Genomic DNA, 55,152 nt, shown 5'->3' with positions numbered 1-55,152 from the left:
TACCCGGAGGCAGGCGGCAGGGACTTCGACGAACTGATGCGCACCCTGGGCCTGGATGAAGAAGCGCTGCTGGCAAGGCTGCGCCCGGCTGCCGCGATCTATTTCATCATGGATGAAGCGGATGTGGAGCGCATCGCCAGTTTCCCGCTGACCATCTTCGGGTCGGATGGCCTGCCGTTCGACCCCAGGCCGCATCCCCGCCAATGGGGAACCTTTCCCCGCATCCTCGGGCGCCTGGTCCGGGAGGCTGGGCTGATGACGCTTGAGCAAGCCATCCACAAGATGTCCGGACTGGCTGCCGCGCAGTATGGCCTGGAAGCCCGGGGACTTGTCGCCACGGGGTATTTTGCGGACCTGGTCCTGTTCGATGCGCAGCGCGTGCGGGACACCGCGACGTTCGAGGATCCCATCCGCCTGAGCGAAGGCATCGACGGCGTCTGGGTCAACGGCAGGCGCGTGTGGGACGAGACACGCGTCCTTCCCGCCTTTCCGGGGCAGGTGCTGGAGCGCCAGGCCAAACCACCGACACATCGTTTTCAACACAGCACATCATGACCAACGTATTCCACCGCAACCCTCGCCAGACCCTCGCCGTAGCCGTCGCGGGCAAGGGCATCGAGCTGATCGACAGCAACGGCAAGCATTACATCGATGCTTCCGGCGGCGCCGCCGTGTCTTGCCTCGGCCATGGCCACCCCCGCGTGATCGAGGCGATCAAGGCGCAGCTGGATACGATCGCCTACGCGCATACGTCGTTCTTCACCACCGAGGTGTCCGAGACGCTGGCCGATACCCTGGTGCAGGCCGCGCCGGGCGACCTTGACCACGTCTACTTCGTGTCGGGCGGTTCCGAAGCGGTCGAGGCCGCGCTGAAGCTGGCGCGCCAATACTTCGTGGAGCTCGGGCAGACCGGGCGCCGGCATTTCATCGCCCGCCGCCAGAGCTACCACGGCAATACGCTCGGGGCGCTGGCCATCGGCGGCAACGCCTGGCGGCGCGAGCCGTTCCTGCCGCTGCTGGTGCCGGCGCATCACGTGTCGCCTTGCTATGCCTATCGCGACCAGGCTGCCGGCGAGACCGACGTCCAGTATGCGCAGCGCCTTGCCGACGAACTGGAGGCAAAGATACTGGAACTGGGCCCGGAAAGCGTCGCGGCCTTCGTGGCCGAGACCGTGGTTGGCGCCACCGCCGGCGCGGTGCCGCCCGTTGCGGACTATCTCAAGCGCATCCGCGCGGTCTGCGACAAGTACGGCGTATTGCTGATCCTCGACGAGGTCATGTCCGGCATGGGCCGCACCGGCTATCTCTTCGCTTGCGAGGAAGATGGCGTCGTGCCGGATATCGTGACCATCGCCAAGGGCCTGGGCGCGGGCTACCAGCCGATCGGCGCGATGCTCTCCACCCGCCGCATCTACGACACCATCGTGGGCGGCAGCGGCTTTTTCAAGCATGGCCATACCTATATCGGGCATGCCACGGCCTGTGCCGCGGCGCTGGCCGTGCAGCGCACGATTGCCGAAGAGGGGCTGCTGGCCAATGTGCAGGCGCGCGGCGAACAACTACGCGCCAGGCTGCGCGAAGTGCTGGGCGAGCATCCCAACGTTGGCGACATCCGCGGGCGCGGGCTGTTTGTCGGCGTCGAGTTCGTGGCCGACCGCGCCACCAAGGCGACCCTGGACCCTGCGCTGAAGGTCCACGCCAAACTGAAATCGACCGCGATGCAAAACGGTCTTCTGGTCTACCCGATGGGTGGCACCGTCGATGGCGTGCACGGCGACCACGTGCTGTTTGCACCGCCCTTCATCTGCACGGAGCAGGATATCGACCGCATCGCCGGGCTGTTCGCCCAAACGGTCGGCACGGTGTTGCCGTCTTCCCGCAGCGCATTTGCCTGAGACAAGGCGCAAGCGCCCGCGCTGGGGATGGAAGCCAGCACGCCGGCAGTCCGGTTTCCCGCGCTGCCGGCGTGCTTCCAGCCGGGCAGCCTCAGGCCGCCATCCCCAGGAACTGCTGCAACTCAGGCGTGGCCGGGTTGGCGAAGATTTCCTCCGGCCGCCCGATCTCATGCACCCGCCCCTGGTGCATGAACACCACGCGGTTGCAGACCTCGCGCGCGAAGCGCATTTCATGCGTCACCATCAGCAGCGTCATGCCCTCGCTCGCCAACTGGCGCACCACGCTCAGCACTTCCATCACCAGCTCCGGGTCCAGCGCCGAGGTGATCTCGTCGCACAGCAGCGCCCGCGGCTGCATGGCGAGCGCCCGCGCAATCGCCACGCGCTGCTGCTGGCCGCCGGATAGCTGGTCCGGGTAGCTGTCGAACTTCTCCGCCAGCGCCACCTTGGCCAGGCATGCCCGCGCACGCGTCAGGGCTTCGGACTCGCTGACGCCGCCGGCGACGGTCGGCGCCAGCATCACGTTGCGCCCGGCGCTCAGGTGCGGGAAGAGGTTGAACTGCTGGAAGATCATGCCGACCTTGCGCCGCAGCGCGCGCAGCTCCAGCTCGCTGGCGCCGAGCTTGGCGCCGGCCACCGTGATATTGCCTTCATCGATGCTTTCCAGCCCGTTGATACAGCGCAGCAGCGTGCTCTTGCCCGAGCCGCTCTTGCCGATGATGGCGATCACCTCGCCGGCCTCCACCTTCAGGTCGATGCCCTTGAGCACCTGGTTGGCGCCGAAGCGCTTCTTCACGTTTTCAATGGCGATGAGCGACATTGAGTTTCCTTTCCAGATGACGGCTGTAACGGGAGAGCGGCCAGCACAGCGCGAAGTAGAGCAGCGCGACCAGCGCATAGACGGTAAAGGGGCTGAAGGTGGCGTTGGTGATCACCGTACCGGCCTTGGACAGCTCGACAAAACCGATGATCGACGCCAGCGCCGTGCCCTTGATGATCTGCACCACGAAGCCCACCGTGGGCGCAATCGCGATGCGCAGCGCTTGCGGCAGGATCACGTAGCGCATTTGCTGCAGGTGGCCCAGCGACAGGCAGCCGGCGGCTTCCCACTGCCCCTTGGGAATGGCTTGCACGCAGCCGCGCCAGATTTCCGCCAGGTAGGCGCCGGACCAGAGCGACAGCGCCAGGCCCGCGGCCAGCCAGGCCGGGATCTCCACGCCGAACAGCGCCAGCCCGAAGAAAGCAAGGAAGAGCTGCATCAGCAGCGGCGTGCCCTGGAAGACTTCGATAAAGGCCCACGCGGCACGGCGCAGCGGCGCGCGCCGGCTGATGCGCATCAGCAGCACCAGCAGCCCGGTCGCGGCGCCCCCGGCGAAGGCCACCAGCGACAGCACCACGGTCCAGCGTGCCGCCAGCAGCAGGTTGCGCAGGATGTCCCACGTTGAAAAATCGGTCATGACGCCCTCCGGAAGAGCATGCCGCCGAGACCGCGCAGCACCTGGCGCAGGCCGATGGCGAGCAGCAGGTAGATGACCGTGGTCAGCAGGTAGACCTCGAAGGCCCGGAAATTCCGGCCCTGGACGAAGTTGGCGGCAAAGGTCAGGTCTTCGGCGGCGATCTGCGAGCAGACCGCCGACCCCAGCATGACGATCACCACCTGGCTGGACAGCGCCGGCCAGATCTTCTGCAAGGCCGGGCGCAGCACGACGTGGCGGAACACCTGGAAGGGGGCCATCGCCAGGCTTGCGCCGGCCTCCAGCTGTCCACGCGGCACGGCTGCGATGCCGGCGCGGACGATCTCGGCGCTGTAGGCGCCCAGGTTGATGACCATGGCGAGGATGGCCGCCTGCATCTCGCCAAGGTGCACCCCGGCGCTGGGCAGGCCGAAGAAGATAAAGAACAGCTGGATCAGGAAGGGGGTATTGCGGATCAGCTCCACATAGCCGCCGGCGCTGGCGGCCAGCCAGGCAGGACCCTGGGTGCGGGCCCAGGCGCAGGCAATGCCGAGGGACACCCCCAGCACGCCGCCGATGGCGGTGAGTTCGGCCGTGACGGCGATGCCGTGGGCGAACACCCCGGCATAGTCGAAGGCCGAAAGGAAATCGAATTGATAGGACATGCGAACTCGTTGGGTGGCGGCGCCCGGGTGGGCGCGCTGGGGCGCGGGGCCGGCGCCACGGGGCGTCAATGGCTTGCCGGCTTCATGGCTTCAGTGCATGAGCGGCGCGATCCCGGGCGGCATCAAAGCGTGGCCGGTAGCGGCATGCCCAGCCATTTCACCGTGAGGGCATTGAGTTCGCCGTCCTTCTTCACTTGCGCCAGGATCGCGTTGACCTTGGCCTGCAGCTTGGGCTCGCCCTTGTTCATGCCGATAAAGCAGGGCGAGTTCTTGATCAGGAACTTGGGCTCCGGCTTCTTGGGCGGGTTCTTGGCGAGGATGGCTGCGGCTACCACATTGCCGGTCGCCACCAGTTGCACCTGGCCGGACAGGAAGGCGCTGATGGTGCCGTTGTTGTCTTCGTAGCGCTTGATGGTGGCGGTGGGCGGGGCGACCTTGCTCAGTTCCAGGTCTTCGACCGCGCCGCGCGTTACGCCCACGGTCTTGCCGGCCAGGTCGGCGGCGCTGGCCACTTTCTGGTCGGCCGGGCCGAACACGCCATTGTAGAAGGGCGCGTAGGCTTCGCTGAAGTCGATGGCTTTCTCGCGCTCGGGGTTCTTGCCCATGCTGGAGATCACCAGGTCGACCTTCTTCGTTTGCAGGTAAGGCACGCGGTTGGTGCTGGTCACCGGCACCAGTTCCAGCTTTACGCCCATTTTCCTGGCGATCAGCGCGGCGACATCGATGTCCAGCCCCTGCGGCTTCATCTCGGCGTTGACCGAGCCGAAGGGCGGGAAATCCTGCGGCACCGCGACCTTGAGCACGCCGGCCTTGACCACGTCGTCCAGCGCTTCGGCGCCGGCGGTCTGCATCGAGAGGGCGAGGGCGGCGGCGCCCAGGCCGAGGAGGAGCTTCGAGAGTGTCATGAGGAATCCTTGCAGTCTTGCCGTTGAGGTTGAGGAAGATCGGTGGGTATGCGGCCGGCTCCGGTGCCCGGTGCCCGGTATGGTTCAGGCGCCGCCCCCGAAGGGGCGCAGCGCCTGGCGCAGCGGATCCGGCGGCGGCTCCGGCGCGGCGGCGCTCAGGCCGGCCTCGACGTGGCGCAGATGCGCGTCCATCAGCGCGATCGCGCGCTCGGTATCGCCCTCGGCCAGCGCTGCCACGATCTGCACGTGCTCGGCGCACGATTCGTTGGCCTGGTGGCTGGACTGGTAGCGCATGGCGATCAGCGTGGTGCGCGCGGTCAGATCGCGCAGCGTGTCGGCCAGCAGCACATTGCCCACGCATTCGCCCAGGCACACATGGAAATCGCCCAGCAGGTAGCTGCGCAGTGCCTTGTCGTCGGCGCGCAGCGCCTGCTGTTCCCGCGCCACATGTTCCTGCAGCCGGCCGATGGCCGCCGCCGAGGCCGGCGCCGCATAGCGCAGCAGGCCAAGCTCGATCGCGCGCCGCGCGGCGAACGCCTGTTGCGCCTCTTGCCGCGACGGCTCGATCACGAACCAGCCGCGCCGGGCCGAAACCGTGACGATGCCGCGCGCGGCCAGCCGGGTCAGCGCCTCGCGCACCAGCGTCCGGCTCACGCCGAACAGGCCAGCCAGCGCTTGCTCGCCCAGTCGCGTGCCGGGGGCAAGCCGCTGGGCCAGGATGGATTGCGTGACGCGCTCGGCGATCTCGGCCGAGGAGCAACCGGGTGCGGGATCGGCTGCGGCGATGGCGGCGGGGTTGCCGCGGGCGGGAAAGGTTGGCATGGCGAGTCTCATGCCAGGCCAAGATGCAAGAGGTATGCCAGCCTGATGTACAAGGCTGATGCACATGGTTTGTACGCAAATTTGGCATGCGCGGCGCCGATGCCGTGCCCCGGCGCACCAGTTTGCGCTCCGGGCCGGCCTGTGCACGGGAACGGTGCGTCGATTGGGGGCGGCGCAGCCTGGCGTGGCAGCGATGAGCAGCCTGCGGGGAACCGGTCCCCGTGTCTCGGCCAGCCCGGGCCCGGGCGGGGCTGATTACCAGCCGCCTCCCAGCGCGCGGAACGTTGCCACCGCCGCCCGTGCATTGTCCGCATGCACACGCGCCTGCTGGTCGCGGGCGGCCAGCAGCTGGCGTTCCTCGTCGAGCACTTCGAACAGGCTGACGGCGCCGCCTTTGTAGGCATCCTCGGAGGCGCTGCGCGCCCGCACGTGCGCGTCGATCTCGGTGGCCAGTTCCCGCCCTTGGGATTCCAGTTCGGTGAGCGTGACGATGGCGTTTTCCACGTCTTCCGTGGCGCGCAGCATGGCCTTGCGGTAATGGGCCAGCGCTTCGGCGTTGGCGCCCTTCGCCTGCGCCACCTCGGCGTCCACCCGGCCAAAATCGAACAGGCGCCAGCGCAGCCCGGCCACGGCCATTGGCTGGAAGGCCGCGGCGGAGAACAGCTTGCCGCTGCTCAGGCTCTCGAAACCCAGCAGGGTCGACAAGGATAGCTTGGGGTAGTACTCCGCGGTGGCCACGCCAATGCGGGCATTGCTGGCCGCCAGCCTGCGCTCCGCGGCGATCACGTCCGGGCGGCGGCGCAGCAGGTCCGCCGGCCCTTGCGCCACCGAGATGGCGGGCACGGCCAGGTGGCCCGGGGCCGGGCCAAGTTCCGCGGCATAGGTGCCCGGCTGCGCGCCCATCAAGACATCCAGACGGTTCAACTGGGTTTGCAGCTCGATCCGCAAGGGCGGAATGGTTACGCGTGCCTGGGCCACCAGGGCTTCCGCCTGCGCCACCTCGCGGCTGGACGACAGGCCGTCGTGCAGCCGCAGCCGCACCAATTCCAGCAGCCTGCCGTTGTTCGCTACCTCGTCCTGCGCGATGGCGATGCGCTGCTGCGCCCCGCGCACCCGGAAATAGGCGTCCGCCGCCTCCGCCGCCACCGAAATGCGCGTCCCCAGGTGATCGGCCCGGGCCGCCTGCGCCTCGGCGTCCGCTGCCTCGGCCCCACGCCGCAAGCCGCCGGACAAATCGATCTCCCAGCTCGCGCCGGCGCCCACGTCATAGAGCTCGGGATTGCGGTTGTAGCCCGGGAACCGGCTGGCGATCCTGCCCAGCGGGCTTTCCAGGGACTGCCGCTCCTTGACCGCCTGTGCCGAGAGGCTTGCCTGGGGCAGCAGCTGCGCGCCGGCTTCCGCTGCGGCGGCGCGGGCTTGCTGCACCCGGGCGAAGGCGGCGGCGAGGTCCAGGTTCTGGTCCAGTGCGCGCTGGACGATGCGCGTCAGCACGGGATCGTCGAACCCTGTCCACCAGGTATCCAGCGGCGGCGCAGGCGTTTGCGCCTGGCGCGCCGCCAGAGCGCCGGCATGCGGGTAGCCGGCGGGCGCGTCGGCTGCCGGGGCATGGTAGTCGGGGCCGACTGCCGCGCAGGCCGCCAAGGCCAGCGCCGTCAGCGCCGCCGCGGCGATGCCCGCGGCGCGCGCCGCGCCGGTGCTGGCCTGCGGGGGGGAGCGCCGGTGCGGTTGCCGCTGCCGTTGCCGGGTTCGGGCGGAAGACCGGGTCATTTCCATCTTTGCATCTCCTTCGCGAAGCGGCGCCGCCGCCTCTGTTCAAAATCCTGGCAAACAAGTTACTTGCATGATGATATCTACAACTCTATACTAACTTTCATCTTGATAGCAACATGATTCCGGAGGTGGCGAATATGCAAAGAAAGCCGCTCGGCGACGCGCCATGCCCAATTGCCCGCAGCCTGGCGCGGGTAGGGGAGCCGTGGAACATCCTGATCCTGCGGGAGGCCTTCTATGGGCTCAGCCGTTTCGACGAATTCCAGAAGCAGCTCGGCATCGCGCCAAACATGCTGGCCCGGCGTCTGGACTCGCTGGTGCGCGACGGCTTGCTGGCGCGGCGCCAGTACTGCGACAGGCCGCCACGCTGGGAATACCTGCTGACAACGCGCGGGCGTGAATTCCGGCCGGTGATGCTGGCGCTGCTGGCCTGGGGCAACCGGCATTTCGCGCCGGAGGGCGAAAGCATCCAGCTGGTGGACCGCCACACCGGCGCCACCGTCACACCGCTGCTGGTGGATGCGGCGAACGGCAATCCCATCACCGAAGCGGACCACAGGATCGCGGCCGGCCCGGCCGCCAGCGAGCGCCTGCGTGCCCGTCTCGAAAAATCGGCGGCGGCACGCGCCGCCGCCATCTCGCATGTCCCGCGGCCAGCGGGCGTGATCTGAAAGGAAGAGGAAGCATCATGACAAGCGATATCGCCGCCGACCGCATGGGTTCGGAGCCTCTGCCGGCCGCCAGGCCCCGGCTTGACCGCAAGCGCATCCTGCTGGCAGGCGTGGGCCTGGCCGCGGCCCTGGGGGCTGCCGCTTATGGCCAGCACTGGTGGACGCACGGCCGCTTCCTGCAAAGCACCGACGATGCCTATGTCGGCGGGGAAGTCACCGTGATCGCGCCCAAGGTGGCGGGCTACCTGGCGCAAGTCGCCGTGACCGACAACCAGCAGGTCCACGCCGGCGACCTGCTGGCCCGCATCGACGATCGCGACTACCGCGCCGCGCTGGCCAAGGCGGAAGGCGCGGTGGCCGCGCAACAGGCGCTGCTGGCCAACCTGGATGCCACCCGGTCCTTGCAGGAGGCCGTGATCGGCCAGGCCAGGGCAGCGGTGAGCGCGGTCGATGCCGACACCGTGCGCGCGCGCGACGACCAGGCCCGCTACCAGAGCCTGGCGGCCAAGTCGGCGGTGTCGCTCCAGAGTTCGCAGAAGGCCGATGCCGACTACAAGCAATCGCTTGCCAATACCCAGAAGGCGCAGGCCAGCCTGCTGGCCGCGCAGCGCCAGGTCGAGGTGATCGCCACGCAGAAGCTGCAGGCCCAGGCCGCGCTGGCGCAAGCCATCGCCGAGCGCGATATCGCCAGGCTGAACCTCGGCTACACGGAGTTGCGCGCACCAATCGATGGCACCATCGGCAACCGCCGCGCCCGCGTCGGCGCCTATGCCGCGGGCGGCACGCAACTGCTGTCCATCGTGCCGGCGCGCGGCTTGTGGGTCGATGCCAATTTCAAGGAAGGGCAGCTTGCCCGCTTGCGGCCGGGCATGCGGGCCACCGTCGAGGCCGATGTGCTGCCCGGGCGCGTTTTCCACGGCCGCGTGCTCAGCCTGGCGCCGGCCACCGGCGCCCAGTTCAGCGTGCTGCCGCCGGAGAACGCCACCGGCAACTTCACCAAGATCGTCCAGCGCGTGCCCGTGCGCATCCAGCTTGACGAGAACGAGGCCACGCTGGCCATGCTGCGGCCTGGCCTGTCGGTGGTGGCCGAGGTCGATGCCCGCGCCGATGCGCAGGTGCGGCCATGAGCAGCGACGTCCTGACGGGACCGGCGCAGGCTGCGCCGGCCTCCAGGCCCGCGAGTCCGCCTGCCGCGGCGTTTTCCGCTGCGGCCATGAGCACGGGGGCCAAGGTACTGGCCTTCGCCACCATGTGCGTGGGCATGTTCATCGCCTTGCTGGATATCCAGATCGTGTCGGCCTCGCTGCGCGACATCGGCGGCGGGCTGTCGGCCGGCGCCGACGAGACCGTCTGGGTGCAGACCAGCTACCTGATTGCCGAGATCATCGTGATCCCGCTGTCGGGCTGGCTGTCCCGGGTGATGTCCACGCGCTGGCTGTTTGCCGCCTCGGCGGCCGGCTTCACGCTGACCAGCCTGCTGTGCGGCATCGCCTGGAATATCCAGAGCATGATCGCGTTCCGCGCCATGCAGGGCTTCCTGGGCGGCTCGATGATCCCGCTGGTGTTCACCACCGCCTTCGCCTTCTTCGGCGGCAAGCAGCGGGTGATCGCCGCCGCCACCATCGGCGCCCTGGCCTCGCTGGCGCCCACGCTCGGCCCCACCGTGGGCGGCTGGATCACCGACAACTACTCCTGGCACTGGCTCTTCTTCATCAACCTGGTACCCGGCATCTTCATCACGGTGGCGGTGCCCATGCTGGTGCACGTGGACCGCCCGAACTGGTCGCTGCTGCGCGGCGCCGACTATGCCGGCATGGCGTTGATGGCGCTGTTCCTCGGCTGCCTGGAATACACGCTCGAGGAAGGGCCGCGCTGGGACTGGTTCGGCGACGACGTGATCCGCGCCACCGCCTGGATCGCGGCCGTGGCCGGCGTCGGCTTCGTCTGGCGCAGCCTGACCTACGCGCAGCCGGTGGTGGACCTGCGCGCGCTCAAGGACCGCAACTTCGCGCTGGGTTGCTTTTTCTCCTTCGTCGCGGGCGTGGGCATTTTCGCCACCATCTATCTCACGCCGCTGTTCCTCGGCCGCGTGCGGGGATTCAGCGCGCTGCAGATCGGGCTGGCGGTGTTTTCCACCGGCGTGTTCCAGGTCATGTCGATCCCGCTCTATGCCTTCTTCGCCAACCGCGTGGACCTGCGCTGGCTGCTGATGTTCGGGCTCGGCTGCTTTGCCTTCTCGATGTCGCAGTTCTCGCCCATCACGCACGATTGGGGCGCGCAGCAACTGCTGTTGCCGCAGGCATTGCGCGGCATAGCGCAGCAATTCGCCATTGCGCCTGCGGTCACGCTCACGCTCGGCGCGCTGTCGCCGGAGCGGCTCAAGCTGGCGTCCGGACTGTTCAACCTGATGCGCAACCTGGGCGGCGCGATCGGTATCGCTGCCTGCGCCACCATCCTGAACGATCGCACCAACCTGCATTTCCTGCGGCTCGCCGAGCACCTGAACTACCGCAACGAGGCCATGGGCGCGCTGCTGCAGGCGGTCGGCGGCAACCTGGCTGCGTGGGGGCACGACGCCGCCGATGCACAGGGCGCGGCGCTCCGGCAATTGTGGGCGCTGGCGTGGCGGGAGGCACAGACGCAGACGTTCGGCGATGCCTTCCTGGCCATCATGGCGTGCTTCGTCGTCGCCACCGCCATGGTGCCGCTGATGCGCAAGGTGGTGCCGCCCAAGGCGCCATCGGCCGATGCGCATTGAGGCGCCGGCTTTCACCGATGCGGAGTACCGGCATGCCAACTCGCCATCTGATCGTCCTCGCGGCGGCGGCAACGCTGGCCGCCGCCACCACGCCGGCGCAGGCCGGCACGGAGCGGCCGCCCGGCGGCAGCATTGCCTGCGCACGCGCTGACAATATGTACTGCAGGCTGCCATACCGGTCCGGCGCCAGCACCGGCAGGGACAAAACCGGGCGTTTGCACCAGCGCGCATGAGCAAGGGGCCGGCGCCATTTTGGCTATCATGTTGAAAGGAGCTAGATACCAGCGGAGCCGTCGAATATGCAGAGGAAGACCTTCAGGAATATGCAGTGCCCCATTGCCCGTGGCCTGGAACGGGTGGGCGAGTGGTGGAGCATGCTGCTGATGCGCGAGGCGTTCTATGGGACGCGGCGCTTCGACGATTTCCAGAAGAACCTGGATATCGCGCCCAATATGCTGACGCGCCGCCTCGGCGCGCTGGTGGAGGAAGGGCTGCTGGAGCGCCGCCAGTATTCCGAGAAGCCGCCGCGCTATGAATATGTGCTGACCCAGTGCGGGCGCGACTTCCTGCCGGTGCTGCTGGCCATGCTGGCCTGGGGCAACAAGCATTTCGCGCCGGAAGGCACCAGCGTGGAATTGCTCGACAAGGAGACCGGCAGGCTGGTCGAGCCTGTGCTGGTGGACGGCGGCACCGGCGAGCGCTTGAGTCTCAAGCGGCACGCGGTGGTGCCCGGCCCCGCGGCGGGAGAGGGCATGCGTCGCCGGCTCGCTGCCGCTGCCGGCTTCCTGGCGGCTGCCGGAGATACACAGGCGGAGAACGAGGCGCTGGCCGCAGGCGGCGCATCGTAAGTGGCAAGGGTCGCGGTGTGCTTGCCGTCCGACCCGATGCATTCCAGGCTTAAGCTATCCAAGCGGGGAAATCATGAAGATTCTGGTCCTGGGCGCTGGCGCCATGGGCGGCTACTATGGCGGGCGCCTGATGCAGGCTGGGGCCGATGTCACGTTCCTGGTGAGGCCGCGGCGCGCCGAAGCGCTTGCCAGGGACGGCCTTGTCGTGCGCAGCGAGCTTGGCGATATGCGCTCCCCGGTGAGAACCGTGCTGGCCGAACACGTCACGCCGGACTACGACCTGGTCCTGCTGACATGCAAGACCTACGACCTGGGCTGCGCCATGGAAGCGCTGGATCCCGCGCTGGATGCCAGCCGCGGCAAAAGCGCGGCGATCCTGCCGCTGGTCAACGGCCTGCGCGCGTACGACACGCTGGATGCGCGCTATGGCCGGGAACGGGTGCTTGGCGGCGTCTCGTACATTGCCACCACGCTGGATCCCGCCGGCGCGGTGGTCCACCAGGGGCGGGTCGACGGGCTGATCGTAGGCGCCCGCGCGGCAGAGGCGCTGGGCCTGGCCAGCGCCTTCCATGCGCTGGCGGCCGGCACGCCCGGCACGCGCGAGCTGTCGCCGGAGATCGACCAGGCGCTGTGGAACAAATGGGTGATGATCTCGGCCGGCGCGCTGATGACCTGCCTGATGCGCGGCACGGTGGGGGAGATCGCCAGGACCGCCGACGGGCGCGCGCTGATGCGGCAGGCCATGGACGAATGCGCGGCGGTGGCCCGGCTGTCGGACCACCCCTTGCCCGAGCCGGTATTCCAGGCGATGTCCGCGCGGCTGCTGGACGAAACCTCGTCGTGGACCGCGTCGATGATGCGCGACATCGCGCAGGGCGCGCCCAGGATCGAGGCCGATGACATCGTTGGCGATATGGCACAGCGCGCCGCGCGCCTGGGGCTCGATGTGCCGCTGGTGCGCACCGCCTATTGCCACCTGCAGGTCTACGAGGCACAACGCGGCGCGGCCTAGCGCATCAGCCCCGGCAGCGCCTGAGCCGCAGGACTAGGCTCTCGGCATCCGTGCGTGCCCATCCTGACCCGCGGCCGTCAGCAGCCTGAGTTCATCCAGCAGCTTCACCGTGGGGCCTGGCAGGATGCCTTGCCGCCGGCGAAACGCCGTCAGGGTACGCCTGCCTTCGACCCCCGGGATATCCAGCGTGTCGATCACGCCAGCCTTTCTTTCGGCAACATACATCGGCTCCGCCATCCAGCTCAGAAAGCCCGAGCGCGCCACGAGACTCTTCAGCACGGTGATCGAGCGCGTCTCCACGGCGATGCCGGGCAGCCCCAGGCCATGCGACTCGAACACCTCGCGCATGTGCTCGTACGGGCCCGTGCCCCTTGGCGGGATGGCCCATTGCGCGCCGGCCGTGTCGGACAGGCGCAGGTCTTTCTTTCGCCGCAAGGGATGATCCAGAGGCGCCACGACGTAGCTGCTGTCCTCCCAGCGGCAGTCGGAGATCGCCGTTATCTCGTCGGTATCGGGAATGGCCATGCTGAGCGCCAGGTCGATCTCGTGCTTGACCAAGGCATCGGCTAGCCGGTCCCAGACGCCTTCGATGATCTCCACGCGCAGGTTGGGCCATTTGCGCAGTACGCTGCCGACCGCCATCGGCAGCACCAGGCTTGCGATGCTGCCGACCGCGCCGACCTTGATGGTGCCCTTCGCCAGCCCGCGCATGGCATCGATTTCCTCCCGCGCATGATCGGCTTCGCGCTGCAGCAGCGTGGCATGGGGAAGCAGGGCGCTGCCGATGGCGGTCAGTTGCATGCCTTTCGTATGCCGTTCGAAAAGCGGGGCGCCGATTTCATCCTCCAGGCGCTTGATGGTTCGGCTAAGTGCCGGCTGTGTCACGTGCAAGGTGTCGGCCGCACGGCCCAGGCTGCCGCTGGCGGCGATGGTCGTAAAAGCCTTTAACTGGCGGAGATCGAAAGTCATGCCTGAACGTAATGGCTTTTCGCTAAAAAGGCAATATTAAAACAAGGATGTGGATTCCATACTCTGCCCATCGACATGGCGCGAGCGCGCCCTGCAGCAAAAAATACGAAGGGGACCTTTGCATGACCGGTAGTCCAAAACCCGTCACGGTGCGCGATGCCGTGATCGACCTGCTCCGCAAGCTCGGCATGACCTCGGTGTTCGCCAATCCCGGCTCCACCGAGTTGCCGATGTTCCGCGATTTTCCGATCGATTTCCGCTATGTGCTGGGCCTGCAGGAGGCCGTGGTGGTCGGCATGGCCGACGGCTATGCGCAGGCGAGCCGCAATGCCTCGCTGGTGAACCTGCATTCGGCGGCGGGCGTCGGCAATGCCATGGGCAATATCTTCACCGCCTACAAGAACCGCACGCCGATGGTCATCACCGCCGGCCAGCAGGCCCGTTCCATCCTGCCGTTCGACCCCTTCCTGTCCTCCGCGCAGGCCGCCGAGCTGCCCAAGCCCTACGTCAAATGGAGCATCGAGCCGGCGCGCGCCGAGGACGTGCCGCTGGCCATCGCGCGTGCCTACCACATGGCGATGCAGGAGCCGCGCGGCCCGGTGCTCGTTTCCATTCCGGTGGACGACTGGGACCGGCCGGCCGAACTGGTGACGCCGCGCGCGGTCAGCTATGAGGTGCGCCCCGAGCCCGTGGCGCTGGAACAGGTGGGCGCAGCCCTCGATGCGTGCGAGCGGCCGGCCTTTGTCGTCGGCGCGGCGGTCGACCGGGCCGGCGCCTGGGACCAGGTGGTGGCGCTGGCGGAGCGGCACAGCGCGCGCGTCTTCGTTGCGCCGATGTCCGGACGCTGCGGCTTTCCCGAGGACCACAGGCTGTTCGCCGGCTTCCTGCCGGCCATGCGCGAGAAGATCGTGACCCTGCTCGGCGGGCACGACCTGATCCTGGTCCTCGGCGCCCCGGCGTTTACGTATCACGTCGAGGGCAGCGGCCCGCACGTGCCTGCCGGCGCCGCCCTCTACCAGCTGACCGACGACGCCGCCACGGCCGCCTGGACACCGGTGGGCGCGTCGGTGGTCGGCAATCTCCGTCTTGGCGTGAGCGACCTGCTGGCCCGCCGCGCGCCGCCTGTGCGCCCGCTGCCCGCGCCCCGTACGCCCCGTCCGGTCGCCGTGCCGGCGTGGCCCATGTCCACCGCCTTCGTCCTGCAGACGCTGGCCGGCTTGCGCGCTGCCGGCGACATCGTGGTGGAAGAGGCGCCCAGCGCGCGCCCGGTGATGCAGGGCTACCTGCCCATGACGCGCAGCGGCACCTTCTACACGATGGACAGCGGCGGGCTCGGCTACGGCATGCCCGCGGCGGTGGGCGTGGCGCTGGCCAGGCCGGGCACGCGCGTGATCGGCCTGATCGGCGATGGCTCGAGCATGTACTCGATCCAGGCGATCTGGAGCGCGGTGCAGCTCAAGCTGCCGCTCACCTTCGTGATCCTGAACAACGCACGCTATGCCGCGCTGCAGGATTTCGCGCCGGAGTTCGGGTTTGCCGATACCGACCCCGTGCAGGGCACCGATCTGCCGGGCATCGATTTCGTGTCGCTGGCCAAGGGCCTCGGCTGCCCCGGCGTGCGCGTCAGCGAGGCATCGGCGCTGCGCGATGCGCTGTCGGCGGCGCTGCGCTCGGCGACGCCGGTACTGCTCGAGGTCGAGGTGGAATAAGCTTGCCGCCTGGCAGGCCATTGCCAATGCGGCCTGCCCGACCGGACATTCAAAGCACACACAGGAGAAGAGCAATGACGGCAATTTCCATGCTGATCGGCGGCGAGCAGTGCCAGGCAAGCAATGGGGCGACGTTCGAGCGCCGCAATCCGCTGGACGGCCAGGTGGCAACGCGGGCACCGGCGGGCACACCGGCGGACGCGCGCGCGGCAGTGGATGCCGCCGCCGCCGCGTTCGACGCGTGGTCCGCCACCGGGCCGAGCGAGCGGCGTGCGCTGCTGTCCAGGGCGGCCGACGCGCTGGAAGCCAGGCAGGCAGCCTTTGCCGCCGCGATGGCGGCCGAAACCGGAGCGTCCGCGATCTGGGCGGGATTCAATGTCCACCTCGCCGCCGGCGGGCTGCGCGAGGCCGCCGCGCTGGTCACGCAGATCAGCGGCGAAGTCATTCCCTCGGACGTGCCGGGCAGCCTGGCCATGGGGATCCGGCAACCCGCCGGCGTCGTGCTCGGCATCGCGCCGTGGAACGCGCCGGTCATCCTCGCGGTGCGCGCTATCGCTTTGCCTCTCGCCTGCGGCAACACGGTGGTACTGAAGGGCTCGGAGCTTTGCCCGGCCACGCACGGCCTGATCATCGAGGCCATGCAGGAAGCCGGCTTGCCGAGGGGCGTGGTGAACTTCGTCACCAATGCGCCGGCCGACGCGGGCGCGGTGGTGGAGGCCATGATCGCCCATCCCGCGGTACGGCGCGTCAATTTCACCGGATCGACCCGGGTCGGCAAGATCATCGCGGCCAGCTGCGCGAAACATCTGAAGCCGGCCGTGCTGGAACTGGGCGGCAAGGCACCGCTGGTGGTGCTGGACGACGCGGATATCGGCGCGGCGGTGGAGGCCGCGGCATTCGGCGCCTTCGCCAACTCCGGCCAGATCTGCATGTCGACCGAGCGCATCATCGTCGACGAACAGATCGCCGATGCCTTCGTCGCGCAGCTTGCCGCGAAGGCGTCGGCGCTGCCCCTGGGCGATCCGCGCAATGGCCCGGTGGTACTGGGTTCGGTGGTCGATATGAGCACCGTCGAGCGCTGCAATGCCCTTATCGACGACGCCATCGCCAAGGGAGCACGGCTCGTATGCGGCGGCAAGGCGGACAGCACCCTGATGCCGGCCACCTTGCTCGATCACGTCACCACGGATATGGATATCTACGCGGAGGAATCCTTCGGCCCCGTCAAGGGCATCGTCAGGGTCAAGGGCGAGGCGGCGGCCATCGCCTGCGCCAACGATAACGAGTACGGCTTGTCGGCCGCCGTGTTCAGCCGTGACCTGGCGCGTGCGATGCAGGTGGCGAGGCGGATCGAATCCGGCATCTGCCATATCAACGGGCCCACCGTGCACGACGAGGCGCAGATGCCGTTCGGCGGCGTGAAGGGCAGCGGTTTCGGCCGTTTCGGCGGCAAGGCGGGCATCGCCGAGTTCACCGAACTGCGCTGGATCACCGTACAGACCACGCCGCGCCACTATCCGTTCTAGACACTGGCCGTCACGCGTCCGGCGGCAGGCCACCTGCCGCCGGACGGGGTCCCCGAAGTCCGCGCCAAGGCGCTGAAGTGAGGCACGATGAAGATTGCAATCCTGGGAGCTGGGGCCATGGGCTCGCTGTTTGGCGCACGCCTGGCCGAGGCCGGGCAGGCGGTGACCCTGCTCGATATCGATGATGCGCATCTTGGCGCCATCCGCAGCCACGGCCTGCGCCTGCAGACGGCGGCGCCGGACCGGTGGGTCACGAATCTGGCGGTGAGCCGTCCCGAACAGGCCGGCGCGCAGCCCGACCTGATCATCGTCTTTACCAAGTCCATGCACACCCGGGCCGCCCTGACCAGCCTGGGGCACGCCATCGGTCCCGGTACCTACCTGCTGACACTCCAGAACGGCCTGGGCAACGTCGAAAAACTCCGCGAGTTCGTTCCGCTGGAGCGCATCCTGGCAGGGGTCACGACCTGGCCCGCGGACCTGGTCGGGCCCGGGCATGTCCGCTCCCATGGCGAGGGTGCGATCCGCATGATGAGCGCGGACGGCGCGGTGCGGCCTATCGTCGGCCAGGTGGTCGATGCGTTGGCGAACGCGGGGCTGCGCTGCATCGCCGATCCCGACGTGTGGGCCGCGATCTGGGAGAAGGTGGCGTTCAACGCGGCGTTGAATACGCTCTGCGCGGTGCTGGGGTGCACGGTCGATCAGTTGGACCTGACGCCGGATGGCCGCAGGCTGGCGCTGTCCATCGCGCTCGAGGTCGTCTCGGTGGCCCGCGCGCGAGGGATCGACGCCAATCCCGCCAGCGTGGAGGCCAGCGTGATCCACGCCATAGAGAACCATCGTGGACACCAGCCCTCGATGCTGCAGGACATCCTGGCCGGCCGGCGCACGGAGATCGAAAGCATCGGCGGCGCGGTCGTCGCCGAGGCCCGCGCCGCCGGCGTGGCGGTGCCGGACACGGCATGCCTGCTGCACCTGGTTCGCCTGGCCGGGGCCCGCGCGGTCACCGGCGCCTGAGCGCAAAGCCTGATGACAGATGCCGGCGCATGTCGCCTTTGCCCGGCGAGACGGAGTTCATAGAGAGACCGACCAGCACCGCAATCCCATCCATCAACGAAGACGCCTGCCAATGTACGGGCGTCCGCCAAACGGAGACATTGTCCATGAGATACCTCGACACAGAGGCCATTGCCACCTTGCCAGGCAGGGACACGCACGCCTCGAACCGGCTTGCCGGGCGCCCGCAAACCGCGATGGCCGCAGGCGCGGCGAAGGGGAGCCGGCATGAGCGCTAGCCTGGAAACCTCCCGCACGCACGTGGATATAGGCAACGTGCTTGACAACGGGCCCTACACCACCATGCAGAAGATCGTGGTCATGCTGGCGGCGCTATCCATCGTGATGGATGGCTTCGACGGGCAACTGATCGGCTTCGCCATCCCCGTGATCATCAAGGAGTGGGGCATCACGCGCAGCGCCTTCGCGCCGGCGGTGGCGGCGGGGCTGATCGGCATGGGGATCGGCAGCGCCTGCGCCGGCCTGTTCGCGGACCGCTTCGGCCGGCGGTGGGCGGTGATTGGCAGCGTACTGGTGTTCGGTGCCGCTACCTGCGCCATCGGCCTTGCGCCGGATACGGCGACGATCGCCGCGCTGCGCCTGATTGCGGGCCTGGGCATCGGTGGCGCCTTGCCGAGTTCCACGACCATGACCGCCGAGTTCACGCCGGCGCGGCACCGTACGCTCGCCGTGACGGCGACCATCGTCTGCGTGCCGCTTGGCGGCATGCTCGCCGGCCTGTTTGCCAGCGTGGTCCTGCCCGTCTATGGCTGGCGGGGCCTGTTCTTTATCGGGGGATCGTTGCCGCTGGCGTTTGGCGTGCTGCTGATGCTGACACTGCCGGAGTCGCCGCGCTTCCTGGCGCGCCGGCCCGCCCGCTGGCCGGAGCTGGCAGCGCTGCTTGCGCGCATGTCCCGGCCGCTTGCGCCGCAAGTCGTGTTCTCGGACGCCAGCGAGCAGGCGCATGAGGGCAAGATGGGCTTCATGGCGTTGTTTGCGGAGGGTCGGGCGCGGGACACGCTGGCCATATGGTGCGCGTTCTTCATGTGCCTGCTTGCTGTGTACAGCGCCTTCAGCTGGCTTCCCACCATGCTGGCCGCGGAGGGCCTGGGCGTTGCCGTTGCCGGCTCCGGGCTGACCGCGTATAACCTGGGCGGCGTGATCGGCGCGCTGTGCTGCGCCGTCGCCATCGGCCGCTTCGGATCGCGCTGGCCGCTGATCCTGTGCTGCGCGGGCGGGGCGCTTAGCGCACTGCTGCTCAAGGGCGTGGATGCCAACCAGAGCACCAGCGCGTTTATCTTCGGGCTGGGTGTGCACGGCATGTTCGTCAATGCCGTCCAGTCGACCATGTACGCGCTGTGCGCCTATGTCTACCCGACCAGCATACGCGCCACGGGCACGGCTTCGGCGCTGGCTTTCGGGCGGCTGGGGGCGATCCTGAGCGCGTTCGCCGGTGCGGCGGTCATCACGGCGGGCGGCGCCTCGTCCTATCTCACCATGCTCGGCTCGGCGATGGTCGTGGTCCTGGTGGCGCTGACGATGGTCAAGGGGCATATTCCGCGCCTTGGCCAACCGGCCGATGGCGCCGCCCGGACCGCGGCGCAAGCCTGAGTCCGGCACCGCCAACGCTACCGCAGGCCGGGATCGAAAATGGGGATACCCCTTGGTGTCGAGGACTACCGCCGCCTGGCGCGGCGGCGGCTGCCGCGCATCGTCTTCGACTATATCAAGCCGACGGGAGCGCACTGACGTTTGACCGCGAAGCCGCATTCCACGCGTACCGGAAGAGGGAGGACAATATCGCCTGGGGCGCCGACGATCATTATCTGAGAGCCGAAAGGCAGCAAGGCAGCTCAGGTAGGCGGCGAGCGGTGCAGGACAGCGACCTGCGCATCGAGCCGCCGGTGGCGGACAGCTTCCACCTGGTTTGTCCGGCGGACCGCCCGCAGGCGCTGGCGGGCCTGCCCTTCATCCAGCTTTCGCGTACCGGCAGCGTGCGCCAGCACCTGGCTTCAAGGCGTCGCCCTATACGAGCAATCCGACATGGGGAAAGCGGATCGGCTCATGGATTCATTCGACGCCCAGCCCTGATTTTTTGCCTGCGCCCTGGATCGGCGAGCCATCGAGCCATACGGGAAGCACAATACTGTCAATCGGCCCCGTCCTGGATTGGCGTAAAAATGCGCCGCGCAAGCACCGCCAGCCGATGGCCAGCCATCCCAGGCAGCCGATTCGGCCGAATCGGCGTGCAAATGCAGATCCGTCTGATTCTATCCTCGTCTTCGCTCTGATATCGATAGGGCTTGCGCGCAATCGCGCGTGCAATCGTCGAACGCGGAGGAAACCAGGATGGCGAACAACTTCGTCCCGACGGCAGGCCACATGGGCCGGGCCGGCGATCTCGCTGGCGTGACCATGCGCGCACCGACCGAACTGGCAAGCCTGCTGCGCGCCACCTTCATCCAGGCCAACCGCCTGCTGCGGCTGGCCACGCCGCTGGGCGCGGAGGTCCTGCTGGCGGAGCAACTGCATGCCGCCGAACAGCTCGACGGCGGCGGCTTTCGCCTGGAGCTGACGGCGCTATCGGACAACGCGGGCATCGACCCCGGCACGCTGATCGGCCAGCCCGTGCGCCTGGAACTGCTCACCCAGCAGAGCCACAGCGCAGAGAAAAGCTACTGACGGCAAAACGGGTCGTGCTACTTGGAATGCTGGAATAGCGGCAGCGCAAGGTATTGGTGCTTTCCCAGACTGCTGGTTCGGCTTTTGCTGGGTTGTCTCCTTGCTTGACGACTGCAATTTTGACTAGGAAATAGTTATATGCGCCAAAGGGATTTGAGGTTCACCTTCCCCGTGCTGTCCGGTCGGATGGAGTTTGAGGTTGTAGAGTTTGCCCTGGAAGAAGCCATTTCCGAGCCCAGAAAGGATTACAACATCGAGCAACAAGGAGACATTGTGCGCGACTGCTACTTGTTGGGCCTGGATCCAGGAGTCACCGAGGCACAGGCGCAGTTTCAGTCCGTGCTGGGCAACTTTCCGGCGGGGTACTGAATCATGAAGTATGCGATATGGGCTGTGTTGTGTGCTGCGTTGCTGATGCAATCCCCAGCGGGGGCCGTGTCCAAGCGCCCTCCGGATGTTCCCGTGACGATGGAGTCCGGGCGTCCGGTGGCGGACCTTCGACTCTTGTTGGCCGATACCAACAACCTGGAGATCATCCGCGTGCGTCTCTGCCGCCGAAGCGCCAGTCGGTGCTATGAAACCCTATGGGATATCGATCTTCCCGCCGGCTGGATCCAGCCACGAATAGTGTTGTTGGGAGACTATCCAGGCGCGGTCGTCAAAACGATGAACCCCGAAGCGCTAGAGTCGGGGGGCAGTTACAACCTCTACATTAAATTCAACGAGCGTAGCCGCTGGCACAAACAGACGGTATCCAGCACCCTCCTGGAGTTTTGCGTAATAGAGGACGGTGGTGCATGGCAAGTCCAGGATCCGGCTCTTTGCCTGGCTCGAAGGAATGCCGAAGAGCGCCAGTCACGCCCCTGAATCGATTGGATGTAGCTCCACAGCGCGACCTGGAAGCTCGCCATTTATGCCAGCAAGGAGGAATTGCACGATGAATGATGCGGTTCAGATGAGGGCAAAGACAGCTGGAAGAAGCGGAACTATCGATTTTGATGTGAGCGGCAGGGGTAATGTCAGCGGGCACTTCACCTTATGGGAAGGCACAAGCCAGAACCTGCTCTACGTGCGGGCAGGCTCAAACGAAAATTGCAGGAGGAGCCCTTTGTATTATTTCCGGCGGATCTGCCCGGCGCCGACGGAAGCTCCCAGTGCGCGCACTGCAGGAGGAATGGTGATAACATCCACCGTCTCTATTTAATTCTGGGAGCGCAGATGAATCTTGATTCTGCAAGGGGCCAATGTATTCGTGCATCTTGTGCCCTTATACTCTTTAGTTCCACGGCCGCATATGCCGGGTCTAAGAATCCACCTATAGAGCGCGTCAAGCAAATGGCATTGCAACAATGCCTGAATAATAATTACGAAGAAATTAAGGCATACAAACCGATCGACCTGAACGATGCTTCCTACCACATTGTAGGAATTCAACTGGACCGGGATGGTATTGGAAAGCGAACGAGGGCACTGAGCAACTTCGTCAGGAAGCACACAGATACTTTCCATATGGGAGGGCCATCTTTAAAGAGTGAGTCCGGACGGGTGCACAACTCGATTTTCGAGAAATGCATGCGTTTTTATCACTCCACGAGCCTTGACGAATTTATAAGAGTCCGGCTGCTGAAACCGTGACAGTATGAAGGTGGAAGCAATCGCGAGCGTAGGTTCTGTCAATGGCAGCCATAGGCAAAGCAATCTTCTGGACTGCCGATCCGCGACTACATCAAGGCGACCGGTGCCAAGGACTTCAAATGAGCCCCATCAAGCATTCTTTACTTGTCTTGCTCAGTGTTTTCCTGCCAGTAGTGGCAAATGCCGCCCCGTTCAGTTCACTGATTATGGCGATTTTTACCGGTCGTTGGGTGGCAACCTGTTTCAGGGACCGGGGACTGCCCTGGCGATGCCCTGCGCGGAAGCGCCGCGGAATTGCATCTGGGTCACCTCGATGGGCCAGGCGATACGGCGCTATGACCAAACCCAGTGGACCACGCCAGACGGCCTGGCCATGAAGCTACCCAAGGGGATACTCGACGTTGCCTTTGACGGCCAGACCTTGATCGTCGGGAAGCGGCACTGGCCGCTGAGTGGCGTGACCAATCTCGCTCCACCGGAGTGGAACGGCGGCGCGCCTATCGACCCGGAAAACCTGGAGGATGTCACGGTATGGCGCCATGGCACATCTGTGTGCCTGGATATGCAATACGTCAGCAGTGGCAAGGGGGATCGCTACACCGAGGTTCTGTTGCTGCATAGGCAGCGCCTCCACGCCTTGCCTCCTCTGTTTGGAACCTGCGCAGCCATTCGCGAAGCACCGCAGAACCAGTTCAGCTATCCAAACAATACTTACCAGGGCCCGAGCAGGAAAACAACCCAAGTGGCTTGCAAGTGGATTACCTGCTGTCTGACGGCAAGACGCGAGTGGCCCGTCATCTGTTGCGCTTCCCAAATCGGGGCGATCCCTTTTTGTTTCGCCAATAGCCGTTCACAGAGCAACGTTCGGGTTGCTGTTCGACTGTGCCTTGCGATCGAAGGGCTGGGGCAAAACCCGATCGTGGCGGGTCTTACCGCGCTGAAACTCAACCTGCTATGCCGCGGCAGGCGCAGACTACCCGATCGCATCCGCGAGCCGTTGGAGATATCGCATGCGGCCACCCGTCCACTTCGCAATGGCACAGTCACCATCAACCTCCATTTCTGAATGAATCGAAGAAACGGGGACGCTTCAGCAGGCCATATCCTGGGCAAGGTTCTTGGCGCACAAGGAGGTAAGGATAAAATTCCCCCACAACTCCCATGGATTAATATCGTTCAATATCGAAAATTTGAATATTATGTTGGAAAATATATAAAAAGAGCGGCGCTGTCGATATTGAATGGGTATTAAATTACGGAAATGGCGGAAATTTTGAGGTCGAGTCTATCTAAAAATAGAGTTGTAATTTCCACTCAACAAAATGTCGGATTTAAGAGCAAATACAGATATACACTTAACTTTAAAAACAACCAATGGCTTATTGATAAAAAAGAACGGCTTGATGAGGATGGGGGCATGGAGCGTTGGAGGCAAGCTTGTCTCTAACGCCGATATCGCACTAACGCTGATAAAGAATGGAACCAATCTTCCATGATCTGCAGATCTTCAGCGTGATCTAGATCCTGTGCAGCAGGGAGATCGACGTGACGCTTAAAATCAGCGAGTCGAGGAACGACGGAACAAGGGGGCAAGTTTACCTCCGACGTGGTTGGGTGGCCGATCAGGAAGCTAGCCTGACCCCGTTCTTGAAGAACCCGCGTCAGAATGAGGGAAGGCACCCGCGGTGAAGGCGCCAGCCTTCGCGCCGCCTCATCAACGCCATCATTCTGAAACGGACCTTGATGTCCATCAACGAAAAAGACACCGCCTATGCACGCCCTGAACGCCAGACCGAGCCTCGCCGCCGCCCTCTTTGTCCTTGCCGCCCTCGGTATCGGATCAGCACATGCCGAGACGCAGACATTCGATCCGCGGTCCTTCAAACTCGCACCGCTGATCGAATGCGGAGCGGACGACATCGCGGCCTACTACAGCTTTGCCTTCTGGTTGAAGGATCGGGACACGAAGCCTGCCGACCTGAAAGCACTCGGCCTGACAGCGATCCCGTCCGGCAACCCGATGCTCGAAGAGTACCGCCTGTCGAGGCCGATCACCGTATTCGGGCGTTCGACCGAACGTATCGTCTTCACCAGCGCCGGCCTCATGGGTGTGTTTGATGAAGCCGACCCTCACCCGCTTGCCAAGCAACTTGGCGTCACCGCAGCCCTCGACAGACCGGGCAAGTTTCTTGGGGAGAGGGTGATCAAGGAGAGCGAACATCGCGCCGAGGACGATCCCTCATTCGTCACGCGGTTCCGCATCTCCCTGGACGTCTCCACGGTCACCTCGCACCCGCGCAAGACCTTGGCCGGCTGCACTTACCGAATGTCGATGGAAGACAAGTGAGCTTGCGCCGGGCCGGCATCGCGGCTTGGGTGCCGTAACGAGCCGGCCGATATGATGGGCTTGCCGAGAACGGAGCCAGGTTCGCTTCGTTCTTGGCCCCGCTCCTTCCCGGCACAGAAACCCAAACGGAGCACGTGCGCCGGCCTCGCCCTCGCGTCCGCTTGCGCTTGTCGGAAGCGGTAGGCGATCGATGTTCCAGGTACTTGCGCGTCAACGAGCCGGCGCCCAGCGGCGCTTCGTCAAATGCTTTCCATGCGGGCCCCGGCGCCCGCTTTCGCTGGCTATGGGCCGCCGCCTTGACTTTTGACGCGGCCGCTATCGCATGCGATTTTCCGCTTTCGGCGGGGGCGTTCAGGCGTCGAAGGGGTCGCTCGCGACAATCGTATCGTCCCGCTCGGGGCTGGTGGTGACGATCGAAACCGGAACGCCAGCCTGCGCCTCCACAAAACGGATGAATGCCAGCGCTTCCGGCGGGAGCCCGGCGAGCGACCGGGTGCCCCGTGTCGGCCGCGACCAGCCCGCCAGTTGCTCATAGACGGGGACGGCGCTTTGCTGCGCGGCCAGGCCCGGCGGCGCATAGTCGAAGAAGCGGCCGTCTATTTCATAGCCGACGCAGACCTGGACGCACTCGAACCCGTCCAGGACATCGAGCTTCGTCAGCGCCAGCGTATCGATGCCAGCCACCTTCACGCTTTGCCGGAGCTGGGCGGCATCCAGCCACCCGCAGCGGCGCGGCCGCCCGGTGTTCACGCCGAACTCGTGCCCGCGCTCCCTGAGCAGGTTCCCTGGCCCGCCGTGGATCTCGGTGGGAAACGGGCCTTCTCCCACGCGGGTCGCATACGCCTTGGTCACGCCGACCACATGGCCGACCCTCGAGGGCGCGATACCGGTACCGCTGGCGGCGCCGGCCGGCACCGTGCTCGACGAGGTGACATAGGGATAGCTGCCCCAGTCGATGTCGAGCATGACGGCCTGCGATCCTTCGAAGAGGGTCCGCTTTCCCGCTGCATGGGCCATGTCCAGTTGCTGCCAGACGCTGCCGGCAAAGCGCAGGATGGCGGGCGCGATGTCGAGAAGGCGTTGCAGCATGCCGTCTTTCGACAGGGTGTCGAGGCCCAGTCCGCGGAACCAGGCGTTATGGTGCTGAAGCAGCGCATCCAGCTTGTCGGACAGTACGTCGGGCTCAGCCAGGTCGCAAACGCGGAGTCCTCTTCGGCCCACCTTGTCTTCGTACGCTGGCCCGATGCCGCGCAGCGTGGTACCGATCGGCTGGCGGCGCAGTGTCTCCTGCGCGGCGTCGATGGCGCGATGAACGGGCAGGACCAGCGTCGCCGTCTCCGCGATCATCAGATTGTCCGGCGTCACGGCGACACCCAGCGCGGCCATGCGCTCGATCTCGGCCAGCAGTGCCTCGGGGTCCAGGGCCACGCCGTTTCCGATCAATCCCATCTTCCCGCGCACCACGCCGCTCGGCAGCAGGGCCAGCTTATAGGTCTTGCCATCGACCACCAGCGTGTGGCCCGCATTGTGTCCGCCGTTGTAGCGCGCGACGACATCGGCCTTTTCCGCGAGCCAATCGACGATGCGCCCCTTTCCTTCGTCGCCCCACTGGGCACCCACGACCACGACGTTCGGCATATCAATACCTCAGGTGAGATTTCTAGACGGATTGAAACGAGCGAGCTCGTGTTCGTGGGGAAATATAGGGCGTATCCCAGCCAATGAATATCGATTTATACTGAGGCTGAATGTCAGAAAAACTCACACGAAAGTTCGACGATGACACGCCGCCTTCCTCCCCTGAACTCGCTGAAGGCCTTCGAGGCCGCAGCACGGCTCGAAAGCGTTTCCGCCGCGGCGGACGAGCTTTGCGTCACGCACGGGGCCGTGAGCCGCCATGTGCAGCAGCTGGAGCACTGGCTTGGGCACCTGCTGTTCGTCCGCCATAACCGGAAGGTGGTACTGACGCCGCAGGGCCGCGCCTATCTGTCGGAGATCAGCGCCGCGTTCGACCGGATCGCGCTGGCCACCAGCGAGCAGATGCAGGCAAGGCGGCAACAGATCCTCCGCGTGAATGCCCCCACCACGTTCTCCCTGCGCTGGCTCCTGCCCAGGCTCTCCTCGTTCCAGCTCGCCAACCCGGCCATAGAGATCCGGCTGACGACGTCCAACGAGCCCATCGGAAAAACCCGCGAGGAGGTCGATCTGTGGATTCGCGGCGGTCCGCAGGATGTCGAGGGCTATGCCGCCCGCGAGTTTCTCTCGGAAGTCCGGCTGCCGGTATGCTCCCCCCGCGTCTTGAAGGCGGAGCCGCTGCGCAATCCGCGCGATCTTGCGCGCCACACGTTGCTGCATGCGGCGACGTATCCGACCATGTGGTCCGAATGGCTGGCTGCCAGCGGCAACGCCAGGCTCAAGCCAAGGAACACGCTGACGCTCGAGCACTTCTACCTGACCCTCCAGGCCGCGCTCGATGGCCTGGGCGTTGCGATGGGACCGGTGGCATTGGTGGCGGACGACGTAGCGGAAGGGCGCCTTGTCTTCCCGTTCGACGGTCCCGTGCTGCCGCCCTGGCGCTATTTCACCTATGTGGCGAAGCACCGGAGCGGGGATGACGCCATCCGTGTGTTCCAGGCGTGGCTGTCGGCGGCCAGCAGGTTCGATGTCGAGGAGGGCCGTTGATGGGCTCCCGGGGACATGCTGTCGTGCGATCACGAAGCCCATAGCCGCCGGCGTATCGAAGATGGCGGGCGCGCCAAGACAGCATGAAGGCCACCTGCCGGACGCACGGCGCGTCTATCGACATGCGGAAACCTTCGTTCCGTCCGCTCTGCCTGGCTGTGGACAATGACAGATCACCGATGCGTGCCGGCCATTGCCGCGCTGCATCGCTTCCATCCGCGGATCCAGTCACCAATCACCATGCCAAGACTCCTGCCTCGCCTCCTCGCCGCCGGGTTCCTGCTCGGCGCCGCCATCCCCGTGCTGGCCGACACGGCCATCCTCAATGCCGGCTATGACGTCACCCGCGAGCTGTACCGCGAGATCAATCCCGGCTTCGTCGCCAGCTGGAAGCAGGCAAGCGGCGAGACGGTCGTTGTCAACCAGTCGCATGGCGGATCGAGCAAGCAGGCGCGCTCGGTGGCGGATGGCCTGGAGGCGGACGTGGTGACCATGAACCAGGAGACCGATATCGACATCCTGGTGCAGCGCGGCGTGGTGGCGCAGGACTGGAAAAAGCGCTTGCCGGACAATGCCGCGCCGTACTACTCCACCATCGTGTTCCTGGTGCGCAAGGGCAATCCCAAGCGCATCCTGGATTGGGAAGACCTGGGCCGCCCGGGCGTACAGGTGATCGTTCCCAATCCCAAGACCTCGGGCAACGGGCGCTACACCTACCTGGCGGCATGGGGCGCGGCCATCCGCAAGGGCGGCAGCGAGGCGCAGGCGCGCGAGGCGGTGAGCCGGCTGTTCCGCAACGTGCCGGTGCTCGATACCGGCGGCCGCGGCGCCACCACCAGCTTTACGCAGCGCCAGCTTGGCGATGTGCTGGCCACCTTCGAGAGCGAGGTGCACCAGATCCGCAAGGAGCTGGGCGACAGCTTCGAGGTGGTGTACCCGGGCCAGTCGATCATCGCGGAAGCGCCGGTGGCCGTGGTCGACAAGGTGGTGGACAAGCGCGGCACGCGCAAGGTGGCGACGGCCTACCTGCAATACCTCTGGTCCGATGCCGGGCAGGACGTGATCGCCCGCCAGTTCTACCGGCCCCGCTCGCCAGCGGTGCTGAAGGCCCATGCGGCGCAGTTCCGCCCGATCCAGCTGTTCTCGGTGAGCGATGTGTTCGGCAGCTGGGCGCAAGCGCAGAGCCGCCACTTTGCCGATGGCGGCGAGTTCGACAAGATCTACCAGGGCCGTTTGTGAGCACTGGCGCGGGTGAGGCACCGGTGCCGGTGCCTCACCCCATGGCCCTTGAGGTTCCGGGCCGTCAGGCGGCAATCGGGGACTGCGCCCCGTTCGCCTCGATGATCCCCGCAATCCGCCGTGGCGAGCACGTCAGCGCCCGCGGGCAGCGGCTACAGGAGGCGACTAGGCCTGCCTGGCGCTCAGGTGCCTGACCAGCCGGCCCAGCGTGGTGGCCTGGATCAGCAGGCTGAACACCACCACCAGGTAGGTCACGCCGATCAGCATCTCGCGGCCATGGAAGTCCGGCAGGGACAACGCCAGCGCGATCGAGATGCCGCCGCGCAGGCCACCCCAGGTCATGATGGTGGCCGAGTGCGGATTGAGCCGGCGGAAGTTCTGCAGGGCCAGCAGCGGGATGGCCACGCTGATGCCGCGCGCCACCAGCACCACGGGAATTGCCGCCAGCCCCAGCCAGACGATATGCAGTTGCAGCGACAACGCAATGATCTCCAGCCCGATCAGGCCGAACAGCACCAGGTTGAGCAGTTCGTCCAGCAAGCCCCAGAAGTTGAACAAATGCTCGCGGGTCTTTTCCGACATCGACTTGGTGGCGCCGTGGTTGCCGATCACCAGGCCCATGATGACCACCGACAGCGGCGCCGACACGTGCACCACCTCGGACAGGCTGTAGCCGCCGGTGGCCAGCGCCAGCGTGATCAGGATCTCGACCGGATAGCTGTCGATGCCGCGCAGCAGCAGCGAGGCCCCGTAGCCGAGCACGGCGCCAAGCACCAGGGCGCCCAGCACTTCGCGCACCAGCGCGACCGCCACATGCGAGGCGGAGAACTCGGTGGCGCCCGTAGCCAGTCCCACCAGCGTCAGGAAGGCCACCACCGCGGTGCCGTCGTTGAACAGCGACTCGCCTGCGATCTTGGTCTCCAGGCTCTCCGGCGCGCCGGCGCTCTTGAGCACGCTCAGCACGGCGATCGGGTCGGTGGGGGAGATCAGGGCGCCGAATACCAGGCACCACAGCAGGCTGATCGGATGGCCCAGCCACTGCGCCACATAGTAGAAGCCGCCTCCGACCGCGGCCGTGGAAATCACCACGCCCACGGTGGCCAGCATGACCACGGCCCGGCGCTGGCGGCGCATGCGCGAGAGGTCGACGTGGAGCGCGCCGGCAAACAGCAGCAGGCTCAGCAGGCCATGGAAGACAATGTCGGAGAAATCGATCTGTGCCACCAGCTTGCGGGCCTGGGCGACCATTTCAGGGTGGTTGAAGCCGAGGATGGACACGCTCAGGCAGGCCACCAGTCCGACGGCGGTAATGCCCAGGGTGTCGGGCAGTTTGATAAAGCGGTAGTTGATGACGCCGAAAATGGCGATGAGAGTGAAAAGGGCGCCAGTCCCTTGGAAAACAGTCATGCGGGGGTTTTCTCCTTCGTTGCGGGCAGCAATGGCAGGGTGGGCCATTGCCAACGGTTGACATGTGGGTTTTGTACCACATTCAAGAGGCCGGCATCCTGGGAAATTTCATCAGAGGCGTTGCGGCGGCAGGCGATGACTTGCCGCCGGTCGCCGGCGCGGGGCGGGGGCGGCGGGCTGTCTCAAGCCAGGCAGCCGAGGCGCTACCCCACGCCGAGTATCCAGCCCTCCAGCGCGGCGACCTGGCGCTCCGCGTGGGTCAGCGGCGGATTCAGGTAGCGCTCGAGGACCCCTCTGCCGGCGGTTTCCGCAAGCCAGCGTGCCGCGGCGTACGCGTCCTGCTCGTCGGCCGTCCGGTCCGCCCGCGGATAGCGCTCGCGGAGCATCGGCGAGCAGACTTCCGCGATGACCGAGCTTTCGCGCTCCGGCAGTTGCCAGCCATCGAACGGCCAGATATGGATGCGATCCTGCGCTTGTCCTCGCAGGTGGCGCAGCCAAGGGATGCCGGCGTGCGTCGACATGGCGTTGGACCCCTGCACGTCGAACTGGAATGCGCCCTTGGCCCAGCAGGTCCAGCGCTCGCACAGGCGTAGCTCGTCGGACCTGCCGATTGGCCGCGCTTGCGGCGGACCATTGCGATCCACGCAGGCATCCGCCATGCCGCTTGTACAGCGCTGCTGGAAATGGTCCAGAAATTCAGGCCAGGTCCGCAGTTGGTGCCGGTCAAGGTAAGACTTGGGGAAGGAAAAGCCGTGGTCGATGCCGACCAGGAGCCGCTGGCCAGAGGCAACCTGCGCCAGCAGCCATTGGGCGACAGCCCTGCGCGACCAGATGCCACGGTGCGCTTGCGCGTCGGCTGGATTGCGGATGGCTTGCGGCTCCTGGCCTGCCGCGGCGGCAAACACCTGAAGCCCGCGCAGCAGGCTGTCCGGTGTTTCGGCACCGGAATAGTCGATGCCGATGTAGAGGTCGAAATCCATGATGCGGATACCCGGGGAGGGCGGCACGCGCCCGGCTGATACCCGTATCTCTATGCCCGATTCGGCTTGCGCGCAACGCGCAAGGGCGGGCTTCTGCGGCCAAGGCCACATAAGCGGCAATGCCTGCGGCGTCCCGGCAACTTCCTGCCGAGGCAGGATTCAGAAGAACGCCAGAAACCGCCGCATGATGGGCGAAAGCGTGCCAGCGCGATGCGCCACCAGTATCCGGCTGGCCGCATCGGGACCGGCCAGCGGGCGGTAGGCCACACCCGGAATGCCGGTGCGGGCATAGATCTCCGGCAGCACCGAAACGCCTGCGCCGCTGGCCACCAGGCCGATGATGGTGGTGGCCTCGCGTGCCTCCTGGGCGATGCGCGGGGCAAAGCCCGCGCGGTTGCACAGCGTGGTGACGTGGTCGAAGAGCCCGCAGCCCAGCCCGCGCGGGAATAGCAGGAAGGGCTGGCCGGACAAGGCGCCGATGTCGAGCGGCGCGGCGCCTGCGTGCGCAGCGGACGCGGCCGCGTGGTCATCGGCGCCGCCGTCGCCATGCTCCAGCCCGGCGAGCCCGTGCGCGGCGGGCAGCACGGCCATCAGGCGGTCGGCCAGCACTTCGCGCACGGCGATGCTGGCGGGCGGGTAGAACTGCGGTGACGGCCGCAGGAAGCCGATATCGATCTCACCCCTTTCGATTCCCTGCAATTGCTGCCCGGTGGACATATGCACCAGCTCCAGCATCGCGCGCGGGTGGCCGAGCCGGAACTGCTGCACCGCACGCGGAAAGGTGTCCTGCATCGGCACCGAGGCGGTGAAGGCCACCCGGATCTCGCCGGCCTCGCCGGCCGCCACCTGCTTGACGACCTCGCGGGCCTGCTCGAGGTTGCCCAGCGCCGCCCTGGCCTTGTCCAGGAACAGGGCGCCCGCTGGCGTCAGCGCCACATGGTGGCGCGAGCGGTCGAGCAGGGGACTGCCGAGTTCGTCTTCCAGGGCCTTGATCTGGGTACTCAGCGGCGGCTGGCTGATATGCAGCCTGCGCGCGGCCTCGCTGAAGCTCAGCGCTTCGGCCACGGCGACGAAATAGCGGAGTTGGCGGAAGTCCATGGGTCAAGTCAGCAAGTCAGCACGTCAGACAATGTCTGGTTATAGCAATTTGCAATAACCGAGGGGTCGAAAACATATTGGACAGTATCACAAGCCCTGCGCAGAATGCACACAAACGATTTCAACCCGACACGCCGGAGACAAGAATGCTGCGTCGACCTTACCTTGCCGGCTTGCTGGCTGCCGCGCTGTCGCTGGGCGCCGCCACCGCCAGCGCCGAAACCTACCCGGCCAGGCCGATCCGGCTGGTGGTGCCCTATGCAGCCGGCGGCGGGGTGGATATCGTGGCCCGCTCGGTCGGCCAGAAGATGAGCGTGCTGCTCAGGCAGCCAATCATTGTCGACAACCGCCCGGGCGCCAGCACCAATATCGGCATGGAAGCCGTGGCCAAGGCCGCGCCGGATGGCTACACCATCATGATGGCCTCCAACAGCCTGGCCACCAATGCCGCGCTGTTTGCCAGGCTGCCCTTCGATCCGGCCCGGGATTTCACGCCGGTGGCGCGCGTGGGGCAGGCCTCGCTGGTGCTGGTGGTGCCGGCAAAATCCAGCGTGACGTCGCTAAAGGGGCTGATCTCCCAGGCGCAAGCCCAGCCTGGCAAGCTGAGTTACGCCTCGGCCGGCAATGGCAGCTCCGGGCACCTGGCCGGCGAGCTGTTCAAGGAGGCCGCGCACATCGACGTGCTGCATGTGCCCTACAAGGGCGGCGCGCCAGCCATCACGGACCTGCTGGGCGAACGCATTTCGTTCATGCCGATCAACCCGCTCGAGGTGGTCATGCATATCCGCGCCGGCAGCCTGCGCGCCATCGCGGTGGCGAGCGACCAGCGCACGCCGCTGCTGCCCGACGTGCCGACCTCGCGCGAGCAAGGCCTGCCCGGCTTCACTGCCTCGGTGTGGTGGGGCCTGATCGCGCCGGCCAAGACGCCGCCGGCCGTAGTCCAGCAGCTGAATGCCGCCGCCAATGCCGCCCTGGCCGATCCCGACGTGCGCAAGCAACTGGCGCAGCTGGGCGTGACCATCCTGCCCGGCACGCCCGAAGCCTTTGGGCAGTTCGTGCGCAATGAAACCGCTACCTGGAACGGCGTGATCCGCAAGGCCGGCATCACGGCCGACTGACATTGAGGCCGCGGCCGGCCGCACGGATGCCAGATGGCACATACCGGCCACAGCCATGAACACAAGCCATCCCACGGGAATCTCCATGTCCGCCTTATCCGATATCCAAGCCCCGGCCCCTGCGGGGGCATCAGCCTCGGCCAGCCGTCCCGCCGTGCTGGTGGTCAGCGCCCATGCCGCCGACTTCGTCTGGCGCGCCGGCGGCGCCATCGCCCTGTACGCCGAGCGCGGCTATGACGTCAAGGTCGCCTGCCTGTCCTTCGGCGAGCGCGGCGAATCCGCCAGGATGTGGCGCCAGCCGGGCATGACGATCGAGCGCGTCAAGGCTGCGCGGCACGAGGAGGCGCAGCAGGCCGCCGACATTCTCGGCGCCACGCTCGAGTGCTTCGACCTGGGCGACTATCCGCTGCGCGTGACTGATGCAGCGTTGCTGCGCCTGGCCGACCTCTACCGCGAGTTGCGGCCGGAGGTGGTGCTGAGCCACTCGCGCGAGGACATCTATAACTTCGACCACCCGCTGGCCACCCACGTGGCGCAGGAAGCGCGGGTCATTGCCCAGGCCCACGGCTACAAGCCGGAGGTGCCGGTGATCGGCGCGCCGCCGGTATTCCTGTTCGAGCCGCACCAGCCCGAGCAATGCAACTGGAAGCCCGACGTGCTGCTCGACATCTCCTCGGTGTGGGAGAAAAAGCAGCGCGCCTTCGCCACCATGGCGGCGCAGGAACATCTGTGGGCGTACTACACCCGCGTGGCGCTGCAGCGCGGCGCCCAGGCCACCCGCAATTCCGATCGCCAGGTGACGTACGGCGAAGGCTATGCGCGCGTGTTCCCGCAGGTGTCGGAGAGCCTGGCATGAAGACCATCGCCTATCGCAATATCCTGCGCGCCGGCGTAGCGGAGATCGAAGCCCTGGGTGCTGCCGGCGTAGCCACCGTGCACGAGGCGCAGCGCCGTACGGGGCTGATGAAGCCCTATCTGCGTCCGGTCCAGTCCGCCGCCGCCATCTCCGGCAGCGCCGTGACGGTGTTGATGCATCCCGGCGACAACTGGATGATCCACGTCGCGGTGGAGATGGTGCAGCCCGGCGACGTGCTGGTGGTGGCGCTGGTCAGCGACTGCACGGACGGCCTGTTCGGCGATCTGCTGGCCACCTCGCTCAAGGCGCGCGGTGCGCGCGGCCTGGTGATCGACGGCGGCGTGCGCGACGTGGCGACGCTGAATGCGATGGGTTTCCCGGTCTGGTCCAGGGCGGTCTCGGCGCAGGGCGCGGTCAAGGAGACCGTGGGCGCGGTCAATGTGCCGGTGGTCTGCGCCGGCGCCCATGTGCGTCCCGGCGACGTGATCGTGGCCGATGACGACGGCGTGGTGGTGGTGCCGCGGCCGCTGGCTGGCGAGACCGCGCGCCGCGCGGCCGAGCGCGGCGCCATGGAAGAGGGCAAGCGGGCTACGCTGGCCTCCGGCGTGCTGGGCCTGGACATGTACCGGATGCGCGAGGCCCTGGCCGCCAGGGGCCTGGCCTACTCGGACCAGGCCGTGGACTGGTACAGCGGCTTCGACGAGGCCTGATACGAGGCCTGCTTGCAACATGCCCCCGGCGCGCCCGCATCTGGTATAAGCGACGCAACAAGAATCCAGACCTCGGACCACGCCGGCGCGGCGTGGCCGGCCTCGCGGGGGAGCCAGATGGAACTGCGCCAGCTTCAGTATTTTGTCCGGGTGGTCGAGCTCGGCAGCATGAGCCGCGCCGCGCTCGATCTCGATATGGTGCAGTCCGCCATGAGCCAGCAGATCAGCCGGCTGGAGGGCGAACTCTCGACCCGGCTGCTGCGCCGGACCACGCGCGGCGTGACCCCTACGGAGGCGGGCCTGGCGTTTTTCCGCGAGGCTCAACTGGCGCTGCGCCACGCCGAGCAGGCCAAGCGCGCCGCCCATCATGCGCGGCTTTCCGGTACCGTCAGCGTGGGCCTGGCGCCCACCACCGCCTCGGTGATCGGCGTGCCGCTGATGCGCGCCATGCGCGAGCGCTATCCCGATGTGCGCCTGCATATGGTGGAGAGCCTGTCGGGCCACCTCAGCGCCATGCTCAATGCGCGCCAGCTCGACCTGGCGGTACTGTTCGACACCCATGTGGCGCGTCGCTGGAGCGTGACGCCGCTGCTGGAGGAAACCCTGTTCCTGATCCGCTCGCGCAAGGCGCTGCCCGCCGGCGTCGATGCCGATGTCCCCGCGCGGCTGCGCATGGCGCAGTTGCGGGAGGTGCCGCTGATCATGCCCACCGGCCTGCACGGGCTGCGCAGCACCCTCGATGCCGCGTTTGCCCGCGTGAAGATCGTGCCGCAGGTGGTGCAGGAGGTGGATTCCCTGGCCATGTTGATGGACGCCGTCGATCTCGGGTTTGGCGCCACCCTGCAGCCCTGGGCGGCGGTGGGGCGCTATGCCGATGCGCAGGCGCGTTTCCACCTGGCCGAGATCGCCGATCCCAAGGTGCGGCGGCAGAATGTGCTATGCAGCCTGTCCGACGATGAGCTTTCGCCCGCCGCGCTGGCCTTGCGCGTGGTGCTGGCCGATTGCGCCCGCGAGCTGGTGCGCTCCGGCGCCTGGCGGGGCGCCCGCCTGCTGGGGCCGGAGGGCTGAGGCCGAGGGCCGGGAGTATTGGGGGCTCGGTATCACGATTCGTGATACCCCCATGCGATCCCGGGCCTTAGCAGGAGGCCGATGGGCCGGTACAGTGCCGGCATCCCCACCGGAACCATCATCGTGTTTGTCATTCCTCGAATCCGGAAGCCAATCCGGAAGCCGTCCGCGCTGATTTCCCGCCGCCTTGCCGGAGGCGCCCGCCCATGATCGACGTCCTGGTCATCGGCGGCGGCAACGCCGCCCTGTGCGCCGCCCTGATGGCGCGCGAAGCCGGCGCCAGCGTGCTGCTGCTGGAGGCGGCCCCGCGCGAGTGGCGCGGCGGCAATTCCCAGCACACCCGCAACCTGCGCTGCATGCACGACGCGCCGCAAGACGTGCTGATCGAGGCCTATCCCGAAGAGGAATACTGGCAGGATCTGCTCAAGGTCACCGGCGGCCTGACCGACGAGCGCCTGGCCCGCCTGGCGATCCGCGCCTCGTCCAGCTGCCGCGACTGGATGCGCAGCCACGGCGTGCACTTTCAGCCGCCGCTGTCGGGCGCCCTGCATGTGGCGCGAACCAACGCCTTCTTCATGGGCGGCGGCAAGGCCCTGGTCAACGCCTACTTCCGCAGCGCCGAGGCGCTTGGCGTGCAGGTGCGCTACAACGCCCCGGTGGACGCCATCGAGCTGGACGGCGAGCGCTTCGTCGCGGCCCGCATCGGCAGCGAGCGCATCGCGGCGCGCAGCTGCGTGCTGGCCGCCGGGGGCTTCGAATCCAACCGCGCATGGCTGCGCGAGGCCTGGGGCCGGAACGCGGACGGCGACTGGCCGGCCGACAACTTCCTGATCCGCGGTACCCGCTTCAATATGGGTGTGCTGCTGAAATTCATGATCGAAGCGGGTGCCGACGCCATCGGCGATCCCTCGCAATCGCACTGCGTGGCCATCGACGCGCGCGCACCGCTGTACGACGGCGGCATCTGCACCCGGGTCGACTGCGTCTCGCTGGGCGTGATGCTCAACCGCAATGCCGAGCGCTTCTACGACGAAGGCGAGGATTTCTGGCCCAAGCGCTACGCGATCTGGGGCCGGCTGGTGGCCCAGCAGCCGGGGCAGATCGGCTATTCGATCATCGACGCCAAGGCCGTGGGCCGCTTCATGCCGCCGGTGTTTCCGGGCGTGCGTGCCAATACGCTGCCCGAACTGGCCCGCCAGCTGGGGCTGGACGACGCCACCTTCGTGCGCACCATCGAGCAATACAACGCGGCCTGCCGCGTCGGCACCTTCGACCACACCGTGCTGGACGATTGCCATACCGAGGGCATCGCGCCGGCCAAGACGCATTGGGCGCGGCCCATCGACACCGCGCCGTTCTTCGGCTATGCGCTGCGTCCCGGCATCACCTTTACCTATCTTGGCCTCAAGGTGAACGAGCACGCCGCCGTGCACTTCGGCGGCAAGCCCAGCGCCAACCTGTTCGTGGCCGGCGAGATGATGGCCGGCAATGTGCTCGGCAAGGGCTATACGGCCGGCGTCGGCATGGCCATTGGCACCGCCTTCGGCCGCATCGCCGGCACGCAGGCCGCCGCCGCCGCGCTCGGGCGGCCCAGTCATGACGATATCGGGGAAAAGCAGCATGCAACATCTTGAAGCGCTGACGCGCGAAGCGGCGGCGCTGGCCCAAGGCGTGCTGCCGCTCACCGGGGACGAAGCCGAGGTTGGCCGCGTCATGCAGATCTGCAATGCCTGCCGCTATTGCGAAGGCTTTTGCGCCGTGTTTCCGGCCATGACGCGCCGGCTGGAGTTCGCCAAGGCCGATATCCACTACCTGTCCAACCTGTGCCACAACTGCGGCGCCTGCTACCACGCCTGCCAGTACGCGCCGCCGCACGAGTTCGCGGTCAATGTGCCGCAGGCCATGGCCAAGGTGAGGGCACAGACGTATGCCGACTACGCCTGGCCTGGCGCTTTCGGCGGCCTGTACCGCCGCGCCGGCCTGGCCACGGCACTCGCGCTGGCGGCCGGGCTGGTGTTGTTCCTGGTGCTGGCCGTGGCCATGCGCGGCAGCCTGCTGCACGCGCCGCTGGCTGGCAACTTCTACGCCATCTTCCCGCACAACCTGCTGGCGGCGATGTTCGGTGCGGTGTTCGGCTTCGCGGTGCTGGCGCTGGGCGTGGGCGTGACGCGCTTCTGGCGCAAGGTGTCTCCCGGCGAGATCGAGGGGGAAGCCCGCGGCCCGGCCATCGGCGGCGCTGCGCACGACGCGCTGCGCTTGCGCTACCTCGACGGCGGCCATGGCCAGGGCTGCAACAACGCGGACGATGCGTTCACCCTGTGGCGCCGGCGCTTCCACCATTTCACCTTCTATGGCTTCATGCTGTGCTTTGCCGCCACCGCGGTGGCCACGCTGTACCACTACCTGCTGGACCTGCATGCGCCCTATGCGCTGGGCAGCCTGCCGGTGCTGCTCGGCACCGCCGGCGGCATCGGCCTGCTGATCGGCCCGGCGGGCCTGCTCTGGCTCAACCTCAAGCGCGATCCGCGCACCGGCGACGCGGCGCAGAAGCCGATGGACCGCGGCTTCATCGCGCTGCTGTTCCTCACCAGCCTGAGCGGCCTGGCGCTGCTGGCCTGGCGCGATAGCGCCGCCATGGCGCTGCTGCTGGCGCTGCACCTCGGCGTGGTGATGGCGCTGTTCCTGACCCTGCCTTATGGCAAGTTCGCGCACGGCATCTATCGCAGCGCGGCGCTGCTGAAGTGGAATATCGAAAAACGCCGGCCCGGTAACCTGGTGCTCGGCTCGGACTGAACTTCGCCGTCACGGCGGCTCCGCAGGCCAGAGCCGCCATCCCTCGCCTCGCGACGTGCCGCCCGGTTCGCCGGCATCGTGCGCCGGCGAACGCCCCGCATTGCCACCGGCACGCGCGCCGGACCCGCTATCCCGATCCCCACTCGAATCGTCGATAGGCATCATCGATATAAACAGGAGACAAGAATGAATCGAATCTGTACTTTTGGCTTGGCGGCGTGCGCGCTGGCGGCCAGCATGCTGGCGCCGCCGGCCCGCGCCCAGGCGTATCCGGCCAGGCCGATCACGCTGGTCGTGCCGCACCCCGCGGGCGGGACATCGGACATTCTCGCCCGCACCGTCGCCGCGGAGATCGGCAAGACCCTCGGTCAGACCGTGCTGGTGGACAACCGTGGCGGCGCCAACGGCACCATCGCCGCCAAGCAGGTCGCCCAGTCCGCGCCGGACGGCTACACCATGCTGCTGGCCACGGCCAGCACCCACGGCATCAACCCCACGCTTTACCGGAAGATTTCCTATGATGCCGTGAAGGATTTCGCGCCGGTTGCGCTGCTGGCCACCGTGCCAAATGTGCTGGTGGTAGGCAAGGGCGTGCCGGCCGGCAATCTGCCGGAGTTGACCCGCTACCTCAAAGCGAAGGCGGGCGGCGCCAATATGGGTTCGGCTGGCGCGGGCACGCCGGGGCATCTGGCAGGTGAGATGTACAAGGATGAGACGGGGCTGTCATTCCTGCATGTGCCCTACAAGGGTGGCGCGCCGGCCATTACGGACCTGGTCGGTGGCCAGATCGATTTCATGTTCACCACGGTGCCGGCGGTGCTGCCGCATATCAAGGCGGGCACGGTACGGGCGCTGGCCGTGACTTCGCCGGCGCGCAGCACTGCGTTGCCCGCCGTGCCCACCATGGCGGAATCGGGGCTGCCGGGTTTCCAGGCCGTATCCTGGCATGGGGTGGTGGCGCCCGCCGGCACGCCGCCGGCCGTACTGGACAAGTTGAGCAAGGCGATTGCGGCAACGCTGCTCGTGCCCGAGGCAAAGAAAAGGCTGGCGCAGGAGGGCGCCGAAGCCAGCACGCTGAGCCGGGCCGAGTTCGGCAAGTTCATTGTCGCGCAGATCGGCGCCTGGGGCAGCGCGGTCAGGTCGTCTGGCGCCAGCGTCGACTGACACGCCATGTGAAAAGGCGCCGCGGCCTGGCCGCGGCGCCTGGTACGCCGACTCCGCTTGCGTTCAGCGCAGGGTGAAGGTCGGCACCGGCGGCCCGTCTTCCGTCGGCGTGAACACGAGTTTCACTTCCTGTCCGATGCGCACCGTGTCCAGGTCGCAGTCCACGATATGGGTCATCATGGTCACACCTTCTTCCAGCGCCACGTAGGCGATGCAGAAGGGCGCGGGGCCGGCGCGGCGCGTCACGCTGAACGAATAGATGGTGCCCCGTCCCGAGGACTGTTTCCACTCGGTGTCGCCCATGCAGAACGGGCACAGCGTGCGCGGGTACCAGTGCGGCTTGCCGCAGGATTTGCAGTGCCTGACCAGCAGGCGGCCTTCGCGGGCGGCCTCCCAGAATTCGGTGTTGTCCGGCGCCACCTGCGGCGACTTGAGCGGCGTGGCGGTGTAAGGTGTGCTCATCTTATTGCTCCCGTTCCATGATCAGGGTGGCGCTGCCGTGGCGCGAGCCGAGATAGCCGCCGGTGCCCTGCGCCAGCGCCAGGTCGCAGTTCCTGACCTGCACGGCGGGATGCGCCTCGCCGCGCAACTGGCGCACGGCTTCGATCACCTTGGTGATGCCGCCGCGGTTGGCCGGATGGTTGTTGCACAGCCCGCCGCCGTCGGTATTGAAGGGCAGCTTGCCGACGCCGGAGATCAGGTTGCCGTCGGCCACGAACCTGCCGCCTTCGCCCTTCTTGCAGAAGCCCAGGTCTTCGAGCTGCATCAGCACGGTGATGGTGAAGCTGTCGTAGATCGAGGCGTACTTGATATCGGACGGACGGATGCCGGCTTCCTCGAAGGCGATCGGGCCGGAGACGGCGGCGCCCGACCAGCTCAGGTCGACCATGCCGCCGAGCTGGCCCTTGACCGCTTCGCCGGCGCCGAGGATCTTCACCTTGGGCCGCTTGAGCCTGGCCGCGATTTCCGGGCGCGCCACGATCAGTGCGCCGCCGCCGTCGGAGACGACGCAGCAGTCGAGCTTGCGGAGCGGATCGGAAATCATCGCCGAGTTCAGCACATCGTCCACCGTCACCACGTCCCGCAGCATGGCGTTGGGATTGTGCTGCGCATGGTGGGAGGCGGCCACCTTGATCCACGCGAGCTGCTCGCTGGTGGTGCCGTACTGGTACATATGGCGCATCGCGACCATCGCGTACAGGTTCACCGTGACCGGGTTGAACGGCGCCTCGAATGGCTGGTCGGGCAGGTTGGCGCCCCAGTTGCGTGCCTGCGTGCCGCTCGATCCCTCCGAGCGCGGGCGGCCCGCCAGTGTGATCAGCGCCACATCGCACTTGCCGGCGGCGATGGCTTGCGCGGCGTGCGAGACGTGCACGAGATACGCCGAGCCGCCGGTGTCGGTGGAGTCGACGTGGCGCACCTTGAGGCCGAGGTAGTCGATCATATTGATCGCGCCGAGGCCGGGCGCGTCACCCGCGCAGAAGTAGCCGTCCACGTCCTGCAGCGTGAGTCCGGCGTCCTCCAGCGCGCCCCTGGCGCACTCGGCGTGCAGTTGCGCGACGGTCTTGTCCGGTGCCTTGCGGGTCGGGTGCTCGTAGGCCCCGACGATATAAGCCTTGCCGTTGATGCTCATGGGTCTCCCTGGTTGTCTGGGTACTCTGGTGTCCTGGAATGAACGGAGCCGTATGTATCGGTGTGGATTCGTGTGCGTCCGTGTCAGTTCGTGCGCCTGCGCCTGCGGCTGCGCTTGTGCTTAGCGTGGCCGGGTGCCTTGCGTGCAGGCGGCCTCATGGCGCGCGGCCGAAGCGCTCGCGCAGGTCGCGCTTGAGCACCTTGCCGATGGCATTGCGCGGCAGTTCCTGCGACAGCTCCAGCGCGGCCAGGCGCTGCATTTTCTCGAGCTGGCCGTTGGCCCATGCGAGCAGCGCGGCGGCGTCGGCCGCAGCGCCCGGCCGCGGCACCACGAAGGCCACCGGCGTTTCGCCCCAGCGCTCCGACGGTACGCCGACCACGGCCGCATCGGCGATGTCCGGATGCGCCATCAGCACCGCCTCGATATCGCTCGGGTAGATATTGAAGCCACCCGAGATGACCATGTCTTTCTTGCGGTCCATCAGGATCAGGAAGCCGTCGGCATCGAAATAGCCCACATCGCCAGTGCGGATGAAGCGCTTGCCGGTGGCGTCGAACCACTCGGCTTCGGCCGTCTTGGCCGGATGGTTGTGGTAGCCCGACATCATCGCCGGAGAATGCCCGACGATCTCGCCCGGCGTGCCGCGCGGCGCATCGGGCGGCAGTTCCCGGCCGTCGTCGTCGAGCAGCCGCATGTCGCTGTCCGGCGAAGGGCGCCCGACCGTGTGCAGCTTGCCGGGATGCTCGTGCACGCGCAGTTCGCAGCGCCCGCCGCCTTCGGTCATGCCGTAGTACTCGATCAGCGCGCCCGGCCAGCGTTGCAGCACTTCGGCCTTGAGCGCGGCCGCAAAGGGCGCGCTGGTGCAGAATTTGTAGCGGAACGAGGACAGGTCGGTCTCGGCGAATGCCGGGTGAGCCAGGATGCGCTGGTACTGCACCGGCACCAGCATGGTGTGGGTGACGCGGTGGCGCGCCGCCAGTTCCAGGTACTGGCCGGCGTCGAATTTGCCCATCAGCACCACGGTACCGCCCAGCGACAGGGTGGGGAACAGGCTCACCAGCGTCGTGTTGGAGTACAGCGGGGTGGACAGCAGGGTCACGCTGTCCGGGCCATAGCCGCCCTGGGTGGCCCGCTGCACGTGCGAGGAGCGCATGCCGAAAGGCTGGATGATGCCCTTCGGCACGCCGGTGGTGCCGGACGAGTAGATCAGGTTGAAGGCCCAGTCCGGCTGCACCTCGACCGGCGCCGGACGCGCGTCCCCGGGCGCCAGCCACCTGGTGAAGGCAAGGCCCGCATCGGCGTCGTCCAGCGCGATGCAGGGAACGCCAAGCCCGGCTTCCAGCCCAAGCAATGCCTCGCGCGTGCTGGCGTCGATGAACAGCCGGCGTGCGCCGGCGTCCTGCACCATGGCGCGCAGCGTCTGCGGGTTCAGCGACGGCGACAGCGGCGCCACCGCCACCCCCGCCCGCAGGCTGCCGAGGAAGGTGGCGACATACTCGATGGAGGTGGCCGCGCAGATGGCAACCACGCTCCGGGCGGGCACCCCGTCGCGCTGCAGTGCCGCGGCGACGCGGTCGGCAAGCCGGTTCAGGCTGGCGAAGTCGATGCTGCGCTGGTCCAGCACCACGGCCGGATGGCGTGGCCGCAGCGCGCCTTGCGCGTCGACCAGGGCGGGGAGGGAGGTGAAGTCGGTGCTTGTCTGTGACATATGGCTGCCGTTGCGGCTCCCGGGCTGGGCTTGCTGGTCTCTTGGGTTCGTTGTTTCGTGGCTGGCCTGGCGCCCTGTCGACCGTCCCGGACGCGCGGGCGCGATGACCGGCTATCGCGTGCCCGGCACTGCTGGGGACAGAGTGTGGCGCCTGGCGCGGGGTTCGACAATTTGGCTTTTTGGAAGAGTGGCTTGCCGGGAATGGTTGGTGCGGTGCACAACGATCCGGATGGAGGGCGCGGCGGTCTGGCGGGGAGGGGCCGCATCGCCTGCGCGGGACGGTGGCCCCGGCCGGCAGGAAGGCGCGCGGCTTGTTTGGCGCGCAGTTAAAGAGAATCTGATTTCCAGGCAGTGCTTGCCCGCCGCCTGCCTCAGAACGCCTTCGCCATCGGGCGCGCCTTGCGATACAGGATCAGCGTTGCCAGCAGGCCGCAGGCGGCGGCAAAGGCCATCCAGTAACCCGGGGCGGCCTTGTCGCCCGTCGTCTCGATCAGGTAGGTCGAGATGGCGGGGGTAAAGCCGCCGAAGATGGCCGTGGCCAGGCTGTAGGCCAGCGAGAAGCCAGCCACCCGCACTTCCACCGGCATCACCTCGGTCAGGGCCACCACCATGGCGCCGTTATACATGCCGAACAGGTAGGACAGCCACAGCAGCACGAGCAGCATGCGCTCGAAACTCGGTGCGCCGGCCAGCCAGGACAACGCTGGGTAAGCCGTCACCAGGGCGAGCACGGAGATCGCCAGCAGGATCGGCCGGCGGCCGATACGGTCCGAAAGCGCGCCGCCGATGGGCAGCCAGATAAAGTTGGAGATGCCCACGCACAGCGTGACCGCCAGGCTGTCCGCGGTGCTGAGCTTGAGCACGGTCTTGCCGAAGGTCGGCGTGTAGACGGTGATCAGGTAGAAGGTGGTGGTGGTCATCGCCACCAGCAGCATGCCGGCCAGCACGGTGCGCCAGTTTCGCAGCATCGAGTCGAATACCTCGCGCGTGCTTGGGTGGTGCCGGCGCGCGCGGAACGCTTCGGTTTCCTGCAGCGAACGGCGCAGGACGAACAGGAAGGGCACGATCAGGCAGCCGATAAAGAAGGGGATGCGCCATCCCCAGGCGCCCAGCTCATCCTTGGTCAGCCAGTGGTTCAACCCGAAGCCGAGCCCGGCTGCGACCACGATGGCGATCTGCTGGCTGGCCGATTGCCAGGCGGTATAGAAGCCCTTGTGTCCCCGCGTGGCCATCTCGGCCAGGTAGACCGACACCCCGCCCAGCTCCGCACCGGCCGAAAAGCCTTGCAGCAGCCGGCCGATGAGCACGAGCAAGGGCGCCAGCATGCCGATGGTGGCGTAGCCGGGGACGACGGCGATCAGGATGGTGCCGCTGGCCATGAGTGCCAGCGTCACGATCAGGCCCTTGCGGCGCCCCACCTCGTCGATATAGGCGCCCAGCAGGATGGCCCCGAGGGGACGCATCAGGAAGCCCGCGCCGAACACGGCGAAGGTCAGCATCAGCGAGGCGAACTCGCTGTCCGAAGGGAAGAATGCGTGAGCGATATAAGTGGCGTAGAAACCGAACAGGAAGAAGTCGAACTGTTCGAGGAAGTTGCCGCTGGTGACGCGCAGCACCGCGCCAAGCTTGGATGAGCCCGGTGCGGTCGTGCCTGCCATTTCCGCTTGCATGGCCAGTCTCCTTTGGCATGCCGTGCCAGCCACCCGCCGCCCCGGCGGAGGCCGGCCAGGCGGCCGAAGGCCGCGCTCGTGCAGGTCAATATATGCCTGGCAAGCCTCCAGCGCCAGTTCGGCGTGCGCGCGGCGCGCAATGGCAAGCGACGGTACGGATAAGCCGGCGCGGCCGCAGCGCTCGCTCAGGCGTCGCGGAACACGGCAGGGCGCTTCTCGACAAACGCGCTGGTGCCTTCGCGCGCATCGTGCGAGGCCGCGGCGACCATGAACTGCATTGCCTCCACCGCCAGGCCCTCGTCGATCGGCAGGTTGATGCCGCGCGTCACCGCGCGCAGCGAGGCGGTGACGGCGATGGCCGAATGCCGGGCGATCCGGTCGGCCAGCCGCAGGCAGGCGGGCAACAGGTCGGCGCCGCTCACCACCTCGTTGACCAGGCCGAAGCGCAGCGCGCTGGCCGCATCGATGGGCTCGCCGGTGAGGATCATTTCGTTGGCGCGCTTGCGCCCCACATGGCGCGGCAGCCGCTGGGTGCCGCCGAACGTGGGCGGGAAGCCCAGCTTGATTTCCGGCTTGGCGAAGGTCGCGTGCTCGGCCGCAATGGCCAGGCTGCAGGCTTCCATCGTCTCGCAGCCGCCACCGAACGCCAGGCCATTGACCGCCGCGATCACAGGCTTGGGGAAGGTCTCGATGCGCCGGGTCATGGCTTGCCCTTGCTGCAGGAAGCGGCGCAGCGCCTGCTCGGGCGAGGCGGCGATGTCCGGCGCGAAGCCGGCGATATCGGCGCCGGCGCTGAACGCCCGCGTGCCACTGCCGGTGAGGATCACGCAGCGCACGGCCGGATCGGTTTCGAGCGCGTCGAGTCTGGCCATCAGCGCGTCGATCAGCGCATAGCTGAGCGCGTTCAGTTTGTCGGGACGGTTCAGCACCAGCAGCGCGTGCCTGCCGAGCCGCTCGCATTGCACGAGGTCGTTGCCGCCGCTGATGGCGCTGACGGCGTTGATGGCGTTCATATCGGTCATGTTCACTGTCTCCCGGATGTTCTCAATGTCTTGCATGGATGGATTTGCCGCTGCGGCGCCGTCATGCGATTTCCCTGATGACGATGCGCGCCGGCCGGCCGCGAAAGCCGGAGACGAACACCACTGCCTCCCGCTCGGCGACAAAGCGTTCGCCACACGCCAGCACCGTGTCGCGGCGGGCCGTGTCCAGCGCTGCCGACTGCTGCGTGAGCCATACCATGCCTTCCGTGCAGATCAGGTAAGATCCAAGACCGAGCGGTAGCCGCAGCGGACCGGGGCCGAGGATCCAATGGCCTTGCGTTGTACTCACGGCAGCCTCCTGGCAAGCGCGCCAATCAATTTCTGGAGCGGTGCCTGCATTCTTGCCGGGAACCGGCCAGGGCGGCCGGAAGCTTTTTCATCAACGGTATGCCAGGCAGTCATGTCAATCCTGAGCCGAGCTTCGACCAATGCGCTGCGCGCCATGTCGCTGGAAGCCCTGCGCGGCTTCGAATCCGCTGCGCGCCATCTGAGTTTCACAGCGGCTGCCGAAGAGCTATGCATTACCCAGTCGGCGGTGAGCAAGCAGGTCAAGAGCCTGGAGGACGTGCTGGGCGAGCCGCTGTTCCTGCGTGGCGGCAAGGGCCTGAGCCTGACCCCGGAAGGCCGCCAGCTCTATGAAGCCGCGCGCCTGGCGATCGGCCAGCTGGGCGCCGCCATCGACCGCCTGCTGGCGGTCGACCGGATCTCCATCACGGTCACCACCACGCCCTCGTTCGCCGACCTGTGGCTGGTCCCCAAGCTCGCCCGCTTCCAGGCCGCCGAGCCCGGCATCGACGTCCGTATCGACGCTTCCGAGCCCATGGTCAACCTGGAGCGCGACGGCATCGACCTTGCCATCCGGCTCCGCGCGCCCGCAAGCAGTGCGGATGCGCCACGCCCGCTGCTGCAGGAGCGTCTGATGCTGGTGGCAGCGCCGGCTTTGGCCGCGCGCATCTCGGAGGCACGCCAGATACTCGACATGCCGCTGCTGGTATTCCATGACCCGGGAGCCCGCTTCGCGTGGATGTCATGGACGCAGTGGTATCACCGCCTCGGCCTGATGCGCTCGCCCAAGCAGGCTTGCCTGTATTTCTCGCAATACGCGCACGTGCTCAACGCCGCGTCGCAGCAGGCGGGCATCGCGATCGGGCGCACGCCGATGGTGTTGCCCATGCTGAAGAGCGGGCAGCTGCAGGTAGTGCTGCCCGAGCATGTGGCGGACGGCATGTCCTACGAGATCGTTACGGCCAGCGTGGAGCGGCCCGGGGTCGGGCGGTTCCGGGCGTGGCTGGAGCAGGAGCTGGCGGGGGAGGTGATTGGGTGACGGCGGCAGGACGATCCGCATGCGCCGCCTGGGCGAGCTCGCGCAACGCGGCCGCTTGCCTTCGCCACCCCAAGCCCTTGGCAACGACATCCTAGGGTAATCCCCAATCTGCCGTATCATCTCGCCCGGGCGCTGCTTCGCCGGGCCGCTGAATCCATGGTTGTGATGGATAATCCACCCTAGCGGCATTGGCCGGGGTGCATAGCCATTTCCGGCGGACGCATGCCGCGCGAACGGGCCATGTCTCGTTGCACCTTTTCGAAGAATCGAGGCCAAAGCCAAGGTGGTGCCGGCAGCATGCCGGATGCTGATCGCTTGGCCTCGAGTGCCGATTGGCGCATATTGAATAAACAGAAGCCATCCCCCCGTGTGGCTTCGGAGACAGCCAGGCGCCTTGTTGGCGCGCCTGGGTGTTCGAGTACAGCAGGAGTTGCTTTTGTCCATGAATGAAACCCAGCGCAGAACTGAGGTTGACCTGATTCGCGGCATTGCGCTGATCTTCATCGTGGTGGACCACGTGAACGGCAGCGTGCTGGCCGACTACACCATCCGCAATTTCGCGTTCTTCGACGCGGCGGAGATCTTTGTGTTCCTGGCCGGCTATTCGGCCGGCTCGGCTTATGTGGCCATGGAGGCCCGCCATGGCGCCTCCGCCGCGCAGAATCGTCTGCTGCGCCGCAGCTGGGAGATCTACAAGGCCTTTGTGCTGACCGGCGTGCTGATGCTGGTGTTCGGTCTGCTGCTCGCGCTGGCGCGAGTGCCCGCGCCGGCCATCCGCTCCACCGAGGCACCGGTCTTCATGGCGCATCCATTCAGCACGCTGATCGAGGTCTTCAGCGTGGCGCGGCAGCCCTTTGTCTCCGACGTGTTGCCGATGTATGCCGTCTTCATCCTGTTCGCGCCGCTGGCGATACGCATTGCGCGCGCCATGCCGCTGACCTTTGTCGGCGCCAGCGCGCTGCTTTGGCTGATGGCGCCCATGCTCACGCCGCTGCTGCCGAGCAGCGACGGCAACGGCTGGAGTTTCAATCCCTTCGCCTGGCAATTGCTGTTCGGCCTGGGCCTGCTGTCACGCCTGCGGCCGGACGTGATCCTGCCGCGCCAGGCGCTGGTGCGCTGGGTGGTGACCGCGCTGGCGGTAGCGATGACGCTGGCCGGCGTCTTGCTGGCCTACCTGTGGATGCGCCCGCATGTGGTTGAGCCATGGCTGCCGTCATGGCTGCCGGCCATGGCGTTCCCGCTGCCCAAGAAGAGCCTGGCGGGGCTGCGCGTGGCGAGCTTTCTCGGCCTGGCGTGGCTGGCCTACCTGGCAGTGCGCGCGGGCTGGGTGGCGCGGCTGGCGGCGGTGATGGGGCCGGTGGTGCAGATCGGCCGCCATAGCCTGTTCTGCTTCGTCTTCGGCGCGGTGGTATCGGTGGTGATCGAGGGGTTCACCTATGGCATCGCTGGCGGCCGTCCCCCGCGCCCGATCGCGTTGGGCGGCGACATCGTGGCGGTGGCGCTGCTGCTGGTGATCGGCGGCTGGTATGGGCGGCGCAAGGAAGAGAGGAAGGAAGGGCGGAGGGCCGCCGCTTCGGCTGCCTCCGTCAGCGCCACGTCTTGATTGGCCTGTTTCCCAAGTTCCGCGCGTTCGCTATCGGTCAGTTTCATCACGCCCTCCGTGGGCACAATGACATTTCCTGTTTAAAGGTTACGATCCACACCAGGCATGCGGTGCGCGGTACCGTGCCGGATAGCGCACAACCGACCCAACTACGGCTGGTGTGTGTGCAGCCAGTCCTTCAGCGCGTCATTCATCCGGGTTTGCCAGCCCTCTCCACTAGAGCGGAAAGCGTCCAGCACTTCCACGTCATAGCGGATGCTGACCAACTCCTTCGTGTGTGAAGCCTTGGGCCGGCCGCGCTTGCCAAGCGGCTTCATCTTCTTGAAGTCCTCTGACGATACCTCATAGGTGTCCGGATCCTGGGCGATGCCGCGTTTGATGGCCTCATCCTCCTCCGGTGTCGGAAGGTTGATGGTGCGGCCAGAGCGGGTCTCAATCGTGTTCTGCATAGTGCATCACCTCTCTCTTGTTTGCCTTGCGCATGCTGATGATGTGCATCGCGTCTCCACGCTGCGTGAAGACCGCACAGTACAGGCGCGAGGCGATCAAGCCGAACCCGACTTCGCGCACTTCGTCGTAGTCGCGACGGGTATCGACGTAGGCCAGAACCTTCCGACCAGTCGAGCATGGCGGCCAGCGCCAGCGATACGCCATGCTTGCCTTGGTTGCTGGCGTCTTTCGAGGGATCGTAGGTGATCTTCATGAATTTATCGTAGCTACGATAAATCAGGGGTGCAAGGAATATTTGTAGCTACAAATATTCCCGGCGTCGCGGGATCGCATCGCAGTGCAGTAGATGCGCGAACGGCTGGCGTTGCCGCTGATCGCTACAGGCAGCTTTGACTTCTTCCGAGGCGTCATGCAGCGGGATGTTCTCGTAGGGCAGGCCGGGTTCTTCGGCCGCCCGGATTGGGAGGATCGCGCGCGAGGCGGGGCTGCGGCAGATCTTCAGGGTCACCGGGGGGGCTCCAGCAGGTCAAGGCGGGTGTGGACGGATTTCATGGGGTTCACTCGCCCAGCGCGATGCCATCCTTGCGCTTGTCCGAGGCGCCGAGCAGTCCGCCGGAAGCCTCGCGCATGACGAACTGGGCGCCGCCGAAATCGCTGCGCCCGCCCAGTTCGCCAAGACCGGCGGGATCGCCATAGCCGGCCTCGCGCAGGGCCTGCACGATGGCCGGCGGCATGCCGGCTTCAACGGCGAGCGCGGTATCGGATTCCAGCCGCCAGCGCGGCGCGTCGAGTGCGGCCTGCAGCGGCTGCCGCCACGCCGCCAGCCGCACCAGCAATTGCAGCTGGCCCTGGGGCTGCATCAGCCCGCCCACCACGCCGAAGCCCGCGTGGAAGCGCCCGTCGCGCAGCGCAGCGCCTGGCACCACGGTGTGATACGGACGCTTGCCGGGGGCGGGGCTGTTGATATGGCCGGGGCCGGCAAAGCCAAAGCCGCGGTTCTGCAGCACGAAGCCGCAACCGGGCACGGCGATGCCGGAGCCAAAGCGTTTGAAGATGCTGGTCATCAGTGTGACTGCCAGGCCGTCGCGGTCCACCACCACGGTGCAGACCGTGTTGCCGGCCGGGTCCGCCACGGTTTCCCTGGCGTATTGCATGGCGCGGCCCATGGCCCGCACGGTGCGCAGCACGGCGGCGGGATCGTCCTGCGCCAGCATCGCCGGATCGAGTTCGCCCAGTTCGTCCAGCGCGCGCAGGATAGCGATGCCGTGCGTGTTGGGCGGGCATTCGAGCACGGTCAGGCCGCGGAACGTGGTGGAGGCGGGCATGCAGAAGTCACCGCGGTGGGCGGCGAAGTCGGCTGCAGCCAGCGCGCCGCCGGCATCGCGGCTGGCCGTTTCAGCGGCCCGCGCGGGCATGCCGAGGTAGTAGGCATCGGCGCCCTCGGCTGCGATCGCCGCCAGTACCTTGGCCAGTTCGGGGTTGGCGAACCGCTCGCCGGCCGCGGGCGGGCGGCCCGCGCGATAGAGCGCGGCGCAGACCGGGTCGCGATGCAGCACGCGGTCGAACACGGCCCATTCCCGCGCCGCCACCGGCGCTACCGCGAAGCCGTCGCGCGCCAGCGCGATGGCGGGCGCGAGCAGCCGCTTCCAGTCGAGCCGCCCGTAGCGGCGGTGCAGGTCCTCCCAGCCGCGCACCGCGCCGGGGGTGGTCAGCGCCAGCGCATGGCGCTCGGGAATGCGCTGCCCGGGCAGGCCGGCGAGCGCATCCATGGGAAACGCCGCAGGCGCGCGGCCGGTGCCGTTGTAGCTGACCGCATGGCCGCCGGGCTCCACGATCATCGCCAGCAGATCGCCGCCGATGCCGGTGGCCATCGGCTCCACCACGCCCAGGATGGCATCGGCCGCGAGTGCCCCATCGATGGCACTGCCTCCTTCGCGCAGCACCTGCAACGCGGCCTGGGCGGCGAGCGGGTGGCCGGTGGCAACCATGCAGTGCGGCGCACGCACGCCCTGGCCGCCGGCATCGGCGGGGCTGGCGGGGCTGGCGGAAGCTGGGGTGGTCATGCGGATCGCTCCAGGAAAATCAAATCAAATCGGACCAGGTCAAATCCATCGGGTTTGACGCGAGGGCCTGCCCGGCCAGGCCTTCAGCGCCACAGGAACACGGCGCACATCGTCGATACCGCCAGCCCCGCCAGCACCGGCGCCAGCAAGGCCCGCACCGCATCGAGCACCGGGATGCGCGCGAAACCGGCAATGGCCACCAGCGAAGACCAGGCAATCAACGTACCGCCGCCGGTCCAGACCGCGCCCATCTGGCCCACCGCGCACAGCGTGGCGGCGTCCAGGCCGACCGTGGGACCCAGCGCGCCGGCCAGCGTGCCGGTGAGCGGCAGGCCGGCAAAGCCGGAGCCGTCGATACCGGTGATCATGCCCACCAGCAGCACGCCGAAGGCCACCAGCACGTGGTTGTCGGGAATCCACCGCTCGGCGCCCTGGATCAGTTCGAACAGCAGGCTGGGGGCATGGCCCGGGCCGGCGTGCAGGATGGCGCCCGCGGTATCGCCCGCGCCGACAAAGAAGAAGCCCGCGATCGGTAGCACCGAGCCCATCGCCTTGAAGGCGAAGACAAAGCCGTCGGTGATGTGTTCCGCGCTGACGTCCAGCATCTTGCGTGGTCCCTCGGCGGCCAGCGTGGCGAGGATCATCAGCAGTGCGGCCATGCCGCCCACCATGGCGGCCGCTTCGCCGCCCTTGAGCTCGGCCATGCCCAGGCCGAGCCGGGGCACGACCATCAGTGCGATCACGGCGGCGAAAGCGAGCGGCGTCAGCACGGCGAACGCCTTCGACCATCTGATGCGGCGCAGCTCCACCATCGACAGGCTGCGTGCGAGATTGGCATCGGTACCCAAGGGTTCGCCTTGCGCTGTCCCGCGCGCCAGCTCGCTCTTGTCGAACGAGCCGGCGGCTTCGACGCGTGCCAGGCCGGCATCGGGCGCGCGGCCTTGCCAGTGCTCCAGCAGGCCGGCGCTGGCGGGGCGGATCTGGGCGCGGATGGAGAAGTAAGCCAGTGTCAGTGCGATGCCGCCGGTGATCAGCGACAGCACCAGCGCGCGGTCCGCCACCATGGCGGCGCTGACCGCCGCCCCGGCGGCCTTGGCGCTGATGCCCGGCGCCACGCCGATCACGTAGTCCGACGACAGCGCGGTGCCCTGGCCCGCGATGGCAATCGCCATGGCGCCGGCCAGCGGCGGCAGGCCGGCGGCGATCGCGGCCGGCAGCAGGATGGCGGACACCAGCGGAATCGCGGGCGTGGGCCAGAAGAACAGCGAGATGGCGTAGGTGATGGCGGCCAGCATGAAGTAGGCGGCATGGCCGTTCTTCATCACCGCGCGGAAGGGCTCCACCATGCGCACGTCCGAGCGCAGGGATTTGAGCGAATTCAGCAGCGCCGTCATCAGCGCGATCACCAGGAAGATATTGAACAGTTCGCGCGCCGCGACAAAGCTGGCATTGAAGATGCTGGCCAGCGCGCTGACCGGGCGATGGGTCCAGGCCAGCGTGACCAGGAAGGTGGCGATGATCGAGGGCACGACCACGTTGGCGCGGAACACCATCGTCAGTACGATGGCAAGGACGCCGGCGAGGTAGACCCAGTGGGCCGCGCCGATCGCGATATGGGATTCCATGGGGGGCTGTCTCCTGTGCCGGCTGCTGCTGTGGGGGCTGCCGGTCTGTGTCGTGGCGGCATCGTATCCGGCCTTGCGCCGGTGCGGCAAGCTTTGGCGCCGCCACGCGGCGCGCAAGTGCGCGGCAGTTACCGTCCTGCCGGCGCTGTGCCATCGCCGCCACCCGCTGAAGGGAAAATGGGGGCGCCTTGCAGGGCTTACCCGGTCACCAGCCCGGCGACCGGCCCAGGCTTGAGCGCACCCGGCTGGGCTTCCCACGACACGCTGATATCGCCGTTGACGAAGGTCTGGCAGGCCATGCGGTAACCCTCGCCGAACTGCGCCTCCGTCAGGTGCTTGCGCTCCTTCGGCTTGATGGCGTCGGTGAATTCAAGCCCGCGTTCGATCTTGCACTTGCAGGTGCCGCACAGGCCGCCGCCGCACTTGAACGGGATGCCGCCTTTCTCGCGCAGCGATACGCGCAGCAGGTTGCTGTTCTCGGGGGCGCTGACGACCTTGCCGTCGTTGCTGACAAAGGTGATTTCAATCATAAAAACGATCCGATGGCATGAGGGGGCTGCCCGGCGCATGGCCGGTCGTACACGGTTTATCCGGCGTTGTTCAGGGTCGTTCAGCGTTTCACCAGCGCGATATCCATGCTGCCGAAGGTGGCCAGGCGCTTGAGTTCGTCGCGTGCATCCTGCAGCGTGGCGAATTGATCGAGGAACTTGGATGGCACGTAGTTGATGGCGGGTGGCGCCTGGCCGCCGGCTTCGGCCGCTGCGTCCCCGGCCGTTTCCTCTATGATTTTCACTTTGACCGGGTGCGCCAGTTCGGCGATGACGAAGTGCGCGGTCTTGCGGCCATAGAAGAGATAGTCGTAGGCTTCGACGGCGACCAGCCCCGCTACCAGTTCGGTGCGGAATTGCCCCGGTTTGCTGCTGAGAATGACGTACATGGCTGCGCTGCGTGGTGATGGCTGGTTATTGAGGGCTACCCGCGGCGCTTGTTCGCGGCGTATTCCCGGCGCTGCTCGCTGCCGCGCTTTCCACCGGCAGTTCGTCCTGGCTCAGTTCTATGTCGTGCTCCAGCCAGATCTGGCAGGTCAGGCGATATCCCTGCTCCAGCCGTTCGCCGAGTTGCTTCTTTTCCTTCCAGTTGGGCGGCGGCAGGTGCTCGCCGCCGGCGAGCACGCGGCAAGCGCATTTCGAGCACTTGCCCATGCCGCACTCGTAGCGCAGGTTGGGATAGGGGAACTGCTTGATCCCGGCCCGCACCACCAGGTTGGTACCCGGCTTGACCTCGTCCTCGAAGGTCTGGCCACTCTTGTGAAATACGACTCTCGGCATACAACGTTTCCGCAAGCGGTCTGTCATTGGCGGCCGGCGCCCAGGGCACCGGCCGCGCGTTATCGCCAGGGCTGGCGAGGCGTTCAGGCGGCCATGTCCAGTTCGGGCAGTGGGATCTCCTGCGCGACGTAGTCGTGGTAGAGGGCGGTGGTGTAGAGCAGGCGCATCTGGGCGCCGATCTCGCAGATCTTCAGGCAGCGCTGCTGCAGCTCGACGGTGTTGGCGTGCTCGAGGACGATCTGGTAGCCGCGTTCGCCGTGGATTTCGTCGGAGACGATATGCAGGTCGAAGAATTCGACCTCCTCGTCGGTGAAGCCGTACTTGTCGCGCAGGGTGGGGGTCTGCTTGCGGTAGATCGAGGGCACCTGGGATTCGAGGCCGACCACCAGGCCGGCCACGGCGACGACGGGGTCTTCGCGCATGGCCACGGCATAGCACCAGCTTTGCAGGCCGCGGGTGGTGGGGGACATATTGTCGGGGTCGAGCACGCGCTCGCGGGTGGTGCCGCAGGCCTCGGCGAAGCGGATCAGCAGGTCGGTGTGGCGATCGCCGCCGATTTCCTCTTCATACATATTGGCCAGCAGGAAGTCCTTGGCTTCGGTGAAGCGGTCGGGGGTGCGGGCGTAGAGGTAGGCGAGGTAGTCGGCGAAGGGGCCGACGTAGTGGTAGTGGTTCTCGGCCCAGCGGGCGAGGTGGTCGCGGGAGAGTTTGCCGCTGGCCCATGCCACGCTGAAGGGGGCCTTGTTGGCGCTCTTGCCCTTGATGGCGTTTTCAAGGGCGGCACGGAAATCATCGCGGTTCATCAGTTCGGCCATTGGGGGCTCCTGTGGCAACGGGTTCAAGGTTGGGGGACTGCGTGGCGTGGT

At 66.9% G+C, this 55,152-nt stretch carries 54 protein-coding genes and 2 pseudogenes (1 of these 56 only partly in view); 30 read left to right on the top strand and 26 right to left on the bottom strand.

The window, feature by feature from the left end:
• Together AC3FOF_RS25365 and AC3FOF_RS25360 are read left to right on the top strand one after the other, a co-directional pair.
• Window positions 1–555, top strand: partial view of an N-acyl-D-amino-acid deacylase family protein gene (locus AC3FOF_RS25365; protein ID WP_488728161.1) — the end only. 927 nt of this gene lie to the left of the window's left edge; only the last 555 of its 1,482 coding nucleotides appear in the window; its start codon lies off the left edge, out of view; its stop codon occupies window positions 553–555.
• Window positions 552–1,895, top strand: coding sequence for an aspartate aminotransferase family protein (locus tag AC3FOF_RS25360; protein WP_488728160.1), 1,344 nt, complete (start codon window positions 552–554; stop codon window positions 1,893–1,895). Before AC3FOF_RS25365 ends, AC3FOF_RS25360 begins: the two co-directional genes overlap by 4 nt.
• A gap of 91 nt (window positions 1,896–1,986) precedes the next feature.
• On the opposite strand, the gene AC3FOF_RS25355 is transcribed toward AC3FOF_RS25360, so the two are convergent.
• From AC3FOF_RS25355 to AC3FOF_RS25330, 6 genes are all read right to left on the bottom strand, one after another.
• Complete coding sequence (locus AC3FOF_RS25355) at window positions 1,987–2,715, bottom strand: amino acid ABC transporter ATP-binding protein (RefSeq protein WP_017229684.1); 729 nt, start codon at window positions 2,713–2,715, stop codon at window positions 1,987–1,989.
• Window positions 2,696–3,352, bottom strand: a complete 657-nt coding sequence (locus AC3FOF_RS25350; protein WP_017229685.1) for an amino acid ABC transporter permease — start codon at window positions 3,350–3,352, stop codon at window positions 2,696–2,698. The genes AC3FOF_RS25355 and AC3FOF_RS25350 overlap by 20 nt, the downstream gene beginning before the upstream one ends.
• Window positions 3,349–4,014 (bottom strand): amino acid ABC transporter permease, encoded by a 666-nt coding sequence (locus AC3FOF_RS25345; RefSeq protein ID WP_488728159.1) that lies wholly within the window; start codon window positions 4,012–4,014, stop codon window positions 3,349–3,351. The genes AC3FOF_RS25350 and AC3FOF_RS25345 overlap by 4 nt, the downstream gene beginning before the upstream one ends.
• Before the next feature lie 122 nt (window positions 4,015–4,136).
• On the bottom strand, window positions 4,137–4,919 hold the full coding sequence (locus AC3FOF_RS25340; RefSeq protein ID WP_488728158.1) for a transporter substrate-binding domain-containing protein: 783 nt from the start codon (window positions 4,917–4,919) through the stop codon (window positions 4,137–4,139).
• 84 nt (window positions 4,920–5,003) lie between these two features.
• Entirely contained in the window at window positions 5,004–5,741 is a 738-nt protein-coding gene (locus tag AC3FOF_RS25335) for a GntR family transcriptional regulator (protein ID WP_488728157.1), read from the bottom strand.
• Between the two features lie 255 nt (window positions 5,742–5,996).
• Window positions 5,997–7,514, bottom strand: coding sequence for an efflux transporter outer membrane subunit (locus tag AC3FOF_RS25330; RefSeq protein WP_488728156.1), 1,518 nt, complete (start codon window positions 7,512–7,514; stop codon window positions 5,997–5,999).
• 134 nt (window positions 7,515–7,648) lie between these two features.
• On the opposite strand from AC3FOF_RS25330, the gene AC3FOF_RS25325 reads away from it, so the two are divergent.
• From AC3FOF_RS25325 to AC3FOF_RS25300, 6 genes are all read left to right on the top strand, one after another.
• Complete coding sequence (locus AC3FOF_RS25325) at window positions 7,649–8,182, top strand: winged helix-turn-helix transcriptional regulator (protein WP_035817327.1); 534 nt, start codon at window positions 7,649–7,651, stop codon at window positions 8,180–8,182.
• 17 nt (window positions 8,183–8,199) lie between these two features.
• Window positions 8,200–9,309, top strand: a complete 1,110-nt coding sequence (locus AC3FOF_RS25320; protein ID WP_276268736.1) for an HlyD family secretion protein — start codon at window positions 8,200–8,202, stop codon at window positions 9,307–9,309.
• Window positions 9,306–10,940 carry a DHA2 family efflux MFS transporter permease subunit gene (locus AC3FOF_RS25315; protein ID WP_017224955.1) on the top strand — a complete coding sequence of 545 codons (1,635 nt, stop codon included), beginning with the start codon at window positions 9,306–9,308 and terminating at the stop codon, window positions 10,938–10,940. The genes AC3FOF_RS25320 and AC3FOF_RS25315 overlap by 4 nt, the downstream gene beginning before the upstream one ends.
• 32 nt (window positions 10,941–10,972) lie before the next feature.
• A complete protein-coding gene (locus AC3FOF_RS25310; protein ID WP_488728155.1) occupies window positions 10,973–11,173 on the top strand; it encodes a hypothetical protein in 201 nt (66 codons plus the stop codon).
• A gap of 66 nt (window positions 11,174–11,239) precedes the next feature.
• Complete coding sequence (locus AC3FOF_RS25305; RefSeq protein ID WP_017225111.1) at window positions 11,240–11,788, top strand: winged helix-turn-helix transcriptional regulator; 549 nt, start codon at window positions 11,240–11,242, stop codon at window positions 11,786–11,788.
• Between the two features lie 73 nt (window positions 11,789–11,861).
• On the top strand, window positions 11,862–12,800 hold the full coding sequence (locus AC3FOF_RS25300) for a 2-dehydropantoate 2-reductase (RefSeq protein ID WP_488728154.1): 939 nt from the start codon (window positions 11,862–11,864) through the stop codon (window positions 12,798–12,800).
• Window positions 12,801–12,833: 33 nt separating this feature from the next.
• Here AC3FOF_RS25300 and AC3FOF_RS25295 read toward each other — a convergent pair whose 3' ends face one another.
• Window positions 12,834–13,769 (bottom strand): LysR family transcriptional regulator, encoded by a 936-nt coding sequence (locus AC3FOF_RS25295; protein ID WP_488728153.1) that lies wholly within the window; start codon window positions 13,767–13,769, stop codon window positions 12,834–12,836.
• Window positions 13,770–13,891: 122 nt separating this feature from the next.
• On the opposite strand from AC3FOF_RS25295, the gene mdlC reads away from it, so the two are divergent.
• The 11 genes and pseudogenes from mdlC (at window position 13,892) to AC3FOF_RS25240 (ending at window position 24,724) form a co-directional block, all read left to right on the top strand.
• Entirely contained in the window at window positions 13,892–15,478 is a 1,587-nt protein-coding gene (mdlC, locus tag AC3FOF_RS25290; RefSeq protein ID WP_488728152.1) for a benzoylformate decarboxylase, read from the top strand.
• Between the two features lie 74 nt (window positions 15,479–15,552).
• Complete coding sequence (locus AC3FOF_RS25285; RefSeq protein WP_276267889.1) at window positions 15,553–17,004, top strand: aldehyde dehydrogenase; 1,452 nt, start codon at window positions 15,553–15,555, stop codon at window positions 17,002–17,004.
• Between the two features lie 87 nt (window positions 17,005–17,091).
• Complete coding sequence (locus AC3FOF_RS25280; RefSeq protein WP_488728151.1) at window positions 17,092–18,021, top strand: ketopantoate reductase family protein; 930 nt, start codon at window positions 17,092–17,094, stop codon at window positions 18,019–18,021.
• A gap of 267 nt (window positions 18,022–18,288) precedes the next feature.
• Complete coding sequence (locus AC3FOF_RS25275; RefSeq protein WP_488728150.1) at window positions 18,289–19,671, top strand: MFS transporter; 1,383 nt, start codon at window positions 18,289–18,291, stop codon at window positions 19,669–19,671.
• Window positions 19,672–19,934: 263 nt separating this feature from the next.
• Window positions 19,935–20,093: pseudogene (locus AC3FOF_RS25270) on the top strand (LysR family transcriptional regulator); the annotation flags it as partial.
• A 316-nt stretch (window positions 20,094–20,409) separates the two neighbouring features.
• Complete coding sequence (locus tag AC3FOF_RS25265) at window positions 20,410–20,742, top strand: hypothetical protein (protein WP_488728149.1); 333 nt, start codon at window positions 20,410–20,412, stop codon at window positions 20,740–20,742.
• Between the two features lie 138 nt (window positions 20,743–20,880).
• The gene (locus AC3FOF_RS25260; protein ID WP_488728148.1) at window positions 20,881–21,111 is read left to right on the top strand and encodes a hypothetical protein; all 231 of its coding nucleotides are present in this window, start codon (window positions 20,881–20,883) and stop codon (window positions 21,109–21,111) included.
• Window positions 21,112–21,204: 93 nt separating this feature from the next.
• Entirely contained in the window at window positions 21,205–21,609 is a 405-nt protein-coding gene (locus AC3FOF_RS25255; RefSeq protein ID WP_488728147.1) for a hypothetical protein, read from the top strand.
• A 1,141-nt stretch (window positions 21,610–22,750) separates the two neighbouring features.
• On the top strand, window positions 22,751–23,443 hold the full coding sequence (locus AC3FOF_RS25250) for a hypothetical protein (protein ID WP_488728146.1): 693 nt from the start codon (window positions 22,751–22,753) through the stop codon (window positions 23,441–23,443).
• 195 nt (window positions 23,444–23,638) lie between these two features.
• On the top strand, window positions 23,639–23,824 hold the full coding sequence (locus AC3FOF_RS25245; RefSeq protein ID WP_488728145.1) for an NTF2 fold immunity protein: 186 nt from the start codon (window positions 23,639–23,641) through the stop codon (window positions 23,822–23,824).
• Between the two features lie 324 nt (window positions 23,825–24,148).
• Complete coding sequence (locus tag AC3FOF_RS25240; RefSeq protein ID WP_488728144.1) at window positions 24,149–24,724, top strand: hypothetical protein; 576 nt, start codon at window positions 24,149–24,151, stop codon at window positions 24,722–24,724.
• A 351-nt stretch (window positions 24,725–25,075) separates the two neighbouring features.
• Here the strand turns inward: AC3FOF_RS25240 and AC3FOF_RS25235 are convergent, their stop codons facing one another.
• Complete coding sequence (locus tag AC3FOF_RS25235) at window positions 25,076–26,362, bottom strand: adenylosuccinate synthase (RefSeq protein WP_488728143.1); 1,287 nt, start codon at window positions 26,360–26,362, stop codon at window positions 25,076–25,078.
• 141 nt (window positions 26,363–26,503) lie between these two features.
• Here AC3FOF_RS25235 and gcvA point away from each other — a divergent pair, with 141 nt between their 5' ends.
• On the top strand, window positions 26,504–27,406 hold the full coding sequence (gene gcvA / locus AC3FOF_RS25230) for a transcriptional regulator GcvA (RefSeq protein ID WP_488728142.1): 903 nt from the start codon (window positions 26,504–26,506) through the stop codon (window positions 27,404–27,406).
• Between the two features lie 240 nt (window positions 27,407–27,646).
• On the top strand, window positions 27,647–28,645 hold the full coding sequence (locus AC3FOF_RS25225) for a sulfate ABC transporter substrate-binding protein (RefSeq protein ID WP_488728141.1): 999 nt from the start codon (window positions 27,647–27,649) through the stop codon (window positions 28,643–28,645).
• Window positions 28,646–28,810: 165 nt separating this feature from the next.
• Here the strand turns inward: AC3FOF_RS25225 and AC3FOF_RS25220 are convergent, their stop codons facing one another.
• The 3 genes from AC3FOF_RS25220 to AC3FOF_RS25210 form a co-directional block, all read right to left on the bottom strand.
• Entirely contained in the window at window positions 28,811–30,052 is a 1,242-nt protein-coding gene (locus tag AC3FOF_RS25220; RefSeq protein ID WP_017230645.1) for a cation:proton antiporter, read from the bottom strand.
• Between the two features lie 203 nt (window positions 30,053–30,255).
• Complete coding sequence (locus AC3FOF_RS25215) at window positions 30,256–31,032, bottom strand: hypothetical protein (protein WP_488728140.1); 777 nt, start codon at window positions 31,030–31,032, stop codon at window positions 30,256–30,258.
• Between the two features lie 159 nt (window positions 31,033–31,191).
• Window positions 31,192–32,130: a LysR family transcriptional regulator gene (locus AC3FOF_RS25210; RefSeq protein ID WP_017230647.1), complete on the bottom strand. Its 939-nt coding sequence runs from the start codon at window positions 32,128–32,130 to the stop codon at window positions 31,192–31,194.
• A 146-nt stretch (window positions 32,131–32,276) separates the two neighbouring features.
• On the opposite strand from AC3FOF_RS25210, the gene AC3FOF_RS25205 reads away from it, so the two are divergent.
• The 7 genes from AC3FOF_RS25205 (at window position 32,277) to AC3FOF_RS25175 (ending at window position 39,839) form a co-directional block, all read left to right on the top strand.
• Window positions 32,277–33,248, top strand: coding sequence for a tripartite tricarboxylate transporter substrate binding protein (locus AC3FOF_RS25205; RefSeq protein ID WP_276269019.1), 972 nt, complete (start codon window positions 32,277–32,279; stop codon window positions 33,246–33,248).
• Between the two features lie 85 nt (window positions 33,249–33,333).
• Window positions 33,334–34,104, top strand: a complete 771-nt coding sequence (locus tag AC3FOF_RS25200) for a PIG-L deacetylase family protein (protein WP_488728139.1) — start codon at window positions 33,334–33,336, stop codon at window positions 34,102–34,104.
• On the top strand, window positions 34,101–34,814 hold the full coding sequence (locus AC3FOF_RS25195; protein ID WP_488728138.1) for a 4-carboxy-4-hydroxy-2-oxoadipate aldolase/oxaloacetate decarboxylase: 714 nt from the start codon (window positions 34,101–34,103) through the stop codon (window positions 34,812–34,814). The genes AC3FOF_RS25200 and AC3FOF_RS25195 overlap by 4 nt, the downstream gene beginning before the upstream one ends.
• 117 nt (window positions 34,815–34,931) lie before the next feature.
• Window positions 34,932–35,882 (top strand): LysR family transcriptional regulator, encoded by a 951-nt coding sequence (locus AC3FOF_RS25190; RefSeq protein WP_276269016.1) that lies wholly within the window; start codon window positions 34,932–34,934, stop codon window positions 35,880–35,882.
• A gap of 206 nt (window positions 35,883–36,088) precedes the next feature.
• Entirely contained in the window at window positions 36,089–37,516 is a 1,428-nt protein-coding gene (tcuA, locus tag AC3FOF_RS25185) for an FAD-dependent tricarballylate dehydrogenase TcuA (protein WP_488728137.1), read from the top strand.
• Window positions 37,503–38,675, top strand: a complete 1,173-nt coding sequence (gene tcuB / locus AC3FOF_RS25180; protein WP_488728136.1) for a tricarballylate utilization 4Fe-4S protein TcuB — start codon at window positions 37,503–37,505, stop codon at window positions 38,673–38,675. The genes tcuA and tcuB overlap by 14 nt, the downstream gene beginning before the upstream one ends.
• Before the next feature lie 186 nt (window positions 38,676–38,861).
• A complete protein-coding gene (locus tag AC3FOF_RS25175; protein WP_488728135.1) occupies window positions 38,862–39,839 on the top strand; it encodes a Bug family tripartite tricarboxylate transporter substrate binding protein in 978 nt (325 codons plus the stop codon).
• A 63-nt stretch (window positions 39,840–39,902) separates the two neighbouring features.
• Here the strand turns inward: AC3FOF_RS25175 and AC3FOF_RS25170 are convergent, their stop codons facing one another.
• The 6 genes from AC3FOF_RS25170 to AC3FOF_RS25145 form a co-directional block, all read right to left on the bottom strand.
• Window positions 39,903–40,301, bottom strand: coding sequence for a Zn-ribbon domain-containing OB-fold protein (locus tag AC3FOF_RS25170; protein ID WP_488728134.1), 399 nt, complete (start codon window positions 40,299–40,301; stop codon window positions 39,903–39,905).
• 1 nt (window position 40,302) lies between these two features.
• Window positions 40,303–41,472: a thiolase domain-containing protein gene (locus AC3FOF_RS25165; protein ID WP_017229742.1), complete on the bottom strand. Its 1,170-nt coding sequence runs from the start codon at window positions 41,470–41,472 to the stop codon at window positions 40,303–40,305.
• A 154-nt stretch (window positions 41,473–41,626) separates the two neighbouring features.
• Window positions 41,627–43,180 (bottom strand): class I adenylate-forming enzyme family protein, encoded by a 1,554-nt coding sequence (locus AC3FOF_RS25160; protein WP_488728133.1) that lies wholly within the window; start codon window positions 43,178–43,180, stop codon window positions 41,627–41,629.
• Window positions 43,181–43,551: 371 nt separating this feature from the next.
• Window positions 43,552–44,850, bottom strand: coding sequence for an MFS transporter (locus AC3FOF_RS25155; protein ID WP_488728132.1), 1,299 nt, complete (start codon window positions 44,848–44,850; stop codon window positions 43,552–43,554).
• A gap of 185 nt (window positions 44,851–45,035) precedes the next feature.
• Window positions 45,036–45,872 carry a crotonase/enoyl-CoA hydratase family protein gene (locus AC3FOF_RS25150; RefSeq protein ID WP_488728131.1) on the bottom strand — a complete coding sequence of 279 codons (837 nt, stop codon included), beginning with the start codon at window positions 45,870–45,872 and terminating at the stop codon, window positions 45,036–45,038.
• A 61-nt stretch (window positions 45,873–45,933) separates the two neighbouring features.
• Window positions 45,934–46,182, bottom strand: coding sequence for a DUF2917 domain-containing protein (locus tag AC3FOF_RS25145; RefSeq protein WP_276266303.1), 249 nt, complete (start codon window positions 46,180–46,182; stop codon window positions 45,934–45,936).
• 111 nt (window positions 46,183–46,293) lie between these two features.
• On the opposite strand from AC3FOF_RS25145, the gene AC3FOF_RS25140 reads away from it, so the two are divergent.
• On the top strand, window positions 46,294–47,217 hold the full coding sequence (locus AC3FOF_RS25140; protein WP_488728130.1) for a LysR substrate-binding domain-containing protein: 924 nt from the start codon (window positions 46,294–46,296) through the stop codon (window positions 47,215–47,217).
• A gap of 442 nt (window positions 47,218–47,659) precedes the next feature.
• Entirely contained in the window at window positions 47,660–48,820 is a 1,161-nt protein-coding gene (locus AC3FOF_RS25135) for an OpgC domain-containing protein (protein WP_017227871.1), read from the top strand.
• Between the two features lie 149 nt (window positions 48,821–48,969).
• Here AC3FOF_RS25135 and AC3FOF_RS25130 read toward each other — a convergent pair whose 3' ends face one another.
• From AC3FOF_RS25130 to AC3FOF_RS25090, 9 genes and pseudogenes are all read right to left on the bottom strand, one after another.
• Window positions 48,970–49,269: a BrnA antitoxin family protein gene (locus tag AC3FOF_RS25130; protein WP_488728129.1), complete on the bottom strand. Its 300-nt coding sequence runs from the start codon at window positions 49,267–49,269 to the stop codon at window positions 48,970–48,972.
• Window positions 49,253–49,523: pseudogene (locus AC3FOF_RS25125) on the bottom strand (BrnT family toxin). Before AC3FOF_RS25125 ends, AC3FOF_RS25130 begins: the two are co-directional and overlap by 17 nt.
• Before the next feature lie 48 nt (window positions 49,524–49,571).
• Window positions 49,572–49,778 (bottom strand): hypothetical protein, encoded by a 207-nt coding sequence (locus AC3FOF_RS25120; protein WP_488728128.1) that lies wholly within the window; start codon window positions 49,776–49,778, stop codon window positions 49,572–49,574.
• 49 nt (window positions 49,779–49,827) lie between these two features.
• On the bottom strand, window positions 49,828–51,333 hold the full coding sequence (locus AC3FOF_RS25115; RefSeq protein WP_488728127.1) for a gamma-glutamyltransferase family protein: 1,506 nt from the start codon (window positions 51,331–51,333) through the stop codon (window positions 49,828–49,830).
• Between the two features lie 83 nt (window positions 51,334–51,416).
• The gene (locus tag AC3FOF_RS25110; protein ID WP_488728126.1) at window positions 51,417–52,958 is read right to left on the bottom strand and encodes a hypothetical protein; all 1,542 of its coding nucleotides are present in this window, start codon (window positions 52,956–52,958) and stop codon (window positions 51,417–51,419) included.
• A 197-nt stretch (window positions 52,959–53,155) separates the two neighbouring features.
• Window positions 53,156–53,488, bottom strand: coding sequence for a 2Fe-2S iron-sulfur cluster-binding protein (locus AC3FOF_RS25105; RefSeq protein ID WP_017223915.1), 333 nt, complete (start codon window positions 53,486–53,488; stop codon window positions 53,156–53,158).
• Window positions 53,489–53,568: 80 nt separating this feature from the next.
• Window positions 53,569–53,895: a hypothetical protein gene (locus tag AC3FOF_RS25100; RefSeq protein ID WP_017223916.1), complete on the bottom strand. Its 327-nt coding sequence runs from the start codon at window positions 53,893–53,895 to the stop codon at window positions 53,569–53,571.
• Window positions 53,896–53,920: 25 nt separating this feature from the next.
• Complete coding sequence (locus tag AC3FOF_RS25095; RefSeq protein ID WP_017223917.1) at window positions 53,921–54,286, bottom strand: 2Fe-2S iron-sulfur cluster-binding protein; 366 nt, start codon at window positions 54,284–54,286, stop codon at window positions 53,921–53,923.
• 83 nt (window positions 54,287–54,369) lie between these two features.
• Window positions 54,370–55,101 carry an iron-containing redox enzyme family protein gene (locus tag AC3FOF_RS25090; RefSeq protein WP_488728125.1) on the bottom strand — a complete coding sequence of 244 codons (732 nt, stop codon included), beginning with the start codon at window positions 55,099–55,101 and terminating at the stop codon, window positions 54,370–54,372.
• Window positions 55,102–55,152: the final 51 nt, after the last annotated feature.

This window comes from Cupriavidus sp. 96C5-1 (genome assembly GCF_057798855.1).
This window is presented reverse-complemented; position numbering and strand designations above follow the sequence as displayed.

Excerpts from the sequence above, each read along its gene's own strand:
- AC3FOF_RS25360 (WP_488728160.1), top strand. The coding sequence starts at position 552 with ATGACCAACGTATTCCACCGCAACCCTCGCCAGACCCTCGCCGTAGCC.
- AC3FOF_RS25355 (WP_017229684.1), bottom strand. The coding sequence starts at position 2,715 with ATGTCGCTCATCGCCATTGAAAACGTGAAGAAGCGCTTCGGCGCCAAC.
- AC3FOF_RS25350 (WP_017229685.1), bottom strand. The coding sequence starts at position 3,352 with ATGACCGATTTTTCAACGTGGGACATCCTGCGCAACCTGCTGCTGGCG.
- AC3FOF_RS25345 (WP_488728159.1), bottom strand. The coding sequence starts at position 4,014 with ATGTCCTATCAATTCGATTTCCTTTCGGCCTTCGACTATGCCGGGGTG.
- AC3FOF_RS25340 (WP_488728158.1), bottom strand. The coding sequence starts at position 4,919 with ATGACACTCTCGAAGCTCCTCCTCGGCCTGGGCGCCGCCGCCCTCGCC.
- AC3FOF_RS25335 (WP_488728157.1), bottom strand. The coding sequence starts at position 5,741 with ATGCCAACCTTTCCCGCCCGCGGCAACCCCGCCGCCATCGCCGCAGCC.
- AC3FOF_RS25330 (WP_488728156.1), bottom strand. The coding sequence starts at position 7,514 with ATGGAAATGACCCGGTCTTCCGCCCGAACCCGGCAACGGCAGCGGCAA.
- AC3FOF_RS25325 (WP_035817327.1), top strand. The coding sequence starts at position 7,649 with ATGCAAAGAAAGCCGCTCGGCGACGCGCCATGCCCAATTGCCCGCAGC.
- AC3FOF_RS25320 (WP_276268736.1), top strand. The coding sequence starts at position 8,200 with ATGACAAGCGATATCGCCGCCGACCGCATGGGTTCGGAGCCTCTGCCG.
- AC3FOF_RS25315 (WP_017224955.1), top strand. The coding sequence starts at position 9,306 with ATGAGCAGCGACGTCCTGACGGGACCGGCGCAGGCTGCGCCGGCCTCC.
- AC3FOF_RS25310 (WP_488728155.1), top strand. The coding sequence starts at position 10,973 with ATGCCAACTCGCCATCTGATCGTCCTCGCGGCGGCGGCAACGCTGGCC.
- AC3FOF_RS25305 (WP_017225111.1), top strand. The coding sequence starts at position 11,240 with ATGCAGAGGAAGACCTTCAGGAATATGCAGTGCCCCATTGCCCGTGGC.
- AC3FOF_RS25300 (WP_488728154.1), top strand. The coding sequence starts at position 11,862 with ATGAAGATTCTGGTCCTGGGCGCTGGCGCCATGGGCGGCTACTATGGC.
- AC3FOF_RS25295 (WP_488728153.1), bottom strand. The coding sequence starts at position 13,769 with ATGACTTTCGATCTCCGCCAGTTAAAGGCTTTTACGACCATCGCCGCC.
- mdlC (WP_488728152.1), top strand. The coding sequence starts at position 13,892 with ATGACCGGTAGTCCAAAACCCGTCACGGTGCGCGATGCCGTGATCGAC.
- AC3FOF_RS25285 (WP_276267889.1), top strand. The coding sequence starts at position 15,553 with ATGACGGCAATTTCCATGCTGATCGGCGGCGAGCAGTGCCAGGCAAGC.
- AC3FOF_RS25280 (WP_488728151.1), top strand. The coding sequence starts at position 17,092 with ATGAAGATTGCAATCCTGGGAGCTGGGGCCATGGGCTCGCTGTTTGGC.
- AC3FOF_RS25275 (WP_488728150.1), top strand. The coding sequence starts at position 18,289 with ATGAGCGCTAGCCTGGAAACCTCCCGCACGCACGTGGATATAGGCAAC.
- AC3FOF_RS25265 (WP_488728149.1), top strand. The coding sequence starts at position 20,410 with ATGGCGAACAACTTCGTCCCGACGGCAGGCCACATGGGCCGGGCCGGC.
- AC3FOF_RS25260 (WP_488728148.1), top strand. The coding sequence starts at position 20,881 with ATGCGCCAAAGGGATTTGAGGTTCACCTTCCCCGTGCTGTCCGGTCGG.
- AC3FOF_RS25250 (WP_488728146.1), top strand. The coding sequence starts at position 22,751 with ATGAAGCTACCCAAGGGGATACTCGACGTTGCCTTTGACGGCCAGACC.
- AC3FOF_RS25245 (WP_488728145.1), top strand. The coding sequence starts at position 23,639 with ATGGCGGAAATTTTGAGGTCGAGTCTATCTAAAAATAGAGTTGTAATT.
- AC3FOF_RS25240 (WP_488728144.1), top strand. The coding sequence starts at position 24,149 with ATGCACGCCCTGAACGCCAGACCGAGCCTCGCCGCCGCCCTCTTTGTC.
- AC3FOF_RS25235 (WP_488728143.1), bottom strand. The coding sequence starts at position 26,362 with ATGCCGAACGTCGTGGTCGTGGGTGCCCAGTGGGGCGACGAAGGAAAG.
- gcvA (WP_488728142.1), top strand. The coding sequence starts at position 26,504 with ATGACACGCCGCCTTCCTCCCCTGAACTCGCTGAAGGCCTTCGAGGCC.
- AC3FOF_RS25225 (WP_488728141.1), top strand. The coding sequence starts at position 27,647 with ATGCCAAGACTCCTGCCTCGCCTCCTCGCCGCCGGGTTCCTGCTCGGC.
- AC3FOF_RS25220 (WP_017230645.1), bottom strand. The coding sequence starts at position 30,052 with ATGACTGTTTTCCAAGGGACTGGCGCCCTTTTCACTCTCATCGCCATT.
- AC3FOF_RS25215 (WP_488728140.1), bottom strand. The coding sequence starts at position 31,032 with ATGGATTTCGACCTCTACATCGGCATCGACTATTCCGGTGCCGAAACA.
- AC3FOF_RS25210 (WP_017230647.1), bottom strand. The coding sequence starts at position 32,130 with ATGGACTTCCGCCAACTCCGCTATTTCGTCGCCGTGGCCGAAGCGCTG.
- AC3FOF_RS25205 (WP_276269019.1), top strand. The coding sequence starts at position 32,277 with ATGCTGCGTCGACCTTACCTTGCCGGCTTGCTGGCTGCCGCGCTGTCG.
- AC3FOF_RS25200 (WP_488728139.1), top strand. The coding sequence starts at position 33,334 with ATGTCCGCCTTATCCGATATCCAAGCCCCGGCCCCTGCGGGGGCATCA.
- AC3FOF_RS25195 (WP_488728138.1), top strand. The coding sequence starts at position 34,101 with ATGAAGACCATCGCCTATCGCAATATCCTGCGCGCCGGCGTAGCGGAG.
- AC3FOF_RS25190 (WP_276269016.1), top strand. The coding sequence starts at position 34,932 with ATGGAACTGCGCCAGCTTCAGTATTTTGTCCGGGTGGTCGAGCTCGGC.
- tcuA (WP_488728137.1), top strand. The coding sequence starts at position 36,089 with ATGATCGACGTCCTGGTCATCGGCGGCGGCAACGCCGCCCTGTGCGCC.
- tcuB (WP_488728136.1), top strand. The coding sequence starts at position 37,503 with ATGCAACATCTTGAAGCGCTGACGCGCGAAGCGGCGGCGCTGGCCCAA.
- AC3FOF_RS25175 (WP_488728135.1), top strand. The coding sequence starts at position 38,862 with ATGAATCGAATCTGTACTTTTGGCTTGGCGGCGTGCGCGCTGGCGGCC.
- AC3FOF_RS25170 (WP_488728134.1), bottom strand. The coding sequence starts at position 40,301 with ATGAGCACACCTTACACCGCCACGCCGCTCAAGTCGCCGCAGGTGGCG.
- AC3FOF_RS25165 (WP_017229742.1), bottom strand. The coding sequence starts at position 41,472 with ATGAGCATCAACGGCAAGGCTTATATCGTCGGGGCCTACGAGCACCCG.
- AC3FOF_RS25160 (WP_488728133.1), bottom strand. The coding sequence starts at position 43,180 with ATGTCACAGACAAGCACCGACTTCACCTCCCTCCCCGCCCTGGTCGAC.
- AC3FOF_RS25155 (WP_488728132.1), bottom strand. The coding sequence starts at position 44,850 with ATGCAAGCGGAAATGGCAGGCACGACCGCACCGGGCTCATCCAAGCTT.
- AC3FOF_RS25150 (WP_488728131.1), bottom strand. The coding sequence starts at position 45,872 with ATGACCGATATGAACGCCATCAACGCCGTCAGCGCCATCAGCGGCGGC.
- AC3FOF_RS25140 (WP_488728130.1), top strand. The coding sequence starts at position 46,294 with ATGTCAATCCTGAGCCGAGCTTCGACCAATGCGCTGCGCGCCATGTCG.
- AC3FOF_RS25135 (WP_017227871.1), top strand. The coding sequence starts at position 47,660 with ATGAATGAAACCCAGCGCAGAACTGAGGTTGACCTGATTCGCGGCATT.
- AC3FOF_RS25130 (WP_488728129.1), bottom strand. The coding sequence starts at position 49,269 with ATGCAGAACACGATTGAGACCCGCTCTGGCCGCACCATCAACCTTCCG.
- AC3FOF_RS25115 (WP_488728127.1), bottom strand. The coding sequence starts at position 51,333 with ATGACCACCCCAGCTTCCGCCAGCCCCGCCAGCCCCGCCGATGCCGGC.
- AC3FOF_RS25110 (WP_488728126.1), bottom strand. The coding sequence starts at position 52,958 with ATGGAATCCCATATCGCGATCGGCGCGGCCCACTGGGTCTACCTCGCC.
- AC3FOF_RS25105 (WP_017223915.1), bottom strand. The coding sequence starts at position 53,488 with ATGATTGAAATCACCTTTGTCAGCAACGACGGCAAGGTCGTCAGCGCC.
- AC3FOF_RS25100 (WP_017223916.1), bottom strand. The coding sequence starts at position 53,895 with ATGTACGTCATTCTCAGCAGCAAACCGGGGCAATTCCGCACCGAACTG.
- AC3FOF_RS25095 (WP_017223917.1), bottom strand. The coding sequence starts at position 54,286 with ATGCCGAGAGTCGTATTTCACAAGAGTGGCCAGACCTTCGAGGACGAG.
- AC3FOF_RS25090 (WP_488728125.1), bottom strand. The coding sequence starts at position 55,101 with ATGGCCGAACTGATGAACCGCGATGATTTCCGTGCCGCCCTTGAAAAC.